Below are 56524 nucleotides of genomic sequence, written 5' to 3' on the forward strand. Positions count from 1 at the left end.
GCTTTCCACACGCACCAATCCCTGCTGCCTGAACGACATCAAAACCTCACCCGCCGTCGCATCGGTAATCAACGTCCAGTCCGTCTTTAGGGGCGTCCAGTGTTGCTGGCGATCGCGCCCCAGCTTGGTCGAGTCGGCGAGGACGAAGACCTCGGCGGCCTGCTGGATCATCAGCTCTTTTAGATAGGCCTGCTCAGGGCTGGCTTCGCAGAGGCCGCGGCCGGCGACCACGCCGTCGGCGCTGAGGAAGACTTTGTCGGCTGACAGGCGCTCCAGCATGGTGAAGGCGGCTGGGCCGAAGGTGGACATGCTGCCGGGACGCAGGTCGCCGCCGAGGAGGGTGACGTGGCCTTCCGGCAGGTCACGCAGCAGGGGGGCCGCCAGCAGATTGTTGGTGATGACATGCAGGCCGCGTCTTTCGCTGAGCAGCTTGGCCAGGGCCGCGGTGGTGGTGCCGCCGTCCAGCAACAGGGTGTCGTGATCCCTGATATGGGCGAGGGCGGCGCGGGCGAGGAGGGCTTTCTCCGGCCCGGACTGGCTGCTGCGTTGCTCCAGCGAGGGCTCGGGTTCACGGGTGCCGATATGGGTCGCGCCGCCGTAGGTGCGCAGGATCTGGCCTTCCTCGGCCAGCGCCGTGAGGTCGCGGCGGACCGTGGCTTCCGACACTTCTAGATGCCGGCAGAGGGTTTCGACGTTGGTGTGACCGGCCAGGACCAGTTCGAGGATGGCTTGGCGACGTTTGGCGACCTTCATGAGCGTTCCAGCGAGAGAGACGGCGCTACTGTAGCGCAGTAGCGCCTCATCTTTCTCACAGCGAGGTGCCGCCGCAGACCGTCAGCGTCTGGCCGGTGAGGGCGCCGGCATCCGGGCCGAGCAGGAAGGCGGTCAGGCCCGCGACCTCTGCGGGCTGTACGTAGCGGCCCAGTGGGGGCAAGCGGGGCGGGGTGCCAGCACGACCCGGATCACGCAGCATGGGCGTCTCGGTCGCCCCAGGCGCCACCAGGTTGACGGTGATGCCGCGCGCCGCCAGCTCCAGCGCCCAGGAGCGCACCAGGCCGACCAGGGCCGCCTTGGTGGCGGCGTACTGACTGCGTCCGGCCGCGCCCTGCATGGTGCGGCTGCCGATCAGGACGATGCGCCCGCCCGTGGCGAGGCGCTCGATCAGGCGATCCACCAGGCGGCTGGCCACGGCCACGTGCAGGTGCCACATGGCGGCGCCATCGGCCGGGTCCAGGGCGCCCAGGGGCGCGGTGCGCATGAAGCCGGCGGCATGGACGATGGCGTCGAGCGGGCCGATGTCAGTCAGTACGGTATCCAGGGCCTGATCGTCGGCGAGGTCGACGCCGATCCAGGTGAGCGCCGGGTGCGACTGCTCTGGCGGGCGCCGGCTGAGGCCGCTCACCCGCCAGCCCTCGGCGAGCAGGCGCTGGGTGATGGCCGCGCCGATGCCGGAACTGACGCCAGTGACCAGGGCATGAGGTTGGGCCGTCATTGCCGTCTCCTTCAACGCAGCGCGGCCAGTGGCAGCCGGACGTGTTTGATGCGCTGGCGGAAGTAGGTGAAGGCCAGGTGCACATCCCCATCGGCCGCCTGCACCAGGCTCGGATAGGAGTACTCGCGATTGAGCTTCTCGGTGGAGTTGTTGGTCAGGCAGTAGCCATCACCGGCCTCGACGTCGAGGCGCCGCCAGCTCTGTCCCTCGTCGGTGGAGACGGCCAGACTCATGGGGCCGCGTGGCACGCCCCACACGGCGCTGCGCTCACCGTCCCGGGCTACTGGGTCTAGGCGGCTGTCGCCATCGTCGATCTCGTCATAGAGCGAAGCGCGGCGCTCGCTGTATTCGGCGGCGCTGGTGGGGTTATAGGCCACCACCAGCTCGCCGCTGGCGAGGCGAATGAACTGGATGGAGGAATTGTTGTTCGGCAGGGTCGTCGGGGTGGGTACGCTCCAGCTGCGACCGCCGTCCCAGGAGCAACTGGTATGGATGAAGTCGGCCCAGCGACTGCGGAACAGGGCCAGCAGGCTGCCGTCGCCCAGCAGCTGGATGTTCATGTGCACGCAGCCGGTACTCTCGGGTACGGCGTGCTCGGTCCAGCTACGGCCCTGGTCACTGGAGATCAGTACGGCGCTGGTGTCATGGCTGCCGACCCATTTCTCGCCGGGGCGGGCGATGCAATGGAAGATCGGCAGCAGCCAGTCGCCGTTGGCCAGCACCACCGGCGGCTGGCGGACAAAGGTTCCGGGGGTGTCGATCAGGGTCTCGATCGGGCTCCAGCTGTAGCCACCGTCGGGGGACAGGCGGCGGCGGACGATGGCGGTGTCCTGGTTGCCGGCTATCTGTGCCGTCCAAAGTAGCCACAGGGGGCCGCCCGGGGCCTGGAACAGAATGGGATTCTGCTCGGAGCGGTTTGGGTCGTCCGACAGTTGCACCGGGTTGCTCCAGGTGCCGGTCGCTGGATCGCGACGGCTCAGGAGCACCGAGATGTCGGCCTTGCCCTCCTGGGTGCCGGCGAACCAGGTGCAGAGCAAGGTGCCGTCGGGCTGGGCTAGCAGGTTGGCGGCATGATTCTGCGGATACGGCGTGGGCAGGAAGGCGTCTTGGCGACCGGCGATGGCGATTTCAGTGGTGGACATGGGGGACCTCGGCAGAAGCGGCTTTGGCGGCGGGCTGGGGAAAGAGACGTTCGATGACTACCACGATGGCAGGCGTCGCCAGGGCAACGTACATGTTGTCGATGCCATAGGGATTGCCCAGCAGATACCAGGCGCTGGTGGTGATGGTCGAGGCTAGCAGGCCCAGGGTCGCGCCGCGGTTGGTAGCGAACAGCGGCAGGTAGATGGCGATCATGGCGATCACCGCGATGGACAGACGCAGCGCCCGCGTGAAGAACGACAGGTTGAGAATCTCGGGTACGAAGAAGACGAAGAACAGCGGGACGAAGCCGATCACCAGGGAGATCACCCGAGTGGCCTTGAATTCACGCTCAGGCGTGGGTTTGCGCAGCGGCACGTAGAAGTCGCGCACCACCAGCGAGGCGATGGCCAGGGCCACGGTACTGACGCTGACGAAGATGGAGGCCACCAGGGAAATGGTCACCACCCCGGCCAGCACCGGGTGCATCGACTGCAGGAAGACCGGCAGGGCGTAGAGGCTGCTCATCTCCGGATGCAGGTACTTGGAGGCGACGCCGATGAAGCCCAGCGCCAGGGAGATGGGGATGCACAGCAGCGAGGCATGGAAGGTGGAGCGCTGGGCGGCGCGGGCGTCCTTGGTGGAGGAGATCGCCTGGATGATGAACTGGGTGGAGAAGATGGCGCCGACGGTACCGATGATCCAGGCGAAGATCTTGCTGCCGCCGATGGCGCCGTCCCAGGTGAAGTAATGCTCCGGCATGTGCTGCATGACTGGGGTGAAGCCGCCGGTCATGTGCAGCGCCACGCCCAGCACGATGAGCACGCCGATGTACTTGACCGAGGTGTGCAGGATGCTGACGTAGGCCACGCTCTTCAGCCCGCCGAAGGCGTAGTAGAGGGTGCTGACGATGGCGGTGATGAAGGCGGCGGTGGGCAGGTTGATCTTGAGCACCGTGGCGATGGCCGCCGCGCCGCTGACGTAGTTGCCCACGTTCACCAGCAGCAGGGCGTAGATCATGATGATCGACACCATCAGCTTGGTGGACAGGCCGTATTTCTGGGCGATGAAGCCGGAGATGGTGAATTCACCGGAGGCATAGAGCTTGCGCGCCATCAGCAGGCCGAACAGCGGAAAGCCGATGGCCGCGGCGATCACCGACCAGGAGGCAGCGAAGCCGCTTTCGAAGGCTGCCTGGGCGGTGCCCACGGTGGACTTGGCGCCGATGAATTCCGACATCATCAGGATGCCTACCACGAAGGCCGGCATGCTGCGCGCGGCCACCATGAATTCGCCGCTGGTGCGGCTGCGCAGGCGGATGCTGAGCCAGGTGGTGAAGAGGATGTAGAGCACCACCATCCCGACGATGATGGCGGTGCTTTGCACGTCGAAGGTTTGCATGCGAGTGATTCCTGTTGTTGTTGTTGGATAGCACTGGCGTTACGGGAAAAGCAGTCGTTCCTCAGGCGATGGCGGCCTGGCTGGCGCGACGCCGGCTGGCGAGCTCGGTGGCCTGGCGCAGGGCTTCGATGAGGCTGCGTTCGTCGGCGATGCCCTTGCCGGCGATGTCGAAGGCGGTGCCGTGGTCGACCGAGGTGCGGATCACCGGCAGGCCGACGGTGACGTTGACCCCGGCTTCCAGACCCATGACCTTGACCGGGCCGTGGCCCTGGTCGTGGTACATGGCCACCACGCAATCGAAGTCGCCACGACCGGCGCGGAAGAACAGGGTGTCGGCGGGCAGCGGGCCTTCCACGCGCCAGCCGCGGGCGCGTAGTTCGTCGATGGCTGGCTGGATCTTGGTCTCTTCCTCGCCGTAGCCGAACAGGCCGTTCTCCCCGGCATGGGGATTGATGCCGCAGACGGCGATCAGCGGGTCCTGGATACCGGCGCGTTGCAGGGTGACGTGGGCGCGTTCGATGGTGCGACGCACCAGGCCCGGTTCGATGCGGGCGATGGCATCGATGATGCCGATGTGGGTGGTGACGTGGATGACCTTGAGGATAGGCGTCATCAGCATCATCGACACCTCCTCGGTGCCGGTGAGGTGCGCCAGCAATTCGGTGTGGCCGGGGAAGATATGGCCGCCGGCGTGCAGGGCTTCCTTGTTCAGCGGCGCGGTGCAGATGGCATCGAGTTCGCCGGCCGAGGTGAGCTGCACGGTGCGTTCGATGTAGCGATAGGCGGCGTCACCGGCCAGGGCCGACAGCTTGCCGTAGGGCAGGTCGGCGGGGATCAGGCCGAGGTCGATGCAGTCCACGACGCCCGGCTGAAAGCGCGCCTGGTCAGGCCGCTCGATGGCATTGATCTGCAGGCGACCGCCGACGATGCGATTGGCGTCTTCCAGGCGGCCGGCGTCGCCGATGACCAGCGGACGGCAACCCTCGTACACCGAGGCGTGGGCCAGGGACTTCATGATGATTTCGGGACCGACGCCGCTGGCGTCGCCCATGGTGATGCCGATGACGGGACGTTCAGACATGGTGGGCTTCCTTGTGCAGGGAGGCCGGGGCGGCCTGTGCGGGTAGGCTGGCGCGCAGTTGGCGCCAGGCGTCGAGGAGGGTGTCCGGTTGGCCGAAGCCGCCGGCCTTGGTGACGACGCTCAGAGAGCGGTCGCGCCAGAGGGTGCTGGCCAGGGCCACGCCTGGGGCGAGGGCGCCGTGCAGGTCCAGGGAGGTGATGCCGGCCCTGGCGAGCAGGGCGCGGGCGGTCTCGCCGCCGGTGGCCATGAGGGCGGCGGCTTCTTGCAGAGCCGGTTGCAGCAGCTCGGCCAGCGCCTGGCTGAGGGCCATGGCCTGGCTGGGATTGCGGGCCTGCTGGTCGAGGCTGACCAGAACGTCTTCGCCGCTGGCCAGGCGCTGGGCCAGGGTCGCGGCCAGGGTCGTGCGTTCGGTCGCCCACTGGGGCCCCAGCAGCCAGGCGGGTGCCAAGCGTTGCCAGTGTTGCTGGCTACCGGCGACCAGGTACTCGGCCTGGGCCTGGGAATGGCGCGACATGCTGCCGACCACCGTCAGCACCGGACCGTCGCCGCTCGGGCGAGAGGCGGGTGTGCCGGTCAGGCCCAGGGCTCCGGGCAAGGCTTCGGCCAGACCCGCCGAGCCGACCCAGAACAGCTGCTGCACCAGGGGCGCGGAAGCCCGCGCCAGGGCTGCCAGATCGGACTGGCGTTCGGCATCACAGACCAGGGCTGGCAGACCACTGTCCAGGGCTCGGCGCAGGGCGGCGGCCAGGGCTACCGGTTGGCGCAGGGTGGTGAGGTCCAGCCGGGCACAGCTGATGCCCTGGGCGGTGAGTTGCGCCACCAGATCGGCACTGCCGGTCAGCTCCTCGTTGCGCCAGACGTCGGTCTGGTCGACCGGCACATCGTCCAGGTACTGGACGCCGCCGCGAGTGGTGCGGCCCAGTGCCGGATAGGCCGGGGCCACCAGGGCCAGGCCGCGCGGGGCGAGGGCGGCCACCTCGGCCGCGACATTGCCGCGCAGGGTGGAGTCGATCTTCTTGTAGAGCGCCGCACCTGCCAGCGCCGGATGCCCGAGCAATCCTGCGTGACGCCCGGCAGCAGCACGCGCGTCCAGCCGGCGGCTGTCCAGATCCAGCGCCGTCACCGGGGCCCGGGTATCCAGGGCTTCGGCGTCGAGCAGTACCCGAGTCGCCTGGGTCGCGGCGAAACCCAGGGCGCAATCGGCGGCGCCGCTGAGGTCGTCGGCCAGGATCAGCAGGCGGGTCATGGCAGCAGACGCCGGTACAGCGCCTGGATGTCGTCCAGGCTCAGCGGCTTGGGATTGTTGACCATCAGCCGGGTGACCTTGGAGGCCGCCACCGCCATGTCCGCCAGGTGTTCCTCGCGGACGCCGAAGGCGGCCAGGTCCTGGGGGATCTCCAGGGTGGCGGTCCAGGCGGCGATCTGTTCGATCAATTTGCGCGCCGCGGTCTCGTCGCTGTCTTCCGCGTGGGCCAGACCGCAGACCACGGCGGCGCGCTTGAGGCGCGGCGCGCAGCTGTCCAGGTTGAAGGCCATGACGTGGGGCAGCAGCATGGCGTTGGCCACCCCGTGGGTGACATGGAACTTGCCGCCCAGGGGATAGGCCAGGGCATGCACGGCGGCAGTACCGGCCGCGGTCAGGGCCACGCCGCCGTAGGTGGAGCCGAGCAGCATGTCGCTACGGGCACGCACCGAGTCCGGCTGCTGGTAGGCCTCGACGATGCTGCCGGCGATCAGGCGCATGGATTCCAGGGCGAAGGTGTCGCTGACCGGGTTGGCCTTGTTGGAGATGAAGGACTCCAGCGAATGGGTGAAGGCATCCATCCCGGTGGCCGCGGTGATGGCCTTGGGCAGGCTCAGGGTCAGCAGCGGATCGAGCAGCACCAGGGTGGGCAGCAGGTGGCGGCTCACCACGCCCACTTTCAGCTCTTCGTCGGGCAGGGTGACGATGGCGTTGGGCGTAACCTCCGAGCCGGTGCCCGCGGTGGTCGGCACCAGCACCGTGGGCAGCCCGGCGCGCGCCACCTGGTCGATGCCGAGCATGGACTTGAGCGACTGCTCATTGGTGAGCATGACCGCGAACAGCTTGGCGGCATCCAGCACCGAGCCGCCGCCGATGGCGAGCAGGACGTCGGGCTGGCGTGGCGCGACCTGCTCGCGGAACACCTGCTCGATGTTCTCCAGGGTGGGTTCGATCTCGACGTTGTCGATCACCGCCACCTCGATATCACGGGCGGCCAGCTGCGCCTTGACCCGCTCGGTCACGCCCAGGCCGCGCATGGCGTGCTGGGTGACCAGCACCACGCGGCGCAGCGGGACGTCGAGCAGGGCGAGCTTGTCGCCGAGCTGATCGAGGGCGCCGGCGCCATGGACCAGGTGTTTGACGGTCTGGAAATGATAGATGGACATGGGCGCTCCTGATCAGTCGCGATAAACGGCCAACAGGCCTTCGAGCTTGTGTACGGTGGCTTCGTCCAGCGCTGCCACCGGGGCGCGGCAGGGGCCGACCGGGACGTTGAGCAGGTCGGCGGCCTTCTTCAGCACCGAGGGCATGGTCCCCAGGGCGAAGGCATCGCGCAGCGGTCGCAACTTTTCCTGGGCGGCGCGGGCGGTGGCGTGGTCGCCGGCCTGGAAGGCGTTCCAGATGGTCATGACCACCTGGGGCACGGCATTGGCAGTGGCGGCCACGGCGCCATCGCCGCCGGCCAGCAGGTTCCAGTAGATGAGGGAGTCGGTGCCGGCGAAGACGGCGAAGTCGTCGCTGCGGTACTGCAGCATCTGCACCAGGGCGTCGAAGTTACCGGCGCTGTCCTTGATGCCCTTGATCTGCGGATGCTGGCTCAGGGTGGCCACGGCGCCGATGCCGATGGACATGCCGGTCTTGGCCGGGATGTTGTAGAGCATCAGCGGCAGGGTGGAGGCATCGCCGATGGCCTCGTAGTGAGCGATCAGCTCTTTCTGGCTCACGGCATTGAAGTAGGGCGTGATGACCGAGAGGGCGTCGACGCCACGATCCGCCATCTTTTTGTTCAGTTCGATCACTTCGTGAGTGGCGAAGGCGCCGGTACCGGCCACGACGGGGACGCGGCCGCCAGCGGTGTCCACGGTGATTTCAGCGATACGCAGCTTTTCGGCTTCGGATAGGGCGAAGAATTCGCCATTGGTGCCGAGCACGAACAGGCCGTGGACGCCCGCGCTAATGAGGTTTTCGATCAAACCGCGCAAGGCCTTTTCATCGACGCGCTGCTGGGCGTCGAACGGTGTAACGAGGGCGGGAACGATGCCGCGGAATCTCATGATCATGCCTACCTTTGTGATTGTTATGATCACAATAAAGCATGTTTTGATCTAATCGATCAATAGTGATTTGATCGATTCTCTCAGGGGAAGTGAACGCCCGGTCATGGCAGAGCAGCGTTCGGACGTATGAGCGACCTGGGGTAAAGGTTCTCCAGGTGGCGGTCATCCTGTTGATCAAACTGACAAAATTGTCACGCGCCGGTACCCATTCCTGACCGATAGATCAGGATAATTTGGCGGGGTCATCTTCTGGACCTCGAATCATGTCGCGCTTTCTTTCCTGTCTAACCGCTGCCTTGGTGGGTACCGCAGTGCTCGGCCAGGCACAGGCGGCCTTGCCGCAGCACCCCGATCTCGATCTGGCTACCGCCCAGCGGCTGGCACAGGCCGCACCCTGCAGCGCGGCCCTCGCGGTGCTCGACCGCAGCGGCCAGCCGATCCTCCTGCAGCGCGATACCCGCGTCGGGCCGCATAACGCCGAGGCGGCGCGGCGCAAGGCTTTCACCGCGCTGTCCACCCGCACGTCGTCGCAGGCGCTGGCCGAACGTGCGCGGCAAAACCCCGATGCGGCCAACCTCGTCACGCTGCCCGAGTTGCTGCTGCTGGGCGGCGGTATCCCGCTCTATGAAGGCGACCAACTGGTTGGTGCCCTGGGCATCGCCGGGGCCGGCGGTGGCGGGGCCGATGAGCGCTGTGCGCTGGCCGCGGCTCGACACCTCGCTTTGCAATCCCATCCCTAAAGGAGAATCCCATGAAGACTTGCGTGCTCTTGGCCGCCTTGGCGCTACCGGGCCTGGCCGTCGCCGCGCCCAATCCCCTCAGTGTCCATGTGTTGAATCTGGAAACCGGCGTGCCCTCGGCGGGGGGTCACGTGACCCTGGAGCGCCAGGTAGGCGAGAGCTGGCAGCCGCTGGCGGAAGAGGTCACCAACGCGCAGGGGCGAGTGCCGGCGCTGTTTCCCGAGGACCAGACCTTTGCGAAGGGCGAATATCGGGTGGTCTTCAAGACCGGGGACTACTACCGCCAGCAGGGGCGTAGCGCCTTCTTCCCGGAGATTCCGGTGGTGTTCGAGGTGACCCAGCCGGCGCAGCACTACCATATTCCGCTGCTGCTCAGCCCCTACGGATTCAGCACCTACCGGGGCTCCTAGCGGGATGGCGAGGCGGTCTGCCGAAAAGCGGATAGCGCCCGCCGCCTCTTCACGTATCTCAGGTCCCCGAGAGCAGCGCGCTGCAGATTGCGCGGCAAGACCAGGGGGCCTGTTCTTCCTTGGGTTGAAGTGGGGCACCGGTCTCGGTGGCGCTGCAACCTCTAGGGCAGTCGGGATCGTTCTATCTCATGAATAAGCTGATTAATTTCTGTGGAGGAGTCTGTCGAGACAGCGGCATTAAGTGAGTCCTAATCGACAATGTGTAGCGTTGGTCGCCCAAATCATTATCGTGCCCCGTTATTTTTTCGGCCGGCGCCATCGATCATGTATGACCAATGACATTCACCGTCGCTTTATCGGGAGCTGGTGGGTATGCCGTCCGATCGGTCTTCGCTTGGCTTTTCCAGCTGTTTTGCTTACGCGATCTCAGGCAGGTCGCAGTCGTGAGTCAGGGCTTCGCGTCACTCCGCAACAGTCAACACGGTCCGGTACTTCTGCTCGCCTCCGGGCCTTCGGCGGCAGAGCTCTGCCTGGACGCCTGGCGCGATGTGCCGATCATCACCATGAACGGCGCCATCGCCAAGCTGGGCGGGAGTGGGATCCGTCCGCTCTTCTATGTGTGCAGCGACCTGAGCTTTGCCGAGCAGCAACCCGACCTCTACGAACTCGGACTCGAGCAGGCGCAACGGCTGGCGTTGTGGCCGACGGCGATCGAAAGGCTGTCGGCGACCAGGCAGGGCAAGGCCCATGCACTGCGGCGAGCGCCCAGTACCCGGCTGGAACATTACCTCGGGCTCGAGCGTGATCAGGCCGAACGCACCCTCACCTTGCTCAGTCGGCGTGCGCGCGACATAGGTTTCAGTCGCGATATGGATTACGGCATCTTCGATGTCCGTACCGTCGCCTACATTGCCTTGCAACTGGCCTACCACCTGGGTTCCACGGAGCTTTATCTGGCAGGCGTGGATCTCAACGCCCAAGCACCGCGGTTCTATGAGGACGGTAACCGTCCAGCATCGCCCTGCGGCCTCGACGAGCATCTGTACCACCGCATCCTGCCCGGCCTGACGATCATGCAGGCGGTGCTCGCTGCCGAAGGGCGCCAGGTGTTCAATCTCTCGCGCACCAGCCGCGTTCCTGCCGAGCTCATCCCGCGGGCCGACCTTGCCGCCGTCGAGGCGGCCTGGCTGGGTCAGCGGACCCGCCAGGCCAGCTGATCTCAGCTGTCGAGGACGGGCCCAGGGTAATAGCTGTCGCTCAGGGGGGCGAAACAGTGGCCCTTCGCGATCAAATGGCCTTTGCTCCTCACCGCCAGCCCAGGGTGAGCCAGGCGACCAGGACGTAGCGGGTGGCCTTGGCCAGGGTCACGACCAGCAGAAAGCGCCACAGCGGTTCCCGCATCACCCCGGCTACCAGGGTCAGGGGGTCGCCGATGATCGGTGTCCAACTGAGCAGCAGCGACCACCAGCCATAACGGTGGTAGGCCGCCTGGATGCGCGTCAGGCGCTCTGGCGATACCGGGAACCAGCGACGCTGGCGGAAGCGTTCGAGGTGCAGGCCCAGCCACCAATTCAGCATCGAGCCGGCGACGTTGCCGAGGGTGGCAGCCAGCAGCAGGAGTGCTGTCTCGTAGCGCTCGGTCAGCAGCAGCCCGGCCAGCGCGGCTTCCGATTGCAGGGGGAGCAGGGTGGCGGCGCCGAAGGCCAGGGCGCTCAGGCCCAGGTAGACGCTCAGGGCTTCCAGGATGGGATCTCCATGATGGTAAGGCTCAGGCCTGTTGGGCCGTGATCAGGCGTCCAGCCAGGGTAGTGCAGAAAGGCCGAAGGCGCGAAGACGGGCGCCGGGAAAGATCGAGGGCAGTACTGCGGGAAGCGTCCTGGTGGTCTGGAGCGCTTCCCGCAGCCTGATCGGCTACAGCCTGGCGGTTCGGTCGATCAAAGCACGAATTCGGCGACGACCTGGTACAAGCCCACGGCCAGCCGCGAGACTTCGTTGCTGGCGGTTGCCGTCTGGTGGCTGCCGGCCGCCGTCTGGTGCGAGAGATCCTTGATGCTGGTCAGGTTGCGATCGATTTCCCGGGCGACCTGAGCCTGTTCTTCCGCAGCCGTGGCGATCAGGGCATTACGCTCGTTGATGGTCGCCATGGCTTCGGCGATCTCCGTCAGGGCGCTGCTGGCGTTCTGGGCCACCTGGATCGACTGGCCCGCCATCTGGCGACTGTTCTGGATGGCTTGAGTCGCCTGCACCGAGTCGCTCTGCATGGCGCTGATCATCTGTTCGATTTCGCGCGTTGATTGCTGGGTGCGATGGGCGAGCGCGCGCACCTCGTCGGCGACCACGGCGAAACCGCGGCCTTGCTCGCCCGCTCGCGCCGCCTCGATGGCGGCGTTGAGGGCGAGGAGGTTGGTCTGCTCGGCGATGGAGCGGATCACCTCGACCACGGAGCTGACTTCCTGGGCGCGGGACGACAAGGCCTGGACTTGTTCGCTGGTATCGCCCACGTTCTGGCTCAGGTCGCGGATGGCGGTCAGGGTGGAACTGACGTGGTCCAGCCCAACATGGGTGAGGCCTTGGGTGCGCTGCGAGGCTTCGGCGGTCTGCTCGGCATTGCGTGCCACCTCGTCGACGGCGGCGCTCATCTCATTGACGGCCGTGGCCGCCTGGTTGACCTCGTCGTTCTGGCGGACCAGGCCACGATTGCCCTCATCGATCACCGCCGTCATCTCTTCCGCTGCGGCGGCCAATTGGGTCGAGCTCTCGGAGAGATGGGTGATGGTGGTCTTCAGGTTGCCCTGCATTTGCGCCAGGGCGGTCAACAGGCCGGCGGCTTCGTCCTGACCCACGACGGTGATGCGTTCGGAAAGGTCCTTGCCGGCGATACGCTGGGCGATGCGCAAGGCTTCGCCGATGGGGCCGGTGATGCTGCGAATGAGCAGGAACGCCAGGATGCAGGTGGCTAGCAAGGTGGCGGCGATCAGCCCGATGACCAGCCTCAAGCCCGTCGCATAGATTTCACTGGCTTCCGTTCCGGCCTGTTCGGCGCCCCTGTCGTTGAACTCGATGAGCCCCTGCAGCTGCTGCTGCATGCTGTCGGTGACTGGGCGGATGTTGCCATTGATCAGGGCCAGCGCGGCGGCATTGTCGCCGCTGCGGAACAGGGCTTCGAATTTTTCCAGTAGCTGTTGATAGCTGTCGGAGGTAGTACGGACTTGCTCGTACAGTCCGCGCTCCTCTGGGCTGGAAACCAGCGGCGCGTATTGCGAGATCGCATCGGCTAGGGCTTTGCGGTAGTTGGGGAAGTCGTCCAGGACCTTCTGGCGCAGTTGTGCATCGCTGGTGGTCGTGCCCCTCAGGCTTTCCAGTCGGAGTCGCAGCATGCTGGAACTGATCAGGCCGGCCTGGCGCACGCTTTCCATCCAGTCGTCTTCCACGACTTTCTCGGAGTCTCTGAGCTTGCCCATCTGCACGACGGCGGCAATGCCTAGTGCGAATACTATTGTTACGATAATCGAGAAGATGAAAACAGCCCTTGGCGTCAATCCCATTCGGCGGAGCAGCATGATGAACATCCTTTCTTGTACTGGGTGTTCTCAGGTTATTGGCGGCTCTTTCAGGCTCTGCAATACATTTTCTATATGGAAGACATGACTTTTCATGTGGATTTATCGGTCCGGTTATGTCCTTTGAATCTTCCCGTTGCCATTTGGTAATACCGCGGCCTCTCCTCTATACCGTCTGACTGTTTAGCAAGGAGATGGGCGGCACGAGTCTCCGGTGCAAGCGGTTTTAGGCGGGGTGCGGGTACTACCATTGTTGCCTGGGGCCCAGGTTAATGGAGATCGCACCCTCAGTGACCCGAGGAGGGCGTCACACCGTCCATCGCCAAAACATCAGACGAATGGCCGCGCCCGCGTCAATCCAAGCGGGCGATCCAGTCCGCTACGGCATCACCGCTGCCCATATCCGGCTGCACCAGGCCATCGATCATGAAGGTGGGCGAGACATGGATGCCGTTCTGGCGGGCGTACTTGCAGTGCCATTTGATGGCGTGCTGCAGGTCGGGATTGGCGAAGGCTTCGGCCAGGGCCAGACCGCTGTAGCCTTCCAGGCGGGCGATGATGTCGTTGGGTGTGGCGTCGCGGTTGGGGCCGGTGGCGTGATCCTGGAATTCGAACTCTTCGCGGTGGGCGGCGACGGCGGCCAGTACTGCCTTGGCGCTCTCCTTGCCGCCTGCGAGGGTTTCCGCGGCCAGGACGCAACGCACCACCACGCCCGAGAACAGGTGCCAGGGCTGGGCTTGCAGGCGGATCTTCAGGGTGAGCCGGTCAGGGCCGGCCTGGGCCAGCAGGTCGTCGAGCTTGTTGAAGGCCCTGACCGAGAAGGGGCAGGTGGGTTCGAGAAAGACTTCGAAGGTGCGCGGGCCATGGCCCCAGCTGAGGGTGTCGGTGTACATCGGGGACTCCTGTGACGTTGGGCGAAGCAACCGGGATGAGACCGCACGCCGTCCCTGGCGTTGTGCCGGTGCGGGAGGCGTCAGAGCCTGTTCATAATCTTGCGAGCTAGAGCCAAACAAGGCCTAGGCGGCCCCACGAAAACGCCTGAGGAAGCGGATCGGACCCGCGCTCGGGTTTACGAGTGGTAAAAGAGCATTCCGATGGGGCCGCCTAGGCGGGGCTGGCCACCCAGGGCGTTTTCAACGCAGTTTGGCCGACGCGCAGCAGATTTTGAACAGGCTCTCAGGGAATCAGGCGCCGCCGCCGCATGTCTTCCAGGTGCTCCAGTAGCACCTCGTCCGACCTCAGGATCATCCGCTGGAAGCCGGCCTGCCGCGCCTTGGTCACGTCGAAGATGGCGTCCTTCACGACGTGGAAGATGAAGTCGCCGAAGGCACCGGGCGCGATCCTCCGGGGATCGGCTTCGATCAGGTTCTCGCGCTGGGCCAAGGCCTGCCAGGTCGGCTTGAGCGCAGTCAGCCGCTGGTCCAGGGAGATCGGCTGGGGCTCGCCCACTTCCAGGCCGAACCAGTCGGCCAGCTTGGGCCAGACATGGCTCCAGCGGAAGACGTCGCCATTGGTAAGATTGAAGGCGCCGTCGCGTTCCTCTTCGGCGGCCCAGACCGCGGCCTCGCCCAGCAGCGGCGCGGCGGTGACATTGACCAGGGCGCCGCGATAGGCCTGCTCCGGGCCGGGGAACTGCATGGCGGTACCGGTCTCCTGGCAGAGGGCGCCATAGAGGCCGATGAGATTGCCCAGGTTCATCGCCGAACCCAGGGAATGGCCGATGACGATGTCGGGCCGCAGGGCGGTCCAGCGGATGCCATCCCCTTCCAGACTGCGGACGAAATCTTCGTGGCGGAAATAGAGATTGGGCGGGAAATGGCGGCTGTCGTCTTCCCGCGCCGGCGTCTTGTAGACGCCGAGATGAGCGCCGTAGATCTTGCCGCCCTGGACGAAGGTGATGCGCGCCAGGGGTGCACCCGCGCTGCGTACCGCGGCCACCAGGTTTTCCAGCATGGCGGCGTTTTCATCGGCCTCCACGCCCGGGTCCGGATTGGGCCTTAGGGCACTGTAGAAGAGATGGGTCACTCCCGCGAATCTGTCCTTGGCAGCGGCCAGGCTGCCGACATCCAGTAGGTCGGCGGTCACGTGGGGGAAGCGGCTCGGCGCGTCCTGCGAGCGGCCCACGGTGATGATGGACCAGCCGCCCTGGGCGAAGGCTTCCAGCACGGCCTGGCCGATGATGCCGCTGGCGCCGGCGATGAGTAGCTGTCTTGTAGTCATGGGGTCTCCCGGTGAAGTCTGTCGAGGGCGATGAAGGGGAGACCCCCGCTGCCCTCGATTTGTCCCCGTGTCGGGCTGGACGGTCGGGGTATCCACGTCCCGTCGCGGCGTGCTTTCGCGCTCGTCCTGCGCGGACTACCTTGGGCTCATGTCCATCCTCGCGAGGCGGTCCGTCATGGCGACATCTCCGGCGTCCTTCCCAGCTTTCCCGGCGCTGCTCGACGAGGCGCTGGCCGCCCTGGCGCTGCCGGCTGCGGCGGCACGGCAACTGCGGGTATCCAATGCCGACAGCCTGGCGTCGTGTTTCCCCGTCAGCGATCTGGCCACGGCCTCGATGGGCGCGGCCGGCCTGGCGCTGACGGACCTGCTGGGCGCGACCGGACCGGCCGCCGAGGTGCGGGTTGATCGGCATCTGGCCGCGGCCTGGTTCAGCCGTTCGCTCAAGCCCCAGGGCTGGACGTTGCCGGACGCCTGGGACCCGGTCGCTGGCGACTATCGCACCCGCGACGGCTGGATTCGCCTGCACACCAATGCCGCCCACCATCGAGCGGCGGCGCTCGGCGTCCTGGGCTGCCCGGAGACCCGCGCCGCCGTGGCCGAGGCGGTCGCCACCTGGTCGGCTACGGAGTTGGAGACGGCGGTGGTCGCGGCTGGCGGTTGCGCGGCGGAATTGCGCAGCCTGGCGGCCTGGCAGGCCCACGCGCAGGGTCGCGCGGTAGCGGCCGAGCCGCTGCTGGCCCTCGATTGGCAGGAGTGTCCGCCACCCACGGCCTGGAAACCCGCGCCCCAGCGGCCCCTGGCCGGCATCCGCGTGCTCGACCTGACCCGCATCCTCGCCGGACCCATCGCCACTCGGTTGCTGGCCGGGCTGGGCGCGGAGGTGCTGCGTATCGATCCGCCCGGCTGGGACGAGCCGGCCCAGGCCCCGGAGGTGACCCTGGGCAAGAGGTGCGCCCGTCTCGACCTGGGCCGGCCCTCCGATCGCCTGACGTTCGAGCGCCTGCTCGGCGCAGCCGATGTGCTGGTGCACGGCTATCGCCCGGAGGCTCTGGAGGGCCTTGGTTATGGCGAAGCCCAGCGCCGCGCCCTGAATCCGGGGCTGGTCGACGTCACCCTGAGCGCCTATGGCTGGAGCGGCCCCTGGGCCGGCCGCCGCGGCTTCGACAGCCTGGTGCAGATGTCCTCTGGCATCGCCGCGGCCGGCCGCGATTGGCGCCAGGTCGAGCAGCCGGTGCCGCTACCGGTCCAGGCTCTCGACCACGCCACCGGCTACCTGATGGCGGCCGCGGTCATCCGTGGCCTGGCCGCTCGCCTACGTGAAGGCGTCACGCTAAGCGCGCGTCTGTCCCTGGCCCGCACCGCCTGCCTGCTGACCGCACATCCCGCCATCGCCACCGAGCCGCTGTTCGCCGGGGTGCAGGAGGCCGACTACGGTCCCGAGCCGGAGCCTACCGCCTGGGGTCCGGCGCTGCGCCTGCGCCCGGCACTGGAAATCGGCGACCTGCGCCTGCACTGGGAACGGCCGGCTACCCGGCTGGGGTCGGCAATGGCGGCTTGGGGCGGGTACGAACAGTCGTGATGTCGAGCGACCTGCTTGGCACTAGGCAACCGGCCTGAGCGGTCTCATCGCGATGTCTTTTTAATCTCGGTGAGCCCGCATGCTCTCGGTCGAAGGAAAGGGTGGTTTGTCTGCTCGATCAGACTTTGCTGGTGGATGCAGCGGGCCTATCCACTGGCCGGACCGCACGGCGGTACAGCAAGGTCGCGCTGAGTGCCAGGGTTGCACAAAAGACGCCGGCGATACTGATGCCGCTCCAGCCGAATCTTCCGGCTACCGCCGTGCCTAGCGCCGAACCCACGGCCCCACCGAGGAAGTAGCAGGTCATGAAGACGGTATTCAGCCGGCCACGGGCTTGCGGTAGCAAGGCATACAGGCGGGTTTGATTCGCCACCAGATTGGCGCGGCTGCCTAGATCCAGAACTATTATGCCGAGGATCAGCAAACCGAGGTTCAGTGCTGCACCGGCAATCAGGGCGAAGGCCAGGATGATCAGGGCTGCCGCCAGGGTCAGGATCCAGCGTCCGCCCAAGCGGTCGGTAAGGCGTCCGAGAGTGGGCGAGGCCAGCATGCCGGCTGCACCGACCAGTCCGAACAGCCCTGCCGCCTCGCTGCCATAATCATAGGGTGGCTTGGCCAGCAGCAGCGCCAGAGAGCCCCAGAGGACATTGAAGGCAGCGAAGAGCAGAAAGCCGGCCAGACAGGCTTCGCGTAATACCGGCTGTCGTACCAGTAGCTCGCCCAAGGAGGCCAGCAGCTTGGGATAGGACAGGCCGCTGGCAGGCGGAGTCCTTGGTAGGCACAGCCAAATGAGGCCGATCAGCACCGCATCGATCAGGGCGGCCACTTCGAACATGGCACGCCAACCCACATGAGCGCCTAGGTAGCCGCTCGCCGTGCGAGCCAGCAAGGTTCCGGCGAATAGACCGCTCATGAGCCGGCCCACGGTGTGCCCCCGTTGGTTGGGGTCGACCAGCCCCGATACGGCGGGGATGATGATCTGCGCACTGATAGCCGTCATGCCGACGAGAGCGCAGGCGACCAGTAGCTGTGCCGCTGTCGTTGCCATTGCGCACAGGGCCAAGCCGAGCATATTCACCAGCAGCAAGGCAGTAATCAGTCGGCGTCGGTCGAGCCGGTCGCCCAGCGGTCCCAGCAGGACCAGCCCCACCGCATAGCCAACCTGGATCAGCATGGCGATGGCACCTTGGAAGCTGGCATCTGCGTGAAAGGCCAGTGCCATCTGTGGCAAGAGCGGTTGGCTGTAGTAGAGGTTGGCAACGGCGAAGCCGCACGCTGCCGATAGCGCCAGTACGCGACGCCCGGACAAGGGTGCGTTGGCCTGAAAGAGTGTGGACATCAGCAAGCTCCAGTACGGCGGCGCCAGCGGCGCCCTGACGCGGAGGATGCTAGAGGCGCTATCCAAGGGGCAGAACGTCTCGATCGAGCGCAAGCGTTTTGCGTAATATGCAAAACATGCTGAAACTTCCTTCTCTTGAGCACCTGCCGGTCTTCGTTGCCGTTGCGCGTGCCGGCAGTTTTTCCGCCGTGGCGGCCAAGCAAGGCGTGGCGCCTTCTTCGGTCGTGCGGCAGGTCGACGCCCTCGAAGCGGCCTTGGGGGTAAGGCTGTTCGTGCGCTCCACCCGTGGCCTGGCCCTGACCGACGCCGGGGAGCTGCTGTTGACCCGGGCTCCCGCTTTGCTCGATGAGTGGGTGGATGTGCGGGCGGAGGTCGCAGCCCTGGGCGACGAGCCAGGTGGCTTACTGCGGGTCGCCTGCCTGCCCACCTTCGGGCGTCATCACCTTTTGCCGTTGTTGCCGGACTTGCTCGACCGCTATCCAGCGCTGCGCATCGAGCTTGACTTCACCGAGCGGCTGGCCGATCCGGTGCGCGAACGTCTCGACGCGGTGATTCGTATCGGTCCGCTAAAGGATAGTCGCCTCTATGCCCAAAGCCTGGGCACGCAGCGCTGGTCGATCTGCGCCAGCCAAGCCTATCTGGAGCGGCACGGGCATCCGGCAAGTCTCGCCGAGGTGGCGGGTCATCGGCTGTTGGATAAGCGCCACGATCCCGAGGGGCTCGGCTGGCGCGGGCTGAGTGCCAACGGTCTGCTTCCGGCAGAGGCGAGCGACAGGGTCTTTGCCTGCGACGATTTCGAGGCGCTGCTGCTGGCCGCCATCGCCGGCCTGGGGCTGGCCTATTTACCTACCTGGGTGACCTTACGCGCGGTCGCTGCCGGGCAACTCGTTCCGGTATTCCATGACCCCGGCAAGCGCTCGGACGACATTCACCTGTTACGCGCCTTGCCGCGACCTCCCGCGAAGCTTGTGGTGTTTACCCAGGCCTTGTTGAGCGCCTTGGCTCCAGAGTTTTCACCTTCGCAGCGATAGCCCTCGAAGCCCAAGGCGTCAGGCCCAGGGGAGCGGTGGGCGTTATCCTGCTTGAGCACCTCCCCGAGCCGCGCGAGGCGATATGACCGTTTGGCACAGGCGCACTCGCCTCAAGGCTCCAAACAATACCCCACGCCATAGATCGAACGGATCAGCTCGCAGTCCGGGTCGAGGCGGTGCAGTTTGCGGCGGACGTTGCGCACGTGGCTGTCGACGGTGCGGTCGGTGACGATGCGGTAGTCGGCGTGCAGGTGGTTGAGCAACTGGTCGCGGGAGAGCACCTTGCCGGGGTGCTTGGCCAGGGTCGCCAGCAGGCGGAATTCCACCGGGGTCAGCTCCAGCGGCTGGCCGTTGTAGCTGGCCTGGTAGGCCTCGGCGTCCAGTTGCAGGCCGCTGGGCGCGGGAAGGCTACCCGCAGCGCTGCGGCGCAACACGGCCTTGACCCGGGCCACCACCTCGCGCGGGCTGAAGGGCTTGCAGATGTAGTCGTCGGCGCCCAGTTCCAGGCCGAGCAGGCGGTCGATCTCGTCGACGCGGGCGGTGACCATGATGATCGGCAGAGCGCTGAAGGTGCGTACCGCGCGGCACACCTCCAGCCCATCCAGGCCGGGCAGCATGAGGTCGAGCAGCATCAGGTCGGGCGGCGTGGCGCGGATCGTCGCCAGGGCTTCCTGGCCGTCGGCGCGCCAGTCGCAGGCGAAGCCGGCGGCTTTGAGGTAGTCGCCGAGCAGGGCGGCGAGCTTGGGTTCGTCTTCCACCAGCAGGATGGTCTGGCTCATACCGGGCTCCGGGCGTCGAGGGCGGGCAGCTGGAGTTCCAGCCAGAGACCGCCCAGGGGGGAGGCGTGCGCCTGCAGGTGCCCACCGTGGACCTCGGCGATGCCGCGGCAGATGGCCAGGCCCAGACCGGCGCCACCGCTGCGACGGCTGCGCGAGCCCTCGACGCGGTAGAAGCGTTCGAATAGCCGCTCGCGATCGGCGGCGGGCACGCCAGGCGCGGAGTCCTGCAGGTCGACCTGCAGCAGCGGGCCGACCTGGCGCGCGGCGAGGTGAACCTGGCCGGGGGCCTCGGTGTATCTCAGGCTGTTTTCCAACAGGTTGTAGAACAGCTGGCCAAGGCGCGCCTCGTCGCCACGGATCATCAGGGGCACGTCCGGCAATTCCAGTTGCAGGTCCAGGCCGGCCTGGCGATAGCGGGCGCGCCAGGCGTCGGCGGTCAGCGCCAGCAGCGTCGCCAGGTCCACTGCCTCGTGGCGATAGGTGGGGCCGCCGACTTCGGCCAGGGACAGTTCGAAGAGGTCGTCCACCAGTTTGTTCAGCGAGCCGACCTCGGTCTGCAGCGACTTCAGACCGCCGATATCCAACGGCCGGATGCCGTCCTCCATCGCCTCCAGTTCGCCCTTGAGCACCGCCAGGGGCGTGCGCAATTCGTGGGAGATATCCGCCATGAACACCCGGCGCTGGCGTTCATTGTCCGCCAGCACGCTGGCCATGCGGTTGAAGTCCTGGGCCAGCTGGCCGGCCTCGTCGGCGGAATGGATGGGCAACTGGATACCGTAGTCGCCGGCCGCCAGGCGGTGGGTGGCGGCCGCCACGGTGCGGATCGGCCGCAGTAGGGTGCGGGCGATCCACCAGGCCAGGGCGGCGGCCAGCAACAGGCAGACGAAGGCGATCACCAGGCTGGAGCGGATCTGGCTTTGCTGGAAGCGGCGGTCGCCGTCGCTGATCACCGCCTCGAAGGGGGTCAGCGCCAGCCAGCCGACCACCCGGCCCTGCCAATGGATGGCGCGCAGCAGGGGCTGGGGCGGCAACTGGCGAAAGCCGATCAGGTAGCGATGCTCCGCGTCCAGCAGTGAGAAGCGCATAAAGGCGCCGGTCAGATCCGAGACCGGTGGGGCAGGCATATAGGTCTGGTTCGGCGGCAATTCCGGACGCAGCAGTTGAATCCAGGCCTCGGGTGGATGCTGATTGAGCAGGAAGTTCCAGTTGCCATGCTCGGCATAGGCGTGCTCGAAGCGCGGCACCAGGGTGTCCAGCCGCTGTTCGGCCTGGCCGTTGAGATAGCCGAGGAAATCCCGCGAGAAACTCAAGTAAGAGGCCCCGGCCATGCCCAGCACGGCGAAGGCGCAGAGCGCCAGGGCAGCCAGAAAGACCTTGGCGGACAGGGACAGGCGAAGCAGGCCCATGCGGATCTCGGCAACGGAAGGTAGGGGCACGCTAGCAGCTCCGCGGCTGACTGTCAGGGGGCGGCGGCCAGGCGCGTGGCCTGCCAGTCGCCACCCAGGGCCATCTGCAACTGGACACTGGTCACCAGTTGGCTGGATTCCAGCTGCAGCAGGCTCTGCTCCTGGCTGAGCTGGGTGGCCTGGGTGGTGGCCACGTCCAGGTAGTCGATCATGCCGGCCTCGTACTGGTCGCGGGTCACGCTGGCCGAGTCGCGAGCGGCGGCCACGGCGCGGCGCTGGGCGGCGATCTCGGGGTCGAGGGTGTGCAGAGCCACCAGGTAATCCTCCACTTCGCCGAGGGCGGTGAGCACCGTCTGCCGGTAGCTGGCGACCTTGGCGTCGTAGGCGGCGCGGGCCTGGTCGACGCCGGCGCGGGTGGCACCGAAGTCGAACAGGGTGCCGGAAAGGGTCGGGCCCAGGGACCAGAAGCGACTGGGCGTCTTGAACAGCTCGCCGAGCAGGCTGCTCTGGTAACCGCCGCTGGCGCTCAGGGTCAGGTCCGGGTAGTAGGCGGCGGTGGCCACGCCGATGGCGGCGTTGGCGGCGGCCACCTGCCGTTCCGCCTGGGCGATGTCGGGGCGGCGCTCCAGCAATTCGGTGGGCAGGCCCGCGGGAATTGTGGGCAGCCGGGCCTGCCAGTGGGGATCGGCGGCCAGGCTGAAGTCCTCCGGCGGCTTGCCCAGCAGCAGGGCGATGGCATGTTCCAGCTGGGCGCGCTGGGTGGTCAGGGCCAGCCGGTCGGCTTCGGCGCTGTCCAGTTGGGTGCGCGCCTGGGCGAGGTCGGCGCGGGAGGCGATCTGTTCGTCATAGCGGTTCTGGATCACCGCCAGGTAGCGCCGGTAGTCGGCCAGGGTCTGGTCGTAGAGCGCCAGGCGCCGATCCAGCACGCGCAGCTGGAAGTAGTCTTGGGCCAGCTCCGCCTGGGCGCTGAGGGTGGCATTGGCCAGCTCCGCGGCGCTGGCCTGGGCGCTGGCGCGGTCTTCTTCCAGGGTGCGGCGCAGCTTGCCCCAGAGGTCCAGGTCCCAGCTCAGGCCGAGGCTCAGGCTCTCGGCGTTCCTGACCGTGGCGCCGCCCGCCGTGGAACTGCTGGAGCCGCTGGAACTGCTGCCGTTCTCGCTGCGGGTCGCCTTGGCGTCCAGGGTGGCGCTGGGCAGGGTCTCGGCGCGGCTCTGGCGGACCAGGGCGCGGGCCTGGCGATAGAGCGCCTGGTATTGGGCGACGTTCTGGTTGGAGACCGCCACCTGGCCCAGCAGGGCCGCGAGTTGGGGATCCTCGTAGGCTTGCCACCAGGCGCCCTTGGCCTGGTCGTCGTGCGGACTGGCGGCCTTCCAGCCGGCCGCCTCCTTGAATTGCGTCGAGAGCGGAGCGCTAGGCCTTTGGTAGTCGGGGCCGACGGTGCAGCCGGCGAGCAGGGCCAACAGGAGCAGCGGGGGTAGGGCGCGTAGGGCGGGCATGGTCGTCACCTTCAGGCCGCGGAGCGGCGCAGATGCGTGCGCCAGAGGCGGCGACTGGCGCGGCTCAGGCGGTCGAGACAGAGGAACACCACCGGGGTGGTGAAGAGTGTCAGCACCTGGCTCAGCGCCAGGCCACCGGCGATGGCCAGGCCTAGGGGGCGGCGTAGTTCGTCGTCGCCGCCGCTGCCCAGGGCCAGCGGCAGGGCACCGAAGAAGGCCGCCAGGGTGGTCATCAGGATCGGCCGGAATCTCAGCCGGCAGGCCTCGCGGATGGCGGCCTCGGGCGTCAGGCCCCGGTCGCGCTCGGCCACCAGGGCGAAGTCCACCAGCATGATGGCGTTCTTCTTGACGATGCCGATCAGCAGCAGGATGCCGATCAGGGCGATGAGGGTCAGCTGGGTACCGGTGGCCAGCAGCAGCAACAGGGCGCCCACCCCGGCCGAGGGCAGGGTGGAGAGGATGGTCAGCGGATGGATGTAGCTCTCGTAGAGCATGCCCAGCACGATATAGATGGCCGCCAGGGCCGCCGCCACCAGCCAGGGAATCTGGGTGACCAGGGTGGCGAAGGCCTTGGCGGTGCCCTGGAAGCCGGACTGGATTTCCCGTGGCAGGCCGACCTGGATCAGCGCGCTCTGGATCGCCTGTTGCGCCTGTTCCAGGGAGACCCCGTCGGCCAGGTTGAAGGCCAGGGTGCTGGTGGCCATCTGGCCCTGGTGCGCCACCGCCAGGGGCGCGTTGCCGCCGGCGAAGCGGGCGAAGGCGGCCAGCGGGACCTGGGCGCCGCTGGCGGTCACCACATAGAGCTGGTGCAAGACCTGCGGGTCCTGGGTATAGGCCGGTGCCAGCCCCAGCACCACGTGGTACTGGTTGAGGGTGCGATAGAGGGTGGCCACTTGGCGCTGGCTGAAGGCGTTGTCCAGGAAGGTGTCGAGCTCCTTGACGGTCACCCCCAGGCGGCTGGCCGCGGCGCGATCGATCTCCAGGCGCACCTCCTGGCCGCCGTTCTGGGCATCGGAATCCACCCCGGTGAGTTCCGGCAGGGTCTTGAAGATGGCCTCGACCTTGGGCGTCCAGTTGCGCAATTCGTCGAGGTCGTCGGCTTGCAGGCTGAACTGGTAGGTGGCGTTGGCGCTGCGGCCACCCACCTGCAGATCCTGGGCCGGCATGAGGAACAGCTGGATGCCGGCGTAGCGGCTGCCGAGTTGGCTCAGGCGGTTGGCGATCTGCTGGGCGCTGTCCTTACGCTCGCTGTAGTCCTTGAGGCGGATGAAGAACTGCGCCGAGTTGCGCGAGCCGAACATGCCGCCGCCGGTGGAGGCCATCACCGCCGCCACGTCCGGATCGCGGCGCAGCTGGGCGGCGATTTCCCGCACGAAGGGTGCCAGGGCCTGGTAGGAGATGTTCTGGTCGGCGCGGATGGCGCCCATCAGCACGCCGGTGTCCTGGTCCGGGAAGAAGCCCTTGGGCACCACCACATAGAGATAGACGTTGAGCACCACGGTCAGCGCCAGGCTCGCCAGGGTCAGCAGTGGATGCCGCAAGACCCAGTCCAGGCCGCGCAGGTAGCCGGCTTGCAGGCGCGCCAGGGTCGTTTCGATCAGGCGATAGGCCGGCGGCACCGGCGCGTCGGGCGTCCGCTCGCGCAGCAGCCGGGCGCAGAGCATGGGCGTGAGCGACAGCGACAGCAGCATGGAGATGACCAGGGCCACGCTGAGGGTCACGGCGAATTCGCGGAACAGCCGGCCGACGATGCCGCCCATGAGCAGCAGCGGGATGAACACGGCGATCAGTGAGAGGGTCATGGACAGCACGGTGAAGGCCACCTCTCGCCCACCGATCAGCGCCGCGCGCAGCGGCCCGCGGCCCAGCTCGCGATGGCGGGTGACGTTCTCCAGCACCACGATGGCGTCGTCCACCACGAAGCCGGTGGCGATGATCAGCGCCATCAGCGACAGGTTGTCCAGGCTGTAGTCCAGCAGGTACATCACCGCGCAGGTGCCGATCAGCGACAGCGGCAGGACCAGCGCCGGCACCAGGGTGGCGCGCAGGTCGCGCAGGAAGACGAACACCACCCCGATCACCAGCAGCACCGCCACCAGCAGGGTCTCCTCGGTGGAGTGCAGCGAAGCCGTGATACTGGCCGAGCGATCGATCACCGGCACCAGGTCCACGTCGCCCGGCACCAGGGCCTGCAGGGCCGGCAACTGGGCCTTGATGGCGTCTAGGGTCTGCAGCATGTTGGCGCCGGCCTGGCGGGTCACGGCCAGGGTCACCGAGGGCTGGCCGTTCAGCGAGCCGCTGACGTAGACGTCCTCGACCGTGGCATAGACCCGCGCCACGTCGCTCAGGTGCACCGCGGCGCCCTGCTGGTAGCCGACGATCAACCGCCCATAGTCCGCCGCCTGCTCCAACTGGCCGTTGCTGTCGATGGACCAGGTCTGGCCCTCGGCGTGCAGCACGCCCTTGGCGCCATGGGTGGTGGCGTTGGCGATGGCGCTGCGCACGCTGTCCAGGGCGATGCCGGCATGGGCCAGTTGCTGGGGTTGCAGATCGATACGGATCGCCGGCAGCGAGCTGCCACGGATCGATACCTGGCCGACGCCCTGCACCTGGGCGATCTTCTGCTGCAGGATGCTCGACGCCAGATCGTAGAGTTCACCGGGGCTGCGCGTCTTGGAGGTCAGCGCCAGCATCAGGATCGGCGATTCGGTGGGGTTGGCCTTGCGGTAGGTGGGCAGGCTGGGCATGCCGCTGGGCAACAGGCTGCGCGCGGCGTTGATGCCAGCCTGGACGTCGCGGGCGGCGCCATCGATGTTGCGCGACAGGTCGAATTGCAGGATCAGGGTGGTGGCGCCCTGGCTGCTGCTGGAGGTCAGCTCGGTGATCCCGGCGATCTGGCCGAGGCTGCGCTCCAGCGGGGTGGCCACGGTGGCTGCCATGGTCTCGGGGCTGGCCCCGGGCAGGCTGGCATTGACCACGATAGTGGGGAAATCCACCTTGGGCAGCGGCGCCACCGGCAACTGGGCGTAACCGAGCAGGCCGAGCAGCAGCACCGCCAGGCTCAGCAACAGGGTGGCGACCGGCCGGAGCACGAACAGGCGCAGCGGATTCATCGCGCGGCGCTCCGCTGCAGCCGCCGGCCGAGCCGCTCGCCTAGGCTATCGAAGGCCAGGTAGATCACCGGGGTGGTGTAGAGCGTCAGCACCTGGCTGACCAGCAGTCCGCCGACGATCGCCAGCCCCAGCGGCCGGCGCAGCTCGGCGCCGGAACCGCCGGCGAACATCAGCGGCAGGGCGCCGAGCAGGGCGGCCATGGTAGTCATCAGGATGGGTCTCAGGCGTAGCAGGCAGGCGCGGTGGATGGCCTCCCGCGGTGCCAGGTGCAGCTGCTGGCGACCCTCCAGGGCGAAGTCCACCATCATGATGGCGTTCTTCTTGACGATACCGATCAGCAGGATCACCCCGATCAGGGCGATCAGGGTGAATTCGGTGCCGGTCAGCAAGAGCAGCAGCAGGGCGCCGATGGCCGCCGAGGGCAGGGTGGAGAGGATGGTCACCGGGTGGATGAAGCTCTCGTAGAGCACCCCGAGCACGATGTACATCACCACCACTGCGGCCAGGATCAGCCACAGGGTATTACCGGCCGCCTGCTGGAAGGCCTGGGCCGCGCCCTGGTATCTCAGGGTGACGCTGCTCGGCGCCTGGGCCTCTTGCATGGCATGGGCGATGGCCTGCTGCGCCTGTTCCAGGGAATAGCCGTCGGCCAGGTTGAAGGACAGTGTCACCGCCGGGAACTGCCCCAGGCGCGTCAGGGACAGGGCGCCGGGTAGCTGCTCGATGCGGGCGATATCGGTGAGGCGTACCAGGCCCTTGGCGGCGTTGCTGGTGCTGCTGGTCGTCGAGCCGCTGTTCGTTGTACTGGCGCTGGTGCTGGTGCTAGCGGTCGAGGTCGTCGCGGGCGTCAGGTAGATGTTGCCGAAGTCCGCCGGGGACTGCTGGAAGGTGCCCGGCACCTGCAAGACCACCCGGTACTGGTTGGCCTGGGTGAAGATGGTGGAGATCAGCCGTTGGCCGAAGGCGTTGTACAGCGCCGTGTCCACGTCGGCGGCGGTGATGCCGAAACGGGCGGCGGCGGTGCGGTCCAGTTCCACCTGGGCGGTGAGGCCCTGGTCTTCCAGGTCGTCGAGCACGTCGCGCAATTCCGGACGCGCCTGCAAAAGTGGCATCAGCCGTGGCAGCAGGGCGGCCAGTTGGGTGCCGTCGGCGTCGTCCAGGGTGAACTGGTACTGGCTGGGGGTGAGCTGGTCGTCCACCGTCAGGTCCTGGCTGGCCACCAGATTCAGGCGGATGCCGGCGACCCCCGCGGCGGCCTGCTCCAGGCGGCGGATGATCGCCGGGGCGCGCTCGTTGCGCTTGTCGAAGGGCTTGAGCTGGATCTGCAGGCGGCCCTGGTTGAGGGTGGCGTTGGTGCCGTCGACGCCGATGCTGGAGGTGACCGTGGCCACCGCCGGGTCGGCCAGTACCTGCTGCACCAGCGCCTGCTGGCGGCGCGCCATGGCGTCGAAGGAGACGTCCTGGGAGGCACGGGTGAAGCCGACGAGCAGGCCGGTGTCCTCGTTGGGAAAGAAGCCCTTGGGCACCAGGACATAGAGCAGGGCGGTCAGTCCGACCGTGGCCGTGGCCACCAGCAGGGTCAGCCGCGGATGGTCCAGCACCACGCCGAGGGTGCGGTCGTAGCCGGCCACCAGGCGCTCGAACTGCCGTTCTCCCCAGCGCGCGAAACGCCCCTGGCGCTCCAACGGCACATGGTGCAGCAGCCGGCTACAGAGCATCGGGGTGAGCGTCAGGGAGACGAACATGGAGACCAGGATGGCCACCGCCAAGGTGATGGCGAATTCGCGGAACAACCGGCCCACCACGTCGCCCATGAACAGCAGCGGGATCAGCACGGCGATCAGCGAGAAGGTCAGGGAGATGATGGTGAAGCCGATCTCCCGCGAACCGCGTAGCGCTGCCTGCAGCGGCGGCTCGCCGTCTTCCAGGTGGCGGGCGATGTTCTCCACCACCACGATGGCGTCGTCGATGACGAAGCCGGTGGCGATGGTCAGGGCCATCAGCGTCAGGTTGTTCAGCGAAAAGCCGGCCAGGTACATGACGCCGAAGGTGCCCACCAGCGACAGCGGTACCGCCAGGCTCGGGATCAGGGTGGCGGTGAGGTTGCGCAGGAACAGGAAGGTCACCAGCACCACCAGGGCGATGGACAGCACCAACTCGAACTGCACGTCTGAAAGCGAGGCGCGGATGGTCTGGGTGCGGTCGGCCAGCACCGTCAACTGCACGCTGTCCGGCAGGGCCGCCCGCAGCTTGGGTAGCTGCGCCTGGATGGCGTCGACCACGCCGATGACGTTGGCGCCCGGCTGGCGCTGGATGTTGATGACGATGGCCGGATGGCCGTTGGCGGTGGCCTGCAGGTAGGCGTTTTCCGGCGCCTCCGCGGTGGTGGCCACGTCCTTCAGGCGCAGGGCGGCGCCGTTCTCGTAGCTGAGCACCAGCTCGCCGTACTCGGCGGCGCTACGCAACTGGTCGTTGGCATCGATGGTGATGGAGTGGTTGGGGCCGTCGAAACCGCCCTTGGAGCCGTTGACGTTGGCCGCGTTGACCACCGTATAGACGTCTTCCAGGGTCAGGCCGTGGGCGGCCAGGGCCTTGGGATTGACGTCGATGCGCACCGCTGGCTGCTGGCCACCGGCCAGGGTCACCAGGCCGACCCCGGAGATCTGCGACAGCTTCAGCGCCAGGCGGGTGTTGACCAGATCCTGCACCTGGGTCAGCGGCAGGCTGTCCGAGGTGGCGGCCAGGGTCAGCAGCGGGGCGTCAGCCGGATTGACCTTCTTGTAGGTGGGCGGATTGGGCAGGTCGTTCGGCAGGAAACTGTTGGCGGCGTTGATCGCGGCCTGCACCTCCTGCTCGGCGACGTCCAGCGACAGGCTGAGATCGAACTTCAGGGTGATGACCGAGGCGCCGGCCGAGCTGGTCGAGTACAGCTGCGCCAGACCGGCCATCTGCCCCAGCTGGCGCTCCAGCGGCGCGGTCACCGCGGTGGCCAGCACCTTGGCGCTGGCCCCGGGATAGAGGGTGTTGACCTGGATGATGGGATAGTCCACCTCCGGCAGCGCCGAGATGGGCAGCAGGCGATAGCCCAGGATGCCGGCGAACAGCACCGCCACCATCAGCAGCACCGTGGCCACCGGCCGCTGGATGAACAGCCGCGACGGATTCATCGGCTGGCATCCGCCGCCGGCGTGGCTGCCACCCGGACCTGGGCGCCGTCGCGCAGATGGTCGATACCGCGGGTGACCACCCGCTCATCTCCCTTGAGTCCCTGGGTGACGGCCACCCGGTCGCCCAGCGCCGGGCCGGTGGTTATGCCGCGTCGCTCCACCTTGTCATCGGCCCCGACCACATAGACGAAGCTGCCGTCGCTGCCCAGTTGCACGGCGGCGGCGGGCACCACCACGGCGTCCTTGAGGGTGCCGGTCTGCAGGCGCACGTTGACGAACTGATTGGGATAGAGCTTCTCGTCCGGATTGGCGAACACCGCCTTGAGCTTGATGCTGCCGGTGCTGGTGTCGATCTCGTTGCTGAGGTACTTCAGCGTGCCCTCGGCCAGGATGGTGTTGTCCAGTTGGCCGAGCGCGGTGACCGGCAGCGCCTGGCCCTGGCGCACCCGGGGCAGCAGACTGGCCAGATTCGCCTGGGGCAGGCTGAAGGTCACCGCGATGGGATCGGTCTGGGTGATGCTGACGATGCCGGTGGTGTCGCCGGCAGCCAGGTAGTTGCCCGGGTCCACCAGGCGCAAGCCGACATAGCCGTCCAGCGGCGCCGTGATGCGGGCGTATTGCAGATTCAGCTGGGCGGCGGCGATCTGCGCCTGGTCGGCCTGCACCGCGCCCTGGTACTGGCCCACGGTGGCTACCTGGGTATCCAGCTCCTGCTTGGCCAGGGAGTCCTTGGCGAACAGCCTACGGTAGCGTTCCAGGGTCAACTGGGCGCTCTTGAGCTGCGCCTGGTTCTGCGCCAGGTCGCCGCGGTACTGATCGAGTGTGGCCTGGTAGGGGCGCGGATCGATCTGCGCCAACAGCTGGCCCTTCTTCACCCGCTGGCCTTCGGTGAAGAACACCTGCTCCAGCTGGCCGGCCACCCGGGTGGTCACCGTCACGCTGGCGTTGGCCACCACGGTCCCCAGGGCGGTGAGGATGACCGGCACGTCGGCATGCCCGGCCTGGCCCACCGCCACGGTGATCGGCTGCCCCTGTCCCGCCGCGCCACCCCAACCCCGACCGCCATGGCCACCATGCGCGGCCCTACCGGCGTCGGTCGAACGCTCATGCAGCAGCAGCCCCAGCGCCAGGGCGGCACCGGCCAAGACAACAACGACGAGAATGCGGGATTTCCTGCTCATGCCTGCCAGACCTGAATGAGATGTCGGTCAGACTGCGGAGCAAATGTGCAGAAAATATGGAAAGGGCGCTCAGCTGCGTGGGGCGCTGCAACCCCGGTCCGTGTAGGTTGCGGTTGAGCGCAGCGAAGCCCAACGGCCCCGCTGCTTTCTAGAAGGCGTCAATCCAGATCCGCCGCCGAAGGCCGCTCGGCCAGTTGCTCGCCCGGCTCGCCCCAGGTGCGATTGACCCGCCGCCCGCGCTGCACCGCCGGCCGTGCGGCGATGGCCTTGGCCCAGCGCTGGACGTGCGCGTAGTCCTGCACGGAAAGGAATTCCGCGGCGTTGTAGAGCTGCCCCAGCACCAGGTTGCCGTACCAGCTCCAGATGGCGATATCGGCGATGCCGTATTCCTCGCCCGCCACGTAGGTCCGCTCCGCCAACAGCCGGTCGAGCACATCGAGTTGGCGCTTGGTTTCCATGGCGTAGCGATTGATGGGGTATTCGAGCTTTTCCGGCGCATAGGCATAGAAATGCCCGAAGCCGCCGCCGACGAAGGGCGCCGAGCCCATCTGCCAGAACAGCCAATTCAGCGTCTCGGTGCGGCCGGCGTGATCCTTGGGGATGAAGGCGCCGAAGCTGTCGGCGAGATAGAGCAGGATGGCGCCGGACTCGAACACCCGCAGCGGCTCGGCACCGCGGCGATCCACCAGGGCGGGGATCTTGGAGTTCGGGTTGATCTCGACGAAGCCGCTGGAGAATTGCTCGCCTTCGCCGATGCGGATCAGCCAGGCATCGTACTCGGCGTCTTTATGCCCCAGCGCCAGCAATTCCTCCAGCAGGATGGTCACCTTCATCCCGTTGGGCGTGCCTAGGGAATAGAGCTGGAAGGGATGTTCGCCCACCGGCAGGTCCTTGTCGTGGGTCGCACCGGCGATGGGCCGATTGATGCTGGCGAAGTTGCCACCCGACGTGACGGGGGTCCAGACGCGGGGGGGAGTGTAGGAATCGCTCATGGTGGCTCTGTCCTCGGTCGGTGAAGATCGGTAGTTCGATCATAACCGAACATTGTGTGCCTAGGGCTTGGTTCAAGCGTTCTGTTCGGTCAGCCGCTGCGCAGTCAGGCTCCGATACTGGCGTGGCGTCATGCCCTTGAGCTGATGGAAGCGCCGATTGAAGTTGGAGATATTGTTGAAGCCGGCCTCGAAGCAGATGTCGGTCACCGGCATGCGACTGTGGGACAGCATCTCGCAGGCCTTGCTGATGCGCAGGCTGTTGACGAATTCGACGAAGGTCCGGCCGGTTGCCTGGCGGAAGAAGCGCGAGAAGTAGGTAGTGGTCATCCCCAGGTGCTCGGCCACTTCCTCCTGGGTGAGATCGCGCTGGTAGTGATCGAAGATGAAATTCACCGTGCGGTTGGTGCGATCCACCGCCTGCTCACTGGCGGTACCCGGCTCCACGGCGCCGGAGAGCAACTGGTAGCGCTCCGAGGTGGCCAGGGCCTCCATGAGCACCAGGAAATGGCCAAGACGGGTGGCACCCCCGCTGTCGGCGATCTGCTGCAGCAGCACCTCGGCCCGGGCGATCAGCTCGGGGTCCTGGAATTCGATCCCGTAGCGCGCCCGCTCCAGCAAGGGCGCCAGGCCATTGAGTTCGGGGAAGACGGCGGTGGCGTTGTCCACCGTTTCGTCGGTGAAATTGACCAGCATGTCACGCTTGGTCACCACCTCACCCTCGGCGATGCGGCTGATCCAGTTGTGCGGCAGGTTCGGGCCGGTGAGGAACAGACTGCCGGGGTAGAAGTTGCCGATGTAGTCGCCAATGAAGGCGGTACCCGAGCTGGCTACCAGCAGGTGCAACTCGTACTCCTTGTGGAAGTGCCAGCGCACCAGCGGGCAGGGAAAGCCATGCTCCCGGTAGATCACCGAATGCCCGCTCAGGTCCTCCATCAACTCGTAGGAGGGATTGCTCTTGCGCAAGGACTGACTCATGGGTCGACCCGCCGTTCTTGTTGGTCTCGATGCTGGTCCTGTTCGACGTCCAGTGCAACCCAGGGTTCAAGGATTCAGCCGGCGCGCAGGATCACCGCCGCCCTCAGCTTGCCGCGGCCGAAGCGACTCATCTTGTCGAACTCGGCGTGGGACACCGGGATGTGCTGGCAATCCAGCTCGCGACGATGCTGGCTGTGGTCCACATCGGGATCGTGCAGGTAGACGAAATCCTCGTCGCAGTCGGTGACCAGTACCCAGTGCGGACCCTTGGCCTTGGTCAGGCGGAAGGAGCTGATCAGCACCAGCGGGAAGGCCCCTTCGGCGACCCAGGCCGCCACGTCCAGCCGAGTGCGATAGAGGCGTTCGATGGGCGACTGCTTGACCTCGGCGCTGAAGTCTTCGTGCACCAGGCGCATCACCTCCTTCTTCTCCTCGCTGCGCACGCCGTCGAGAAACAGCGGACCGCGGGTATTGACCTGCAGGGTCACCTGGAAGCCGCGCCGGTGGGCGGCCAGGGCCAGGCCATGGGGCCCGCAACCGCCATGGCCGGCGGTCATGAAGATGGTGGTCGCCTCGCGCCACAGCCGCAGCTCTTCGCGGCGCTCCAGCGGTCGACCGGGCTGGAGTGCGGCCATGGCCATCAGCAGGCTGGCCGGGCCGCAGGTGAAATCGGTGGTCTGGCGGTAGAAGGGCACCGGACGGGCCTGGCCCTCGCGTGGCTGGCGGATACGCTTTTCGAAGCGCAGCGCCTGGCTGTGGTCCTCGTAATAGTCCTCCACCGTGGCGAAGGGCAGGTAGCCGTTGCGTTCGTAGAGGGCGATGGCGGCGGCATTGTCCGGTCGTACCTCCAGCCGCAAATAGGCGCAATCGCGCTCCACGGCCTCGGCTTCGGCGGCGTCCAGTAGGCGCTGGCCAAGGCGATGGCCGCGCGCGGCGGGGTCCACGGCGATGGAGTAGAGGCGGGCGAGGGAGGTGTTCTGGTGGAACAGCACCAGGGCATAGCCCGCTACGAGCTCCTCGCCTTCCGCCAGGATCAGGACGGCGTTCGCCCGGGTGAGCATCCAGTGGAAATTGCGCCGGGAAAGACGGTCATAGCTGAAGCAGCGGGCTTCCAGATCGACCAGCGCCGCCAGATCGTCCAGCCCGGCGGGCCTGAGCGTGAAACTCATCGCGAAGGATTCTCCTGGAACGGAGCGGGCAGCCTGCCACGGTTAAGCATTGGTTAATAGCGCCCGCGTTACAACCCTTGGAGTGGTCCGACAACATCCGGGTTTCCGTCGTGACCACATCCCGTATCGAGGAGGTCCAGTGAGCAAGCTGTATATCGTCGTGGAACGCAAGGAAGACTGGTCGTCCTACTATCCCAGCGAAGATGTCATCACCGCCCAGGAGTACCTGGAGCAATCCAACGAACAGGACAACGGCAAGCGGGTGCAGGTGATCAACCTCTGCCGCAGCCAGAAATACCTCGGCCACGGCTACTACTGCTCGCTCTTGGCCGAAGCCCGTGGGCACAAGGTCATTCCCTCGGTGCGCACCATCAGCGAGCTGGCGCGCAAGTCGCTCTACGGCCTGGCGCTGGAGGATCTCGACAAGCTGCTGACCAAGGCCCTGGCCGGCCATCCCTATGGCAGCGCCGACGGCTTCACCCTCACGCTCTATTTCGGCACCACCGGCATCGAGCCCCTGCAGGATCTGGCGCGCCAACTGTTCGAAGCCTTTCCCTGCCCGCTGCTGCTGGTGGAATTCCGCCGCGACCGTGCCGGCTGGCACATCGGCGGGCTGAAGCTGGGCAGCATCCACAAGCTGCACGAGACCCAGGAAGACCTCTTCGCCAATGCCCTCGACCGCTTCAGCCGGCGCGTCTGGCTCAAGCCCGGGCGGCGCGAGAAGTACCGCTTCGACCTGGCCATCCTGCACGACCCCAAGGAAGCCTTCCCGCCGTCCGATGCCAAGGCGCTGAAGAATTTCGTGCGCGTCGGCAAGCACCTGGGGCTGGACGTCGAACTGATCGAGAAGAAGGACTATGCGCGGCTGGGCGAATTCGACGCCTTGTTCATCCGCGAGACCACCGCCATCGACCACCACACCTATCGCTTCGCCAAGAAGGCCGAAAGCGAGGGCCTGGTGGTGATGGACGATCCGCGCTCCATCCTCAGATGCACCAACAAGGTCTACCTGGCCGACCTGCTGCGCGCCCACAAGCTGGACATGCCGGCCACCGAGATCCTCTACAAGGACAATCCCGCCCAGCTCGAAGGCCTCGGCGAGCGCCTGGGCTTTCCGCTGGTACTGAAGATCCCCGATGGCTCCTTTTCCCGTGGCGTCATCAAGGTCGAAGACCCGGATCAGCTGCGCAAGGCCAGCGCCGAGTTGTTCGAGCGCTCGGTGCTGCTACTGGCCCAGGAATTCTTCTACACCGAATACGACTGGCGCATCGGCGTGTTGAACCAGGAGCCGATCTTCGCCTGCCAGTACTTCATGTCCAAGGGCCACTGGCAGATCTACGACCACAGCGCCAGCGCCACCGAGGTGAGCGGCGATTTCCGCACCCTGGCCGTGCAAGACGCGCCCCATGCGGTGGTGGAACTGGCGGTACGCACCGCAAACCTGATCGGCGACGGCCTCTATGGCGTCGACCTCAAGCAGGCAGGCGACAAGCTGGCGGTGATCGAGGTGAACGACAACCCCAACATCGACTGCGGCGTGGAAGACCTGGTGCTCAAGGACGATCTCTACGCCCTAGTGCTGGAGGAATTCATCCGGCGGTTGGAATCACAGCGCGGCGGACAGCCCTGGTAACGCGCCAGGGTCGCGAGAAAGGTAGGTTGGGCTGAGACGGCTCTGTCGTCGAAGCCCAACCTGAGGAGTCAGCGTCGTACCGTTGGGCTTCGCTGTGCTCAGCCCAACCTACTGTGCCAGCCCTTGGCGTAGGTTGGGTTGAGACAACTCCACCGTCGAAGCCCAACAGGATGCGCTCAACCGTGGCACCGTTGGGCTTCGCATTCGCTCAACCCAACCTACACAGGTACATCAATACCCGAGGGCACTCAGGCCCCGTGGCACTTCTTGAATTTCTTCTCGCTGCCGCATGGGCAGGGATCGTTGCGACCCACTTCCTTCAACGGGTTGCGCACCGGCTCCTGGGCATGGCCATGGTTGCAGTGCGGGCCGTGGACGTGGTGCGCATGACCATGGTCGTGATCATGATCATGGTTGCAGTCGGGGCCGTGGACATGTTGGTTCATCTAAGGACTCCAGTGGGAAGATGGGCGCCGGGGACGAATTGTCCCTGGCTGGAAAAATGAATACTGCGCCCGAACAGCCAACCGGTCTTCAGTTGGCCGCGCAGACGATAGGTAACCGGCTGATCGCGCTTTTCCAGCATGCGGCCCACGTCTTTCACGTAGCGCCACAGATTGGTCTGCACCGGTACCGCGAAGCTGGCGTGGCCATTGGCTGGCACCGACGACCCCAGATTGGCGATCCCCTGGGCCAGCAGCAGATCGTTCAAATAGACCGTGTAGGCCATTTTGCGGATGGGCAGGGCCCGATCGTTGGGATTCTCTATCCGGAAGTTAAGCACGAAGTCCTGGCTCCACAGCCGCGCGCGGATCAACTCCACGCCGGTCAGCTCGACCTGAGGTTCTTCGTAACTATGCCTGCCAAAGGAACAGCCGCCGAGACCGGTCAGCAAAACGCTGAGTAGGGTAAGGATCAAGGCCTGGCGAAGCATGCGGCACTCCTGTTTCTGTGCAGTTCAATAAGCACCGATTGCTGCCCAGTTCGGGGCCGCAGCGGCACAGGCTAACAAAAAAACGCCGGGTCCTGGCGACTGTACGGGCTGGACCGCCCGCGTCCGGCGTTGCATCCTGCGCATCTTGCCGTGACCGAGGAGGTCGTCATGTCCGCCGCTCTCTATGAAATCGCCTTCCAGGGCGAGCTGATCGCTGGCGCTGACGCGCAACAGACCCGGCAGAATCTGATGCGTTTGTTTCAGGCAGATGAACAGCGCATCGCCGTGCTGTTTTCCGGTCGCCGCATGATCATCAAGAATCGCCTGGATGCCGCCACGGCGGAACGCTATCGCGCCACCCTGGCGCAGGCCGGGGCGGTGGTCGAGGTGGTGCCCATGGCCGAGACGGTCGCGCCGGCTCCGGCTGCCCCTGCCGCAGCTCCCGCCAGCGCGCCGGTCGTCCCACCGGCAACCGGGGCGCACACCACCTTATCCGTCGCTCCGCGCGATGTCGTGATGGCCGCCTTCGTCGATGTCCAGGCACCGGATTTCGGCCTGGCCCCCGTAGGCGCCGATCTCCAGGACCAGGCTGCGCCTGTGGCGCCGCCCCGGGTCGATCTTTCCCATCTGAGTCTCGCGCCGGTCGGCAGCGACCTGGGCCCGACCGAAGAGGCCCTACCCGTGGCGGTACCGGATACGGATCATCTGACGTTGGTCAGGGAATAGCGTCCGTTCGCCCTAGAGATAATCGGCACAGCACTTCTTGAATTTCGCGCCACTGCCACACAGGCAGGCATCGTTGCGGCGCGGCAGGGGGCGTACCGTGGGATCGAGAAAGAACCAGCGACCATCACGCTGGACGAAGCCTGAGCGCTCCTCATGGCGATGGGCACCGCGCCCATCCTCCCAGCGTGCCACGAAGCTGACCCGGGCGTGGGTAGGATCGTCAGGCGCAGGGCGGTGTTCCAGTACCTGCAGGCCCTGCCAGCGACTGCCCAGGCTCCAGGCGGTGAGGGCCTCCCGATCCAGCCGTGCCTGCTGCGCCGGTGCCGTGGTGCCTACCAGATAGTCGATCAGCCCCAGCACATAGGCGCTGTAGCGCGAACGCATCAGGCGCTCGGCATCGGGCGCCGGCTTACCGGCATGCAAGGGGCCGCAGCAGTCGCCGAGGGCGAGTTCCGAGCCACAGGGGCAGGGGGCCAAGGAATCCATCTCACCACCAGTACTTGCCGAAATTCTGCGGATTGGCCCAGAACTGAGAGGTGCCTGATGGGAGCCCAAGCGTAGCGGGCTTTCCAAGGGTTCTCAATGGGGCCTGGTGACGAGATGGTGACAAAGCTGGTGACACTTTGCGAGCCCTGGAGGAGATCAAAAAGATTTCCGTCTGGGGTCCTTATCGCGCGCTCATGAGGGGTCCCTATCGCGCCTGTGAGGGGCTCGCCGGGCCGCCACGGGGGTAACTTGAGGCCGTCCTTGTATTAGATGGTGTCTCGGAAATTTCTGTCATTTTTCCGAAGGACCCTTAAGGCGGCCTATGCTTCCACAGCCACAAGGCCATCTGGACAGCCAAGGACGCCCAATAGAGCGCCTGTAAGGTGTCCATGATGGTCTCCTGTGGGGGATGGGTTAGGTGGCCTTAGCGGGAGGCCTTGAGGCGTCTTGCAGTGGCCTGCCTGCGGGTTCTTTCCGCTACAGCGCCATTGATTTCACTGGCCTTATCCTGAAGCCATGCAAGACCTTTGGCAGTGACCCGGTAGCCGTCGTCATTGCCGTAGCTCATCGAACAAGACTTGAAGTAGCCCCAGTCGAACGCCTTTGATGCTGGCTTGATGACCTTGCGGTGCTCGGTGGGGTGGTCTCGGGAGACAAACCGTCCCGTGCTAACGAGGTATTGTTTCGCCAATTGGGGCTTGGTGATGTTGGCTAACTTACAGGCCTGCCCCCAAGTGATCCCCAGACCAGTCAGACGGGTGTCGATGAGGTCTGCCTTCGGTACGGCCTTTGCGAGCTTGGTGTCTGCATCAGCGGCTGCCAATAGGGCCATACGGGCGCTTAGGATTGAGTCATTGCGCATGGCAACGAAGGCGTGAACGACCATCAGATAGAAATCCGTCGAGACCCACATGGCGTAAGCGATGGTCCCGGCTTCAGTGGCAAGGGTTCCCACCTTGTCCATGATCCGCAAATTTCCGGAAGCTCGTAGCTCATCGGATACAGCATTACGCCATTCTGACGGCGACTTCGAGTCAGGCAGGTTAAGGCCCTTCTGGATCTCATTGAGGTTCCAAAGGCTCTCGGCGTTTGCCTTGAAGTTTTGCCCGTCAATGGTGATGGGCAGGGTGGTGGTAGCAATGTTCATGTGTCTATTCCTCTTGTTTGCTCCCTCAAGTTCGCACCCACAGTCCAGCGTAGAGACCCGACACGGGTTCTGGACGGTGGCATGAAGGAGCAAACAGGAAGACTCTACGGTTGATTCAGATAACGCCCTGCGACGGGCGATGATGGGGGATAGGGCCCCTGCCTGCTCCTTCCTATGGAGTCGGTCTTACAGGGCCCTTAACGGCTCATCAGCTCGCTTTGAGCTTGATGTTGGTGATCATGGGGAACGGTACGGTCTCGGTCTGGAGGCCATCCTTGGTCAAAGCAATCTTCACTTTGCCGTTCGCCACGATGTCCACCATTGCGAGGATCTCCAGGTCCCAGGACTGGAGGCGAGCGTTACGAGTAGCCATCACGCGCCACACGTCGCCGTTACGACCCTGGCGATAGCTCAGGGAGGTGAACATCTTGGGGATCATGAAGATCCCGTAGTCGGTCCCGGTGTACGGCTGCACGGAGGCACCGATCAAAGTCTCCAGGTCCTCCATGCCAGCACGTTGCGCGGCACGCTCCAGGGTCGGAACGAGAGACGCGGGGAGCAGGATCGCAAAGTCGGCCAGGGAGGTTCCGACCGTCTGGTTAACGTGGATCGTTAGGAGGTCGATAAGATCCTCGGCGACCGCTTGGGGCTTACCCGTAGGAGCGGCCTCGGTGAACGCCTCGGTGGACTTGGCGGTAGACAGGATGCTTGCCACTTTGCCCGCAGCGGTGTACTCGATGTCGCGGAGCATCTTTTCGGTGGTCTGAAGCATGGACCCCTCGGTCCAGCCTGCGATCAGGTTGTGATCCAGGATCGAGACGCGATGGCTGATCAAGAGGGCCTTATCGGTCTGCTCGGTGAAGACCAGTGAGCCGGCCAAGGCTTCGCCCTTTTTGACGACCTGGTTGTCCCAGTTTTTCCGAGGGTCGAACGACACGGTCCGATCTGCCAGGGTAATGATCTGCTGGCCGGTGGCCTCGGAGCCCGCTGGACGGAATTCGCAAGGGGTGCGTTCGGCTGCTGCCTCTCGCCACTCATCACTGTTCAGGTATTCGTCGAGGGCCTCTTGGAGAGCCTGGACGTAGGCGGACGCATCGGTAGCTGCTTGGTGCTCTGGGCGGACGCTGCCGACGTTGTACTGAATGGTGCCGCTGTCAGGGCTCAGGATGGCAGTGCTGTAGCTATCGGGGCGCTTGTATTCGTTGGGTTTCATGATTCTGTATCTCCTATTCCAAAGTGGGTTGTGTGCGGTTACCAGTTGCTCGAACGAGATGCCGCTCGGATCTGTTCGCCGTATTCACGGATTCGGCGTGCCTCTTCTTCGCGACGAGCTTTCTCGATGCTCATTTCTTTCTCAGTCCGAGTGTCGAAACGGGCCGCGTTACGCTCGGCGTCAGCCCTGCGCTGTACCTCCTGTTGGTGGCGCTGTGCCTCCTCCTGGAAGAAATGGCGCTCGGCCTGAGGAGCCGCCGTGGTCGACAGACCAGCAGTCCGGAAGACCCGGATGACCTGTGCCTGAGCGGCAAGGCTTGAGCATTGAGCGATGAGGGTCGCCAAGATGATTTTCTCGGCGTACTCACGGGTGACCTCTTGGCCGCACACGGTGGCCTTGGTGTCGGTGACGTTGGAAACGGTGATGTTCATAGGTTTGGATCTCCTGTAAGGGGACCCTTTGATCCGGACTCGTCGCCATAGAAGGCACACGACCAGAAGGCCAAGGAGAGGAAGCCGCGTGTGCTTCTCCGAGTCCGGGTCAAAAGGTTCTGGGGTTTCGATGTGGGCTGTGAGCTGGCGAGCAGCTAACGATGACGACAGACCAGCCATGGCGTGCTGAAAGGGCGTCGGGGTGGAGCGTGGGGATTACCGTGGCGACGGTAAGGTGGATCGACTACGTGAATCGGGCGCTGGACGTGGTGTCCTGGCCATAGTGAGGGTTTTTGCGTCAGCGATAGATCAGGACGCTACGGGGCGGGCCTTGAGGACTACTGGGACACCTTTGACCGCCTGGTAGATGTCCAGTAAGTCCATCTTCAAGGTCTCCTCCAAGGTGGTCAGCTTGACCATGCGGTAGGAACCGAGGCGCTCGCTGATGAATGCCTTGGCTTGCTCCGGGGACCGATTAGAGAAGACGCTGAGGTTCTTTAGGTCGAACAGGGCTGAGCGGGTAAGACCATCAGTCATTGCCGATTCGATGGAGAGTAAACGATCAGCCTGGACGGCAGGCAGACCAGATAGATTGAAGTGGTAGCGCATAGGGCCTCCTTAAGATGGTCTTGATTGATCTCCGTAGAGATTGGGGTTTGTTGTATTACAACCCCTCCTTAGCGAGCGACCACGAAGGAACCCTGTTACTGGTCCATCATGTGTCGCCCTCTTGGGTCTTCCCAAAAAGTTTTCTTTTTATATATCCGGCGTTATCTCTGAAATGCACGGAATAGAGCGGTTTCTCCGATCTCTGCGACCAGCTCTGCCCACAGCTCCGAATGGCACTCGACATAGGTAGCGATCCCATAGGCAGCATGGCGGGCAGCCTTGGCAACTCGCTGGGCCGTTCTCAGGCTCACCTCGCCAGTCTTGCAGGCCTCCGCTGTGATCTCCGAAAGGAACAGCGCATTGATTACCGCCCTGGTCCTGACATTGGTCTTGCCGTTTGTGGTTCCGGCACTGGTGCTGATCGACCCGCGAACGATGTCATCCACCCAGGGAGCAAAGTCGGGCACCGCGAAGAAAGGCATGAGCATTGCGACGGGATTCTGGAAGACCGTTTTTGGGCGGCCTCTTGGGAGGACTTCGGGAGCTGCTGGCAGGGGATGAAACTGGATATTCGCGAGGTTGGATTGAGCCGTGTCGTGCTCGGCGGTGAGGTCTTCAGCCCGACGCTCGGCTGCCCAGGCTTCGTACCTGGCACGCTCGTCCTTGTAGTAGATCATCTCCTTCCGAACGATGATCTCCCCAGTGACGGGGTCAAAATGGAGGATGTGCCCGGCTTCGTGGTCAACGTGGCGGTGCGGAAGATTGGCGGGAGTGGATGTCACAGTGGTAGTCCTCAAATGGCCGCTGCGAACGTGCAGCCATAGTGAGGGGTTTTACGACACCAGCTTTACAGGCGACGTGACGTGGGATCTGCGAAGGTTGACCCCGGCGATTCGCTGAGATTTCGCGTAGGAACGTCTGCCAGCTCACCGCGCACGGCCTTCAGTTCGTCCATGACGCTCTGCGCTATCGGGTTCGTCGAGTCTGCCGCGTTGTAAGAGCCGGTCTTGCGGATGGTTGGTAGGACTTCCTCTGTGACCCACTTACGGAAGGGCTCGGTCTGTGGTGCGTGGCTCCGTACAAGCATCTGGTACAGCTCAGGTTCCGTCATGATCGCCGTTGTGGTCCGAAGGCGCCGACCATGCTCGTCGTCGGGGACACTAATGGATGAATTTTCCACCAGTGGCGCCAGAGACAACCCGAGCCCTGTTCCAGACTTCGTTTTGCGGTGCTGGGATACCGACTTTGCTGCATCCTTGAGTCCCGCTGCCCTTGCTGCCTGGGTGGCAACAAACAGTAGGTCATGCTCAGGGTGCCCCACCAGAACATCCAGTTCGATGCCCATGAAGTTCTTCTTCTCGAATCGCATTGCGTTGGTCATTTCATTTCACCTCGGCCCAGTGGACCAAGAGGTGGCGGGTCCCAGTGGTTACCGGGTTCTGCTACTAAAGGCGCATTGTATAGAATCGCATCCCGTGGATGAATTGATTCTCTCGGTGAGAAGGAAGTTACCCATGGCAATGTATACAAGCGAGTCCGTTTTAAATCAGGTTGCGAGCAAAAACGCTTGGTGGACGACGACTTATAAGCCCAGCGATAAGGTGCCCACCTCTGGCATCTATCGGTGCATAAACTGTAAGCGCGAAGTAACCTGCAACGAAGGAGACGGCTTCCCACCTCAGAACCATGACCAGCATAGTCCGGGAAAGCCCATTCTCTGGAAGCTCAATGTCAGAACAAACACGACAGGTGATCTTGTTTTAGCACCTGGTTCGTAACGGCCTTACTGTCCAAAGGCCTTTTCCAGGGCCTCATGGAGCGTCCTCACGGGCAGCTTCTGGGTCCCTGCATACAGGTCGTAAGTGATGTTCCCTGAGCTGTGCCCTGTGATCGCCTGCGAGATGACCTCAGGCGTCGCAGCGGCCTTTAGGAGCCCCGACAGGGAATGCCTGAGAGAGTGGAACGACTGGTTACCACCTGATGCCAGACCCAGCGGCTCCCTTAGGGCATCGTTGAGTGGCTTGTTGAAGTAGTGTTTCTTTGCCTTGAAGAGCTTCCCAGGCTCCGTTTCGACCCACTCCAAGAAGGCCTTGAGGGAGAACCCTGTAGTGGCCTAATTCTCGTGGACACCTCGATAGGGGATGATCATCCCCCACGAGGATCTGACCGCCATGACATCACGTATCCGTAGACGCTTCGACACCGCCTTCAAACTGCAGGTGGTGCAGATGATCAGAGACCAAGGCCTGAGCGTGACGCAGGTCTGCCGTGACTTGGACCTGGTCGATAGTGCAGTACGCCGTTGGCTGGCCCAGTACGACGCCGAGCAGGCGGGGCAGCCTGGCCAGGGCAAGCCGTTGACTGCAGAGCAACAACGCATTCGGGAGTTGGAGCGGGAAAACCAGCGGCTACGCGAGGATGTCTCGATCCTAAAAAAAGCCTCGGCCTTCTTCGCCCGGGAACTGAAGTGATCCAGCAGATGATCGATCAGTGGCAGGAGAAGGTCGAAACGTCCCGACTGTGTCGGCTTGTGGGTGTGAGTCGCTCGGGCGTGTATGCTGCACGTCATCGCGGGCGAGTCTCACGGGCCTGCCCCCTTACTGCACCGTTGCAGGCTGCCTTCCAGGCGAGTGGTGGCAACTACGGTAGTCGCCGGCTGAGTGCGCGCCTGAAGGCCCAGGGCTTGCGTGTGGGGCGCCACCGAGTGCGACGCCTGATGAAGCAGCAGGGCCTGAAGGCGCACTGGAAGCGTCAGTTCGTCCATACCACCGATAGCCGACATGAGCTGCCGATAGCCGACAACCACCTGGCTCGACGCTTTAACCCGCACGCCCCCGACCAGGCGTGGGTAGCTGATATCACCTACATCCGCACCGAGCGCGGCTGGCTGTACCTGGCGGCCGTGCTGGATTTGTATTCACGCAAGATCGTGGGCTGGGCGATGGCTCCGCACATGCCCGCCGAGCTAGTCTGCACGGCACTGCAAATGGCCATCGCGCTACGCCAGCCCACACCTGGGCTGATCGTGCACACCGACCGCGGCAGCCAGTATGCCAGCCAAGCCCACCGCGACCTGCTGACTCGCCATGGCCTGGTCGCCAGCATGAGCCGCAAGGGAAACTGCTGGGATAACGCCGTCATGGAACGGTTCTTCCTGAACCTGAAGATGGAACGGGTCTGGCAACGCCGTTACGCCAATCCGGCCGAGGCCGCTGCCGACATCACTCATTACATCGTCGCCTTCTACAACACCCACCGGCTGCACTCCACCCTCGGCTATCGATCACCTGCCGACTACGAGAAGGCCACTACCTGAAATCCCCTATCCCGGTGTCCACCAAAACTTGACCACTACACCCATAGGCGCCATCTACAAGGGGAACCTGACGGACCGAGAAGTCATTCTTCAGGGTCTTCCCCTGCTCATCCTTGTTGATGTCGATAACCGTAACGCCGTCTACCTGCTTCACGTCCCCTTGGGTCAGTTGGTAAAGCTCACCTATGCGGGCTCCTGTGAGGACCCCAAGAGAGATCGCCCAGCGCTTCCAGTCGCTTGCAGGTAAGGCGTTCGCGTGAGCCATGATGGTAGCCACCTCCTCACGAGAGAACGGTCTCCGGTCGCTCTCAGCGCCTCTCTCGATCTTCAGGCCTTTGTCGTAGGAATGAGCGATCAGTCCATTGTTCTTAGCCCAGTCCATCACGGTCGAGAGTTGGGTCAGGAGCTTGTTGACGGTTAAAGGCTTACGGCCCTCCACCACGCGATCCTTGAGAGCCACCATATCGTCCCGCGTGTGGGTCCTGATGTTGAGGTCCCCGAGGAGGCCAGACAGAACTCTTAGGTTCGAGCCAATGGCATTGAGCGTGGATGCCTCTACGTTCCCTTGGCGTTCCTTGAGGAAGAGCGTTGAGAGTTCCTGAAAGGTGATCGTGGTAGGAGACACGTTTACAGATAGGGGCAGGGAAGGGGCCACTGGCGTGCTACAGCTGAGCTGCTCGACCAGACCCACAAGTTCATCCGGACGGCCACCTAAACGCTCCTGAGCGGCCCTCATGACCTTCTGGCCCATCCCTAAGGCCCTCTGCTGGGCCATCGTGAAGCCACCCAAGGAGGACGCCTCAGCGAGGTTCCTTGCGTGCTCCTCGTAGATGGACATATAGGCACTTCGTGAGTCCTCGGTCAGGCGCTGCGTGAGGAGGTTCTCAGCGATGTCCCATAGGCGCTCCTTTAGCTCCTCCCAGGTCGCTCCAGGCTTGTCGAGATGGAACGTAGCTAAGGTCTGGAGGATTTCCTTGGAGAACTGCATTGCGGTTGACCTATCGGTAGAGCGGAGGGAGACCGTGAAGCTACGGGCAGAGCAGCCGCGTGGACGGACCCTGAGGTAGTAGACCCCTGCACGTCGGTAGTGCCACACGGAGAGGTCTTGAGATGGCCTCTGGTGACAAGGCTGGTGACAGGGTGGTGACGTTTGGTCCTGCTCGGGGAGGGCAGTTGCCTGGTCCATTGTTCGGTAAGTCCCTGATAGTCATAGGATTACCACCAGTACTTCCCAAACATTTCCGGATTGGCCCAGAACTTGGCGTTGAGCCAGTCCGGGACCTGTTTGTAGTCGTGCAGATCATAGCTGAACAACGTCACTACCTGGCCGTCGCGGGAGAAGCGTTCGTTGGTCTGGAGGGCGAGGGCGTAGAAGTCCGTCGCCTGCCATTCGCTGGCGGCCAGATCCACCAGCACGGCCAGCCGGGACGTATTGAAGTTGCGCAGCCCGCCGAGCAATTCACGGCCCTGGCGCAAGGGGAGATGTTCCAGGCAGTCGGCGAGGATCACCAAATCGTAGCGTTCGCCGAGCAGACTGGCGTCTTCCAGCGGCACCGCGGCTTGCACCAGGCGACATTCGGGATGCGCCTCGGCGTAGGCACTTATCGCTGGCAGCGCTTCCCGTGCCAGGCATAGCAGACGAGACGGCTTATGGTGCTCCAAGAGGCTTGCCAGAGCCTGTTGCGGGGTGCGGGAGGAGAATAAATTTGCCATTTAAGGGAACCCTAATTAAATCTCTGTTGACTAAGCAACCAGCGTTGTCAAGACGTGTACGCCACCATTAGTCTGACAGCGTCATAAAGCCAAAGACGAGCACAACTCGCGGTACCTGGTCTATAGGAGACCCCTTCATGAGCAAGAGCATCGCAAGGACAGCTTTACCCCTCATCATGGCGAGCACTGTGCTGGCCGGCTGTGCGGGCGGCGTACAGAAATCCGATTGGCCGGTCTGCGCAGCGGTCGGCGCCCTGGTGGGCGGCGCTGCCGGTGCTACTCAGAACGGCAACGTCGCCGGCATGGCGGCCCTGGGCTTCGGCACCACTGCTGGCGCCTATTGCTGGGTGCATGGCAAGGGCAACGAACAGGTCGCCCGCGTCGCTCCCCCGCCGGCCCCGGCTCCTGCACCCGCTCCGGCCCCCGCTCCGGCGCCGCTGCCCAAGCAGGAAGTGATCACCGCGCGTGACCTGCACTTCGCCTTCGACTCCGCGAAGATCAACCCGCAAGACCAGGCTCAGCTCGACGGTATCGCCGGTCGTCTGCGCGGCGAAGCCGCCAGCACCCGCCTGTCCATCACCGGCTATACCGACAGCGTCGGTACCCCTGCCTACAACCAGCGGCTGTCCGAGCGCCGCGCTAAGTCGGTCAGCGAATACCTGATCAACGCCGGCATCCCTGCGGGCAGCATCGTTTCGGTGAAAGGCCTGGGTGAATCCAACCCGGTCGCCACCAACGAAACCGCTGAAGGTCGTGCCGAGAACCGCCGCGTCGAAATCCAGATCGACCGCGAGTGATCCAAAGGCGGCGGACTGCGGTCCGCCGCCTTTACTTTTTCCGGCAACTGGCGTTATGGTCCAATCCATCTCGTTCTCCTGCTGGATTTCATGAAAACCCTGTCCCTTACCGGCAAAGTTCTTCTCCTGCTCTTTTGGCTCGCCGCAGCCGCTGCCCTCGCTCTGCCTCTCGCTCGTCCCTTTCCTGAAATGCTCGCGCTGGTCGCCCTGGCCCTGCTGCTGTTGCACCTGGGTGAACTCTTCGCCAGCCGCCGTGCCCTGCGCCTGCGTCGCCATCCCTGGCTCGACCGGCTGGCCCTGCTGATCTTCGGTGCCTTTCATCGTTTGCCGCCCCAGTTGCCGGGTGCCTGATAGGGCTGCGACCTCAACGTTAGGCGCATCCTGACGACAGGCGCGTTATCATAGCCGCCCAGATCCTTTACTGTAGATGCATACAGCGCTCGTCCGTCGGACGGGGCGCTTCTTTGTCATCGCCCGGAACCAGGCATGCTCAGCACCGAACTCAAGACCCAGATCCAGGGCGCCTACACGCGTTTCCTCGAAGCCAAGTCGCTCAAGCCGCGCTATGGCCAACGGCTGATGATCGCGGAGACGGCCAAGGGCCTGGGCGCCATCGCCCAGGACGAGGAAGGCCATCGCGAGGGTGAACCGGCGGTGGTGGCGGTGGAGGCAGGTACCGGTACCGGCAAGACCGTGGCCTACGCCCTGGCCGCCATTCCCGCGGCCAAGGCGGCCGGCAAGCGCCTGGTGATCGCCACCGCCACCGTGGCGCTGCAAGAGCAGATCGTGCATAAGGACCTGCCGGACATCCTGCGCAACAGCGGCCTGTCCTTCAGCTTCGCCCTGGCCAAGGGGCGTGGTCGTTATATGTGCCTGTCCAAACTGGACATGCTGCTGCAGGAAGGCCAGGCGCAGAACGCCACTGCCCAGCTGTTCGCCGAGGATGGCTTCAAGATCGACATCGACGAGGCGTCCAACGAGCTGTTCGGCAAGATGATCGAGCGCCTGGCCGGCAATCGCTGGGATGGTGATCGCGACAGCTGGCCGGAGGCCATCGAGGACGTCCAGTGGTCGCGCATCACCACCGACCACAGCCAGTGCACCAATCGCCACTGCCCCAATTTCCAGCAGTGCGCCTTCTACCGGGCGCGCGAAGGCATGACCAAGGTCGATGTCATCGTCACCAACCATGACCTGGTGTTGGCCGACCTGGCCCTGGGTGGCGGTGCCATCCTGCCCGATCCGCGCGACACCCTCTATGTGTTCGACGAAGGCCACCACCTGCCGGACAAGGCCATCGGCCACTTCGCCCATTTCACTCGGCTGAGATCCACCGCCGAGTGGCTGGAGCAGATCGCCAAGAACCTCACCAAGCTGCTGGCCCAGCACCCGTTGCCGGGTGATCTCGGCCGGCTGGTGGAGCAGGTGCCGGAGCTGGCGCGGGAGATCAGGACCCAGCAGCAGTTCATGTTCAGTGCCTGCGAGGCGCTGGCCGACTTTCGCGCCGGCGAGGACATGGAAGGCCGCGAGCGGCCCCGTCATCGCTTCGTCGGCGGAGTGATCCCCGAAGACCTGCGCGAGATGGGCATCGAGCTGAAGAAGGGCTTCGCCAAGCTCACCGATCTGTTCACTCGCCTGACCGAGATGCTCAAGCAGGCCATGGATGGCGAGTCCAGCCTCGGCCTCGCCAGCTACCAGGCCGAGGAGTGGTATCCGCTGTTCGGCAGCCTGCTGGCCCGCGCCCAGGGCAACTGGGAGCTGTGGACGGCCTTCACCTGCGAAGACCCGGAAGACAGCCCGCCCATGGCGCGCTGGATGACCCTGGCCGAGAGCGGTTCGCTGTACGACATCGAGGTCAACGCCAGTCCCATCCTGGCGGCGGACATGCTGCGCCGGCATCTGTGGAACGTCGCCTACGGTGCCCTGGTGACCTCGGCGACCCTGACCGCCCTGGGTACCTTCGACCGCTTCCGCATGAGATCCGGCCTGCCGCGTTCGGCGGCCACGGCCATCGTGCCCAGCCCCTTCCGCCACGCGGAGGCGGGCGTGCTGCGGGTACCCGACCTCAAGGCCGATCCACGCAACGCCGCCGAGCACACCGCGGCCATCGTCCGCGAGCTGCCGGCCATGCTCGAAGGAGCGCGGGGCAGCCTGGTGCTGTTTTCCTCGCGGCGGCAGATGCAGGACGTCTTCGATGGCCTGGAACGCGACTGGCGCAAGCGGGTGCTGATCCAGGGCAATCTGTCCAAGCAGGAGACCCTCAACAAGCACAAGAACCGCGTCGACGACGGCGAGGCCAGCGTACTGTTCGGCCTGGCCAGCTTCGCCGAAGGCGTCGACCTGCCGGGCGCCTACTGCGAGCACGTGGTCATCGCCAAGATCCCCTTCGCCGTGCCGGACGACCCGGTGGAAGCCGCCCTGGCCGAGTGGATCGAGGCCCGCGGCGGCAATCCCTTCATGGAGATCGCCGTACCCGATGCCTCGCTGCGCTTGATCCAGGCCTGCGGCCGGCTGCTGCGCACCGAACAGGACAGCGGCACCATCTCGCTGCTCGACCGCCGCCTGGTCACCCAGCGCTATGGCAAGGCCATCCTCAATGCCCTGCCGCCGTTTCGGCGGGAGATTCAGTAAATTTCGGCCATGGCGGCCAGAGACCGTAGGTTGGGCTGAGACGGCTCTATCGTCGAAGCCCAACATTGCCAGCTCCGAGGCGAGCTTGGGCTTCGCTACGCTCAACCCAACCTACGGCGGCCCGTAGGAGCGGCCACATCGGCGAACCGCCATGGCCGCGATGCTCGACAAATTTTTGGAAGGACACCCCATGACCGTCCACGGCTATCACGACCTACGCTTCGAATCCGTCCGCGAGGCCTTCGCCGATTTGCTCGCCGCCGGCCAGACCCGGGGTGCGGCCCTGTGCGTGCAGGTGGCCGGGGAGACCGTGCTGGATCTCTGGGGTGGCATGGCCGACAAGGACGGCCAGACGCCCTGGCACACCGATACCCTGCTGAATCTGTTCTCCTGCACCAAGGCCTTCACCTCGGTGGCAGCGCTGCAACTGGTGGAGGAGGGCAAGCTGGCGCTCGAAGCTCCGGTGGCTGAGCGCTGGCCCGAGTTCGCCGCCGCCGGCAAGGCCGAGATCACCCTGCGGCAATTGCTCAGCCATCGCTCCGGCGTCTCGGCCCTGCGCGAGCGCCTGGCGGGCGATGCCCTCTATGACTGGGCACAGATGACCGCCGCCGTGGCCGCCGAGGCGCCCTGGTGGACGCCCGGCACCGCCCACGGCTATGCGCCCATCACCTTCGGCTGGCTGCTCGGCGAGCTGATCCGCCGCGCCGATGGTCGCGCACCTGGCGAAGCCATCGTGGCGCGCACCGCTGGCCGTCTCGGTCTGGATTTCCACATCGGCCTGCCGGCGAGCGAGGACGAGCGCGTGGCCCATATCGTCCGCGGCAAGGGCGTACTGGGCGATGCGGCGGCCCAGCGTTTGCTCAAGACCACCATGAGCGATCCTGCTGCCTTGCCGACCCTGGCCTTCGGCAATCCGTCCGGGGTGCTCACCAGCACCAACAAGGCCGAGTGGCGGCGCTTCCAGCAACCGGCGGCCAATGGCCACGGCCATGCGCGCAGCCTGGCCGGCTTCTATGCCGGGCTGCTGGCGGGCGATCTGCTGGAGTGGGAGACCCTGAGCGAGGCCCTGCGCGAGCACAGCCAGGGCGAGGATCGTACCCTGTTGACCCCGACCCGCTTCGGCCTGGGCTTCATGCTCGATCAGCCGGAGCAGGCCAATGCCACCTATGGCCTCGGCCCCCAGGCCTTCGGCCATCCAGGTGCGGGCGGCTCGACCGGCTTCGCTGACCCTGAGCGTGAGGTGGCCTTCGGCTTCGTCACCAACACCCTGGGACCCTATGTGCTGATGGACCCCCGCGCCCAGGCCCTGGCGCGGGCGGTAGGGGAGTGCCTGTAAGGCCGGGCACCCTGGCAGGCCGGCGGGGGTTTGTCTCGTCTCGCCTGGGTGTGCTTAGCTGTGGCGCATTCATGGATAAGGTAGGCCTGGCCGTACCGGTCGGCCTAGCCTCGAACAGGAGTACCCATGTCGTCGTCCCCGCCGTCGCGCGGCACCATAGCCACCGAGCTGGTGCGCGAGGCCCTGGCCGCTTTCGTCACCGTCGAACGCCCGGTGGAGGCGCTGTTGGTCGAGCTGGGCCTGGATCCGCGCTGCCTGGCCGAGTCGCGGGTGCCGGTAGCGCTCTATGGCCGGCTCTGGCGGCGCCTGGCATTGCGCTTCGATGACGAATTCTTCGGCATGGACCCCCGCCGGCTGCGCTCCGGCAGCTTCGCCTTTCTCTGTCGCCTATGCCTGACCCAAGCCCGCCTGGGCGATGCCCTGGAGCTGGCGCTGGGCTTCTTGAACCTTGGCTTCGAGCGGCTGGAGGCGCAACTGGTCCGCCAGCGCAGCCTGGCGTCGATCCTGCTGCGCGAGTCGGACGAGCGAGCACCCCGCGCCTTCACCTGTTTCACCTACTGGCTGATCGTGCACGGCGTCGCCTGCTGGCTGATCGGCCGGCGCATCCCCTTGCTGGCAGTGGAGCTGCAGTGCGCCGAGCCGGACTTCACCGACGACTACCGGGTGCTGTTTTCCGAAAACCTCAGATTCGGCCAGCCGCAGACCCGGCTGATCTTCGCCGCCGAGGTGCTGGATGCGCCGGTGCGGCGTAGCCAGGCGGACGTGGCGCGCTTTCTCGCCGGGGCGCCCAACAACATCCTGCAACGCTATCGCGATGCCGAGAGCCTGGCCGAGCGCCTCAAGGCCCGCCTGCGTGACCTGCCCGGCGACCAATGGCCGACCGGGGAGGACATGGCGCAGCAACTGCACCTGTCTTCGGCCACGCTACGCCGTCGGCTGGCGGAGCAGGGGCAGTCCTACCAGGCGCTCAAGGACAGCGTGCGCCGCGAGCGCGCCATCGCCTGGTTGGCCGACCGCCAGCTCAGCCTGGAGGACATCGCCGTGGCCCTGGGCTTCTCCGACGTCCGCGCCTTCTACAAAGGCTTTCGCAAATGGACCGGGACCAATCCCGGCCACTATCGCCAACTGATCCTGGCCGGTGCCGCACCGGCCTGACTGTCCAAACCGCTCAGCCCTGTTGCAGCTAAAGGTCATTGTCTGGCGCAAGGCGCGCGCTAGAGTCGAGCCTATTCCATAACAACAAGATCGAGGAAGGGATCATGCAGGACTATGCCGACGTCCATGCTCGGTTCGACTACGCCGCCAGCGTCGCGCAGCGCCTGAGTGGCTCGCTCGCCGCCGTCAACGCCTGTGTCGAATGCTGCGATCGCCATGCGCTGCCCGGGCGGATCGCGCTGTTCTGGGAAGGCCGCGATGGCCAGCGGGAGTCCTGGACCTTCATCGAACTGCAGCAGCGCGCCGCCCAGTTCGCTGGTTTTCTCGCCAGCCAGGGCATAGGCCCCGGGGATAGAGTCGCCGGTTTGTTGCCGCGCACCCCGGAGTTGCTGATCACCATTCTCGGCACCTGGCGGCTTGGCGCGGTGTACCAACCCTTGTTCACCGCCTTCGGGCCCAAGGCCATCGAGCACCGTCTGGCCGTCTCCCAGGCGCGGCTGGTGGTGACCGATGCCGGCAACCGCAGCAAGTTGGACGAGGTGCCGGGCTGCCCCGCGATCCTGACCGTGGGCCAGCGGCGCGGCCTGGGCATCGAGCGGGGCGATTTCAGCTTCTGGCACGAGCTGGAGCGCCAGCCGACCCTCTTCGACCCCGTGTTACGGACCGCGGAAGATCCCTTCCTGCTGATGTGTACCTCGGGCACCACCGGACCGGCCAAGCCGCTGGCCGTGCCGCTCAAGGCCATCGTGGCCTTCATGGGTTATATGCTCGAGGCCGTCGACCTGCGACCCACCGACGCCTTCTGGAACCTGGCCGATCCGGGTTGGGCCTACGGCCTCTATTACGCGGTCACCGGCCCCCTGGCGCTGGGCCATCCCACACTGTTCTACGACGGTCCCTTCTCCGCGGAGAGTACCTGTCGCCTGGTGCGCGAGCATGGCATCACCAACCTGGCCGGTTCGCCCACCGCCTACCGCCTGCTCATCGCTGGCGGCGAGGCGGTCAGCCAGGCCCTTCGCGGCCGGCTGCGGGTGGTGAGTAGCGCGGGTGAACCGCTCAACCCGGAGGTCATCCGCTGGTTCGACGAGCAGCTGCAGGCTCCCATTCACGATCATTACGGCCAGACCGAGCTGGGCATGGTGCTGTGCAACCACCACGCCCTGCGCCATCCGGTACAGCCGGGCGCGGCCGGCTTCGCCAGCCCGGGCCACCGGGTGGTGGTGCTGGACGAGACGACGCGGCAGGAGTTGCCGGTAGGGGTGCCCGGTATCCTGGCCCTGGATCTTGCGCAGTCGCCGTTGTGCTGGTTCGGTGGTTATCTCGGCAGCCCGACCAAGGCCTTCGTCGACCACTACTACCTGACTGGCGACACCTGCGAACTGAACACCGACGGCAGCATCAGCTTCGTCGGCCGCGCCGATGACGTCATCACCACCTCCGGCTATCGCGTCGGCCCCTTCGAATTGGAAAGTGCGCTGATCGAGCACCCGGCGGTGATCGAAGCCGCGGTGATCGGCAAGCCGGACCCGGAGCGCACCGAGATCATCAAGGCCTTCGTGGTGTTGCATCCCCGCTTTGAACCGAGTCCGGCGCTGGCCGAGGAACTGCGCCTGCACGTGCGCCGGCGCCAGGCCGCCCATGCCTATCCGCGCGAGATCGAATTCGTCGCCGAGCTGCCGAAGACCCCCAGCGGCAAGTTGCAGCGTTTCATCCTGCGCAACCAGGAAATCGCCAAGGCCCAGGCGGTTCGGCAGAGCGCCTAGCCACCCTATCCCTGCAAGGAGAACATCCATGCTGATCACCGAAGAACAACAGGGCATCGTCGATATGGCCCGTCGCTTCGCCCAGGAGCGCCTCCAGCCCCACGCCGCCGACTGGGACCGCAGCGGCGCCTTCCCCCGTGACGCGCTGCGTGAGATGGGCGAGTTGGGCTTCATGGGGATGCTGGTGCCGGATACCTGGGGCGGCTGCGACACCGGTTACGTCGCCTATTCCCTGGCCCTGGAAGAGATCGCTGCCGGCGACGGCGCCTGCTCCACCATCATGAGCGTGCACAATTCGGTCGGCTGCGTGCCCATCGATCGCTTCGGCAGTGATGAGCAGAAAGAGCGCTTCCTCACGCCCCTGGCCACTGGCGAGATGATCGGTGCCTTCGCCCTCACCGAGCCGCAGGCGGGTTCCGATGCCAGCGACCTGCGCACCCGGGCGCGGCGCGACGGTGAGCACTATGTCATCGACGGGGCCAAGCAATTCATCACTTCCGGGAGCCAGGCCGGGGTGGTGCTGGTGTTCGCGGTCACCGATCCGGCGGCGGGCAAGAAGGGCATCTCCGCCTTCCTGGTGCCTACCGACACCCCCGGCTACCAGGTGGTGCGCGTCGAGCACAAACTGGGTCTGCACGCCTCCGACACCTGCCAGATCCAGCTCGATGGGGTGCGTGTACCGGCGAGCTACCGGCTGGGCGCCGAAGGCGAGGGTTATCGCATCGCCCTGGCCAATCTGGAGGGCGGGCGTATCGGCATCGCCGCCCAGGCCGTCGGCATGGCCCGCGCCGCCTTCGACTATGCCAAGGGCTATGCTCGCGAGCGGCAGACCTTCGGCAAACCCATCGTCGAACACCAGGCGGTGGCCTTCCGCCTGGCCGACATGGCCACCGAGATCGCCGTGGCCCGGCAGATGGTGCTGCACGCAGCGGCCCTGCGCGATGCCGGGCGACCGGCACTGGTGGAGGCCTCCATGGCCAAGCTGTTCGCCTCGGAAATGGCCGAGCGGGTTTGCTCCGCGGCCTTGCAGACCCTGGGTGGCTACGGCTACCTGAACGATTATCCGCTGGAGCGGATCTATCGGGACGCCCGCATCTGCCAGATCTACGAAGGCACCAGCGACATCCAGCGCCTGGTCATCGCCCGGCATCTGGGTGACTAGGCAATGGTTGCCGTCGCGTCGCACGAAGCCATCGACGGCAGCGGCGAGCGCCTGCGTCAGGCCGCCCTGGAATTGTTCAGCCAGGATGGCTACCACGGCGTCAGCCTGCGCCGCCTGGCGAATGTCGTCGGCCTGCTGCCCGGCTCGCTCTACCATCATTTCGAAGGCAAGCAGGAGCTCTTGTTCGAGTTGATCGAGGACTACGAGCTGGAGGTGCTGGAACTGTTCAAGGCCGCGACTGGCAAGCGTCGATCCCGGCAGGCACCCCGAGCGCTGCTCGCAGACTATCTCCTGCTGGTCCAGGCGCAGCGGGCGTCCGCCCAGGTGGCCCATCACGAGTTTCGCCATTTGACTCCCCTGCAGCAGACCTGCATCCGGGGGATCAGGCACCAACAGGTCCAGGCCCTGAGCGCCGTGCTCCGTTGCGAGGGGCGTGAGCAAAGCGTTGCGCTGGAAGGCCTGGCGCAACTGTTGCTGGCCCTGCCCCCGGCGCAGGCCGACGATGCCGTGGCCAGTGGTGTCGCCGGGCTGATCGTGGAGCTGGTGCGTCCTTAGGCGATCCCGCCACCGTCAGGCTTTTGCTCCGCTCGCCGCCTTGGCCTGCGTCTGACCTTCGAGCATCTCGACCGCGGCACTCGTGGCGTCGCTGGCGCGGATCGCCAGTTTGCGTACCTCGTCGGCGACCACCGCGAAACCGCGTCCAGCGCTACCAGCCCTGGCCGCCTCGATGGCCGCGTTGAGGGCGAGCAGGTTGGTTTGATGGGTGATGCCCTGGATGGTACTGACGATGCGAGTCAGGCGTTGCAGGGTGGCCTGGGCCGCCGCGCTCTGCTGCTCGTACTCCTGGCGCAACCAGCGTTCCTCCTCCTGGCTCTGGATATCGATGATGGCGCCGACCGTGCGCAATGCGGTGCCGTCCGCACTGCGTTGGCTTTCGCCGCGTCCGCGGAACCAGCGATAGTCGCCGCCGCGCAAGCGGAGTCGATAGGCGACGTCGAAAGGCGTCTTGCCGCTGCGGTCGCCGACATGCTCGACGAAGGCCTGCACGGCACGGTCGCTGTCTTCCGGATGCAGATGGGAGAGCCAGCTGTGGAGAACGTCGGGAAATTCCTCCACTGATTCGTAGCCGAGCAAGCGCCGCATCTGCGGGGAGAACCAGATGACATTGGCAGGATTGGCCGGGTCGCCGTTCTTGATGTCGATATCCCACAGGGCATCCTGGATACAGTCGCGGGCGATATCGAAGCGGGTCTTGAGCAGGGCATGGGCCTGGTCGCGGCTGCGCTGCTCGTGAACGTCCTGCAGCGTGCCCAGGAGCAGCGGTGCCTCCCCCGGGGCGCCAGCGAGGCGTCGACCGTGCAAGGTGAAGCCTCGATAAGTGCCAGCGCCCTCTGCCAGGCGCAGTTCGAAGCTGAATGGGTTCGATCCCTGAGGGGTGAGCAGGGCGTTGCGGATCTCCGCGCGCTCGTCCGGATGGATCAGCTCCAGCCAGGCCTGCAACCGAGTTGGCAAGACGCCGAGACCGGGAATGTCTGCCGACCAGCGCAGCCTTGGTTCATCCTGCCCCTGGCCAGGGGCGGGTAGCCTGAGTTCCCAACAGGCCCCGTTGGCAGGAGCGACCAGCTGCCAACGTCGCTCGGCCAAGGTCAACTGCCGCTGCAAATCCTGGCGTTGAACATCCAGTTGCTCCGTCTGCAGCTGCAGTACCCTGACCTGTTGGACGAGGTCCAGCCGCTCGGCGAGTTGCTGGTCGATGGCGGTTTCCAGCCGTTTCAGCCTGGCGTCCGCCGTCGCCAGCGGGGTCGCTCTTGCACCACTCTCCAGAGCGTTGATGAGGCCGTCGAGCTGGCGATAGAAAGTGCGACTGAAAAGGTCCATCGGCAACTCCTTGTGACCCGCCGCGG

The 56524-nt window shown here is 65.4% G+C and carries 50 protein-coding genes and 1 pseudogene (1 of these 51 only partly in view); 16 read left to right on the forward strand and 35 right to left on the reverse strand.

Features of this window, described 5'->3' with window-relative positions; genetic code table 11:
• From CCZ28_RS00380 to dapA, 8 genes are all read right to left on the reverse strand, one after another.
• Window positions 1-753, reverse strand: the 5' portion of a protein-coding gene (locus CCZ28_RS00380) for a DeoR/GlpR family DNA-binding transcription regulator (RefSeq protein ID WP_140215014.1). 9 nt of this gene lie to the left of the window's left edge; 753 of the gene's 762 nt are visible here — the first part of the coding sequence; its start codon is at window positions 751-753; its stop codon lies beyond the left edge, outside the window.
• 55 nt (window positions 754-808) lie between these two features.
• Complete coding sequence (locus tag CCZ28_RS00385) at window positions 809-1492, reverse strand: SDR family NAD(P)-dependent oxidoreductase (RefSeq protein WP_140215015.1); 684 nt, start codon at window positions 1490-1492, stop codon at window positions 809-811.
• Between the two features lie 11 nt (window positions 1493-1503).
• Window positions 1504-2634, reverse strand: a complete 1131-nt coding sequence (locus tag CCZ28_RS00390) for a sialidase family protein (protein WP_140215016.1) — start codon at window positions 2632-2634, stop codon at window positions 1504-1506.
• Entirely contained in the window at window positions 2621-4033 is a 1413-nt protein-coding gene (locus CCZ28_RS00395; RefSeq protein WP_140215017.1) for a sodium:solute symporter family protein, read from the reverse strand. The genes CCZ28_RS00390 and CCZ28_RS00395 overlap by 14 nt, the downstream gene beginning before the upstream one ends.
• A gap of 61 nt (window positions 4034-4094) precedes the next feature.
• A complete protein-coding gene (gene pdxA, locus CCZ28_RS00400; protein ID WP_140215018.1) occupies window positions 4095-5114 on the reverse strand; it encodes a 4-hydroxythreonine-4-phosphate dehydrogenase PdxA in 1020 nt (339 codons plus the stop codon).
• On the reverse strand, window positions 5107-6360 hold the full coding sequence (locus CCZ28_RS00405) for a four-carbon acid sugar kinase family protein (RefSeq protein ID WP_140215019.1): 1254 nt from the start codon (window positions 6358-6360) through the stop codon (window positions 5107-5109). Before CCZ28_RS00405 ends, pdxA begins: the two co-directional genes overlap by 8 nt.
• Window positions 6357-7523 (reverse strand): iron-containing alcohol dehydrogenase, encoded by a 1167-nt coding sequence (locus tag CCZ28_RS00410; RefSeq protein ID WP_140215020.1) that lies wholly within the window; start codon window positions 7521-7523, stop codon window positions 6357-6359. Before CCZ28_RS00410 ends, CCZ28_RS00405 begins: the two co-directional genes overlap by 4 nt.
• A 12-nt stretch (window positions 7524-7535) precedes the next feature.
• On the reverse strand, window positions 7536-8411 hold the full coding sequence (gene dapA / locus CCZ28_RS00415) for a 4-hydroxy-tetrahydrodipicolinate synthase (protein ID WP_140215021.1): 876 nt from the start codon (window positions 8409-8411) through the stop codon (window positions 7536-7538).
• 266 nt (window positions 8412-8677) lie between these two features.
• Here dapA and CCZ28_RS00420 point away from each other — a divergent pair, with 266 nt between their 5' ends.
• The 3 genes from CCZ28_RS00420 (at window position 8678) to CCZ28_RS00430 (ending at window position 10781) form a co-directional block, all read left to right on the forward strand.
• Window positions 8678-9154 carry a GlcG/HbpS family heme-binding protein gene (locus CCZ28_RS00420; RefSeq protein WP_140215022.1) on the forward strand — a complete coding sequence of 159 codons (477 nt, stop codon included), beginning with the start codon at window positions 8678-8680 and terminating at the stop codon, window positions 9152-9154.
• Between the two features lie 11 nt (window positions 9155-9165).
• A complete protein-coding gene (uraH, locus tag CCZ28_RS00425; protein WP_140215023.1) occupies window positions 9166-9564 on the forward strand; it encodes a hydroxyisourate hydrolase in 399 nt (132 codons plus the stop codon).
• A 443-nt stretch (window positions 9565-10007) separates the two neighbouring features.
• Window positions 10008-10781 carry a lipopolysaccharide biosynthesis protein gene (locus CCZ28_RS00430; protein ID WP_140215024.1) on the forward strand — a complete coding sequence of 258 codons (774 nt, stop codon included), beginning with the start codon at window positions 10008-10010 and terminating at the stop codon, window positions 10779-10781.
• Window positions 10782-10869: 88 nt separating this feature from the next.
• On the opposite strand, the gene CCZ28_RS00435 is transcribed toward CCZ28_RS00430, so the two are convergent.
• The 4 genes from CCZ28_RS00435 to CCZ28_RS00450 form a co-directional block, all read right to left on the reverse strand.
• The gene (locus tag CCZ28_RS00435) at window positions 10870-11307 is read right to left on the reverse strand and encodes a YqaA family protein (protein ID WP_140215025.1); all 438 of its coding nucleotides are present in this window, start codon (window positions 11305-11307) and stop codon (window positions 10870-10872) included.
• A gap of 191 nt (window positions 11308-11498) precedes the next feature.
• A complete protein-coding gene (locus tag CCZ28_RS00440; protein WP_140215026.1) occupies window positions 11499-13124 on the reverse strand; it encodes a methyl-accepting chemotaxis protein in 1626 nt (541 codons plus the stop codon).
• 353 nt (window positions 13125-13477) lie between these two features.
• Window positions 13478-14017, reverse strand: coding sequence for a DsbA family protein (locus tag CCZ28_RS00445; RefSeq protein WP_140215027.1), 540 nt, complete (start codon window positions 14015-14017; stop codon window positions 13478-13480).
• Between the two features lie 283 nt (window positions 14018-14300).
• The gene (locus CCZ28_RS00450; protein WP_140215028.1) at window positions 14301-15344 is read right to left on the reverse strand and encodes an NAD-dependent epimerase/dehydratase family protein; all 1044 of its coding nucleotides are present in this window, start codon (window positions 15342-15344) and stop codon (window positions 14301-14303) included.
• A 175-nt stretch (window positions 15345-15519) separates the two neighbouring features.
• Between CCZ28_RS00450 and CCZ28_RS00455 the strand changes: the two genes are divergently transcribed.
• Window positions 15520-16923 (forward strand): CoA transferase, encoded by a 1404-nt coding sequence (locus CCZ28_RS00455; protein WP_140215029.1) that lies wholly within the window; start codon window positions 15520-15522, stop codon window positions 16921-16923.
• A 118-nt stretch (window positions 16924-17041) separates the two neighbouring features.
• On the opposite strand, the gene CCZ28_RS00460 is transcribed toward CCZ28_RS00455, so the two are convergent.
• Entirely contained in the window at window positions 17042-18262 is a 1221-nt protein-coding gene (locus CCZ28_RS00460; protein WP_140215030.1) for an MFS transporter, read from the reverse strand.
• 116 nt (window positions 18263-18378) lie between these two features.
• On the opposite strand from CCZ28_RS00460, the gene CCZ28_RS00465 reads away from it, so the two are divergent.
• On the forward strand, window positions 18379-19293 hold the full coding sequence (locus CCZ28_RS00465) for a LysR family transcriptional regulator (RefSeq protein ID WP_140215031.1): 915 nt from the start codon (window positions 18379-18381) through the stop codon (window positions 19291-19293).
• Between the two features lie 110 nt (window positions 19294-19403).
• On the opposite strand, the gene CCZ28_RS00470 is transcribed toward CCZ28_RS00465, so the two are convergent.
• The 9 genes from CCZ28_RS00470 to CCZ28_RS00510 all read right to left on the reverse strand — a co-directional run bounded on the left by CCZ28_RS00470 (window position 19404) and on the right by CCZ28_RS00510 (window position 33568).
• On the reverse strand, window positions 19404-20072 hold the full coding sequence (locus CCZ28_RS00470) for a response regulator (RefSeq protein ID WP_140215032.1): 669 nt from the start codon (window positions 20070-20072) through the stop codon (window positions 19404-19406).
• Window positions 20069-21478, reverse strand: a complete 1410-nt coding sequence (locus tag CCZ28_RS00475; protein ID WP_140221252.1) for an ATP-binding protein — start codon at window positions 21476-21478, stop codon at window positions 20069-20071. The genes CCZ28_RS00470 and CCZ28_RS00475 overlap by 4 nt, the downstream gene beginning before the upstream one ends.
• A 53-nt stretch (window positions 21479-21531) precedes the next feature.
• Window positions 21532-22971, reverse strand: a complete 1440-nt coding sequence (locus CCZ28_RS00480) for an efflux transporter outer membrane subunit (RefSeq protein WP_140215033.1) — start codon at window positions 22969-22971, stop codon at window positions 21532-21534.
• 11 nt (window positions 22972-22982) lie between these two features.
• A complete protein-coding gene (locus tag CCZ28_RS00485) occupies window positions 22983-26084 on the reverse strand; it encodes an efflux RND transporter permease subunit (RefSeq protein WP_140215034.1) in 3102 nt (1033 codons plus the stop codon).
• Window positions 26081-29251 carry an efflux RND transporter permease subunit gene (locus CCZ28_RS00490; RefSeq protein WP_140215035.1) on the reverse strand — a complete coding sequence of 1057 codons (3171 nt, stop codon included), beginning with the start codon at window positions 29249-29251 and terminating at the stop codon, window positions 26081-26083. Before CCZ28_RS00490 ends, CCZ28_RS00485 begins: the two co-directional genes overlap by 4 nt.
• Window positions 29248-30432 (reverse strand): MdtA/MuxA family multidrug efflux RND transporter periplasmic adaptor subunit, encoded by a 1185-nt coding sequence (locus tag CCZ28_RS00495; protein ID WP_140215036.1) that lies wholly within the window; start codon window positions 30430-30432, stop codon window positions 29248-29250. The genes CCZ28_RS00490 and CCZ28_RS00495 overlap by 4 nt, the downstream gene beginning before the upstream one ends.
• 158 nt (window positions 30433-30590) lie before the next feature.
• On the reverse strand, window positions 30591-31424 hold the full coding sequence (gene yghU / locus CCZ28_RS00500) for a glutathione-dependent disulfide-bond oxidoreductase (protein WP_140215037.1): 834 nt from the start codon (window positions 31422-31424) through the stop codon (window positions 30591-30593).
• 72 nt (window positions 31425-31496) lie between these two features.
• A complete protein-coding gene (locus CCZ28_RS00505; RefSeq protein ID WP_058789219.1) occupies window positions 31497-32399 on the reverse strand; it encodes an AraC family transcriptional regulator in 903 nt (300 codons plus the stop codon).
• Window positions 32400-32473: 74 nt separating this feature from the next.
• Window positions 32474-33568, reverse strand: a complete 1095-nt coding sequence (locus CCZ28_RS00510; RefSeq protein ID WP_140215038.1) for a GNAT family N-acetyltransferase/peptidase C39 family protein — start codon at window positions 33566-33568, stop codon at window positions 32474-32476.
• A gap of 139 nt (window positions 33569-33707) precedes the next feature.
• On the opposite strand from CCZ28_RS00510, the gene CCZ28_RS00515 reads away from it, so the two are divergent.
• Entirely contained in the window at window positions 33708-35201 is a 1494-nt protein-coding gene (locus tag CCZ28_RS00515; protein ID WP_140215039.1) for a RimK family protein, read from the forward strand.
• 248 nt (window positions 35202-35449) lie between these two features.
• On the opposite strand, the gene CCZ28_RS00520 is transcribed toward CCZ28_RS00515, so the two are convergent.
• Both CCZ28_RS00520 and CCZ28_RS00525 read right to left on the reverse strand, forming a co-directional pair.
• The gene (locus tag CCZ28_RS00520) at window positions 35450-35647 is read right to left on the reverse strand and encodes an SEC-C metal-binding domain-containing protein (RefSeq protein ID WP_058762382.1); all 198 of its coding nucleotides are present in this window, start codon (window positions 35645-35647) and stop codon (window positions 35450-35452) included.
• Window positions 35644-36135: an LEA type 2 family protein gene (locus CCZ28_RS00525; RefSeq protein WP_140215040.1), complete on the reverse strand. Its 492-nt coding sequence runs from the start codon at window positions 36133-36135 to the stop codon at window positions 35644-35646. The genes CCZ28_RS00520 and CCZ28_RS00525 overlap by 4 nt, the downstream gene beginning before the upstream one ends.
• A gap of 168 nt (window positions 36136-36303) precedes the next feature.
• On the opposite strand from CCZ28_RS00525, the gene CCZ28_RS00530 reads away from it, so the two are divergent.
• Complete coding sequence (locus CCZ28_RS00530; RefSeq protein ID WP_140215041.1) at window positions 36304-36861, forward strand: hypothetical protein; 558 nt, start codon at window positions 36304-36306, stop codon at window positions 36859-36861.
• A 12-nt stretch (window positions 36862-36873) separates the two neighbouring features.
• Here CCZ28_RS00530 and CCZ28_RS00535 read toward each other — a convergent pair whose 3' ends face one another.
• The 8 genes from CCZ28_RS00535 to CCZ28_RS00575 form a co-directional block, all read right to left on the reverse strand.
• Window positions 36874-37347 (reverse strand): YchJ family protein, encoded by a 474-nt coding sequence (locus CCZ28_RS00535; RefSeq protein WP_140215042.1) that lies wholly within the window; start codon window positions 37345-37347, stop codon window positions 36874-36876.
• Between the two features lie 424 nt (window positions 37348-37771).
• Window positions 37772-38494 (reverse strand): hypothetical protein, encoded by a 723-nt coding sequence (locus CCZ28_RS00540; protein WP_140215043.1) that lies wholly within the window; start codon window positions 38492-38494, stop codon window positions 37772-37774.
• Window positions 38495-38702: 208 nt separating this feature from the next.
• Entirely contained in the window at window positions 38703-39707 is a 1005-nt protein-coding gene (locus CCZ28_RS00545; RefSeq protein WP_140215044.1) for a hypothetical protein, read from the reverse strand.
• A 38-nt stretch (window positions 39708-39745) separates the two neighbouring features.
• A complete protein-coding gene (locus CCZ28_RS00550) occupies window positions 39746-40138 on the reverse strand; it encodes a hypothetical protein (RefSeq protein WP_140215045.1) in 393 nt (130 codons plus the stop codon).
• 309 nt (window positions 40139-40447) lie between these two features.
• Window positions 40448-40747, reverse strand: coding sequence for a hypothetical protein (locus CCZ28_RS00555; RefSeq protein WP_140215046.1), 300 nt, complete (start codon window positions 40745-40747; stop codon window positions 40448-40450).
• Window positions 40748-40908: 161 nt separating this feature from the next.
• Window positions 40909-41529, reverse strand: coding sequence for a hypothetical protein (locus CCZ28_RS00560; RefSeq protein WP_240795210.1), 621 nt, complete (start codon window positions 41527-41529; stop codon window positions 40909-40911).
• Between the two features lie 65 nt (window positions 41530-41594).
• The gene (locus CCZ28_RS00565) at window positions 41595-42128 is read right to left on the reverse strand and encodes a BRO-N domain-containing protein (protein WP_140215048.1); all 534 of its coding nucleotides are present in this window, start codon (window positions 42126-42128) and stop codon (window positions 41595-41597) included.
• 402 nt (window positions 42129-42530) lie between these two features.
• Complete coding sequence (locus tag CCZ28_RS00575; RefSeq protein WP_240795211.1) at window positions 42531-42830, reverse strand: hypothetical protein; 300 nt, start codon at window positions 42828-42830, stop codon at window positions 42531-42533.
• An 88-nt stretch (window positions 42831-42918) separates the two neighbouring features.
• Here CCZ28_RS00575 and CCZ28_RS00580 point away from each other — a divergent pair.
• Window positions 42919-44063, forward strand: a protein-coding gene (locus CCZ28_RS00580) for an IS3 family transposase (protein ID WP_140221253.1) whose coding sequence is annotated in 2 segments (ribosomal slippage) — window positions 42919-43189 and window positions 43189-44063 — 1146 coding nt in all. Because the reading frame shifts where the segments join, the coding sequence is not laid out codon by codon here.
• Here the strand turns inward: CCZ28_RS00580 and CCZ28_RS00585 are convergent.
• A complete protein-coding gene (locus tag CCZ28_RS00585) occupies window positions 44056-45051 on the reverse strand; it encodes a tyrosine-type recombinase/integrase (RefSeq protein WP_140215050.1) in 996 nt (331 codons plus the stop codon). The genes CCZ28_RS00580 and CCZ28_RS00585 overlap by 8 nt on opposite strands.
• A gap of 227 nt (window positions 45052-45278) precedes the next feature.
• Window positions 45279-45776, reverse strand: coding sequence for a DUF6231 family protein (locus tag CCZ28_RS00590; protein ID WP_140215051.1), 498 nt, complete (start codon window positions 45774-45776; stop codon window positions 45279-45281).
• Window positions 45777-45913: 137 nt separating this feature from the next.
• Between CCZ28_RS00590 and CCZ28_RS00595 the strand changes: the two genes are divergently transcribed.
• The 8 genes from CCZ28_RS00595 (at window position 45914) to CCZ28_RS00630 (ending at window position 55175) form a co-directional block, all read left to right on the forward strand.
• Complete coding sequence (locus CCZ28_RS00595; RefSeq protein ID WP_140215052.1) at window positions 45914-46573, forward strand: OmpA family protein; 660 nt, start codon at window positions 45914-45916, stop codon at window positions 46571-46573.
• 90 nt (window positions 46574-46663) lie between these two features.
• On the forward strand, window positions 46664-46924 hold the full coding sequence (locus CCZ28_RS00600; protein WP_140215053.1) for a DUF1145 domain-containing protein: 261 nt from the start codon (window positions 46664-46666) through the stop codon (window positions 46922-46924).
• Between the two features lie 135 nt (window positions 46925-47059).
• Entirely contained in the window at window positions 47060-49204 is a 2145-nt protein-coding gene (gene dinG / locus CCZ28_RS00605) for an ATP-dependent DNA helicase DinG (RefSeq protein ID WP_140215054.1), read from the forward strand.
• Between the two features lie 190 nt (window positions 49205-49394).
• Window positions 49395-50540 (forward strand): serine hydrolase domain-containing protein, encoded by a 1146-nt coding sequence (locus CCZ28_RS00610; RefSeq protein WP_140215055.1) that lies wholly within the window; start codon window positions 49395-49397, stop codon window positions 50538-50540.
• Between the two features lie 126 nt (window positions 50541-50666).
• On the forward strand, window positions 50667-51695 hold the full coding sequence (locus CCZ28_RS00615; RefSeq protein ID WP_140215056.1) for an AraC family transcriptional regulator: 1029 nt from the start codon (window positions 50667-50669) through the stop codon (window positions 51693-51695).
• Between the two features lie 104 nt (window positions 51696-51799).
• Window positions 51800-53458 carry an AMP-binding protein gene (locus CCZ28_RS00620; RefSeq protein ID WP_140215057.1) on the forward strand — a complete coding sequence of 553 codons (1659 nt, stop codon included), beginning with the start codon at window positions 51800-51802 and terminating at the stop codon, window positions 53456-53458.
• A gap of 28 nt (window positions 53459-53486) precedes the next feature.
• Window positions 53487-54620, forward strand: a complete 1134-nt coding sequence (locus CCZ28_RS00625; RefSeq protein ID WP_140215058.1) for an acyl-CoA dehydrogenase family protein — start codon at window positions 53487-53489, stop codon at window positions 54618-54620.
• Window positions 54621-54623: 3 nt separating this feature from the next.
• A complete protein-coding gene (locus CCZ28_RS00630; RefSeq protein ID WP_140215059.1) occupies window positions 54624-55175 on the forward strand; it encodes a TetR/AcrR family transcriptional regulator in 552 nt (183 codons plus the stop codon).
• A gap of 15 nt (window positions 55176-55190) precedes the next feature.
• On the opposite strand, the pseudogene CCZ28_RS24950 reads toward CCZ28_RS00630, so the two are convergent.
• Window positions 55191-55829, reverse strand: a pseudogene (locus CCZ28_RS24950) (methyl-accepting chemotaxis protein); the annotation flags it as partial.
• Between the last annotated feature and the right edge of the window lie 695 nt (window positions 55830-56524).

It is taken from the genome of Pseudomonas oryzihabitans, assembly GCF_006384975.1.
Lineage (GTDB): Bacteria > Pseudomonadota > Gammaproteobacteria > Pseudomonadales > Pseudomonadaceae > Chryseomonas > Chryseomonas psychrotolerans_B.

Excerpts from the sequence above, each read along its gene's own strand:
- CCZ28_RS00480 (WP_140215033.1), bottom strand. The coding sequence starts at position 22,971 with ATGCCCGCCCTACGCGCCCTACCCCCGCTGCTCCTGTTGGCCCTGCTC.
- CCZ28_RS00505 (WP_058789219.1), bottom strand. The coding sequence starts at position 32,399 with ATGAGTCAGTCCTTGCGCAAGAGCAATCCCTCCTACGAGTTGATGGAG.
- CCZ28_RS00545 (WP_140215044.1), bottom strand. The coding sequence starts at position 39,707 with ATGAAACCCAACGAATACAAGCGCCCCGATAGCTACAGCACTGCCATC.
- CCZ28_RS00520 (WP_058762382.1), bottom strand. The coding sequence starts at position 35,647 with ATGAACCAACATGTCCACGGCCCCGACTGCAACCATGATCATGATCAC.
- CCZ28_RS00490 (WP_140215035.1), bottom strand. The coding sequence starts at position 29,251 with ATGAATCCGTCGCGGCTGTTCATCCAGCGGCCGGTGGCCACGGTGCTG.
- CCZ28_RS00610 (WP_140215055.1), top strand. The coding sequence starts at position 49,395 with ATGACCGTCCACGGCTATCACGACCTACGCTTCGAATCCGTCCGCGAG.
- CCZ28_RS00615 (WP_140215056.1), top strand. The coding sequence starts at position 50,667 with ATGTCGTCGTCCCCGCCGTCGCGCGGCACCATAGCCACCGAGCTGGTG.
- CCZ28_RS00465 (WP_140215031.1), top strand. The coding sequence starts at position 18,379 with ATGCTGAAACTTCCTTCTCTTGAGCACCTGCCGGTCTTCGTTGCCGTT.
- CCZ28_RS00485 (WP_140215034.1), bottom strand. The coding sequence starts at position 26,084 with ATGAATCCGCTGCGCCTGTTCGTGCTCCGGCCGGTCGCCACCCTGTTG.
- CCZ28_RS00440 (WP_140215026.1), bottom strand. The coding sequence starts at position 13,124 with ATGCTGCTCCGCCGAATGGGATTGACGCCAAGGGCTGTTTTCATCTTC.
- CCZ28_RS00620 (WP_140215057.1), top strand. The coding sequence starts at position 51,800 with ATGCAGGACTATGCCGACGTCCATGCTCGGTTCGACTACGCCGCCAGC.
- CCZ28_RS00595 (WP_140215052.1), top strand. The coding sequence starts at position 45,914 with ATGAGCAAGAGCATCGCAAGGACAGCTTTACCCCTCATCATGGCGAGC.
- CCZ28_RS00525 (WP_140215040.1), bottom strand. The coding sequence starts at position 36,135 with ATGCTTCGCCAGGCCTTGATCCTTACCCTACTCAGCGTTTTGCTGACC.
- CCZ28_RS00535 (WP_140215042.1), bottom strand. The coding sequence starts at position 37,347 with ATGGATTCCTTGGCCCCCTGCCCCTGTGGCTCGGAACTCGCCCTCGGC.
- CCZ28_RS00625 (WP_140215058.1), top strand. The coding sequence starts at position 53,487 with ATGCTGATCACCGAAGAACAACAGGGCATCGTCGATATGGCCCGTCGC.
- CCZ28_RS00395 (WP_140215017.1), bottom strand. The coding sequence starts at position 4,033 with ATGCAAACCTTCGACGTGCAAAGCACCGCCATCATCGTCGGGATGGTG.
- CCZ28_RS00630 (WP_140215059.1), top strand. The coding sequence starts at position 54,624 with ATGGTTGCCGTCGCGTCGCACGAAGCCATCGACGGCAGCGGCGAGCGC.
- CCZ28_RS00530 (WP_140215041.1), top strand. The coding sequence starts at position 36,304 with ATGTCCGCCGCTCTCTATGAAATCGCCTTCCAGGGCGAGCTGATCGCT.
- CCZ28_RS00455 (WP_140215029.1), top strand. The coding sequence starts at position 15,520 with ATGGCGACATCTCCGGCGTCCTTCCCAGCTTTCCCGGCGCTGCTCGAC.
- CCZ28_RS00460 (WP_140215030.1), bottom strand. The coding sequence starts at position 18,262 with ATGTCCACACTCTTTCAGGCCAACGCACCCTTGTCCGGGCGTCGCGTA.
- CCZ28_RS00510 (WP_140215038.1), bottom strand. The coding sequence starts at position 33,568 with ATGAGTTTCACGCTCAGGCCCGCCGGGCTGGACGATCTGGCGGCGCTG.
- CCZ28_RS00390 (WP_140215016.1), bottom strand. The coding sequence starts at position 2,634 with ATGTCCACCACTGAAATCGCCATCGCCGGTCGCCAAGACGCCTTCCTG.
- CCZ28_RS00450 (WP_140215028.1), bottom strand. The coding sequence starts at position 15,344 with ATGACTACAAGACAGCTACTCATCGCCGGCGCCAGCGGCATCATCGGC.
- yghU (WP_140215037.1), bottom strand. The coding sequence starts at position 31,424 with ATGAGCGATTCCTACACTCCCCCCCGCGTCTGGACCCCCGTCACGTCG.
- dinG (WP_140215054.1), top strand. The coding sequence starts at position 47,060 with ATGCTCAGCACCGAACTCAAGACCCAGATCCAGGGCGCCTACACGCGT.
- CCZ28_RS00585 (WP_140215050.1), bottom strand. The coding sequence starts at position 45,051 with ATGCAGTTCTCCAAGGAAATCCTCCAGACCTTAGCTACGTTCCATCTC.
- CCZ28_RS00600 (WP_140215053.1), top strand. The coding sequence starts at position 46,664 with ATGAAAACCCTGTCCCTTACCGGCAAAGTTCTTCTCCTGCTCTTTTGG.
- CCZ28_RS00475 (WP_140221252.1), bottom strand. The coding sequence starts at position 21,478 with ATGGGCCTGCTTCGCCTGTCCCTGTCCGCCAAGGTCTTTCTGGCTGCC.
- CCZ28_RS00420 (WP_140215022.1), top strand. The coding sequence starts at position 8,678 with ATGTCGCGCTTTCTTTCCTGTCTAACCGCTGCCTTGGTGGGTACCGCA.
- CCZ28_RS00590 (WP_140215051.1), bottom strand. The coding sequence starts at position 45,776 with ATGGCAAATTTATTCTCCTCCCGCACCCCGCAACAGGCTCTGGCAAGC.
- pdxA (WP_140215018.1), bottom strand. The coding sequence starts at position 5,114 with ATGTCTGAACGTCCCGTCATCGGCATCACCATGGGCGACGCCAGCGGC.
- CCZ28_RS00550 (WP_140215045.1), bottom strand. The coding sequence starts at position 40,138 with ATGAACATCACCGTTTCCAACGTCACCGACACCAAGGCCACCGTGTGC.
- uraH (WP_140215023.1), top strand. The coding sequence starts at position 9,166 with ATGAAGACTTGCGTGCTCTTGGCCGCCTTGGCGCTACCGGGCCTGGCC.
- CCZ28_RS00540 (WP_140215043.1), bottom strand. The coding sequence starts at position 38,494 with ATGAACATTGCTACCACCACCCTGCCCATCACCATTGACGGGCAAAAC.
- CCZ28_RS00410 (WP_140215020.1), bottom strand. The coding sequence starts at position 7,523 with ATGTCCATCTATCATTTCCAGACCGTCAAACACCTGGTCCATGGCGCC.
- CCZ28_RS00445 (WP_140215027.1), bottom strand. The coding sequence starts at position 14,017 with ATGTACACCGACACCCTCAGCTGGGGCCATGGCCCGCGCACCTTCGAA.
- dapA (WP_140215021.1), bottom strand. The coding sequence starts at position 8,411 with ATGAGATTCCGCGGCATCGTTCCCGCCCTCGTTACACCGTTCGACGCC.
- CCZ28_RS00565 (WP_140215048.1), bottom strand. The coding sequence starts at position 42,128 with ATGACCAACGCAATGCGATTCGAGAAGAAGAACTTCATGGGCATCGAA.
- CCZ28_RS00385 (WP_140215015.1), bottom strand. The coding sequence starts at position 1,492 with ATGACGGCCCAACCTCATGCCCTGGTCACTGGCGTCAGTTCCGGCATC.
- CCZ28_RS00555 (WP_140215046.1), bottom strand. The coding sequence starts at position 40,747 with ATGCGCTACCACTTCAATCTATCTGGTCTGCCTGCCGTCCAGGCTGAT.
- CCZ28_RS00495 (WP_140215036.1), bottom strand. The coding sequence starts at position 30,432 with ATGAGCAGGAAATCCCGCATTCTCGTCGTTGTTGTCTTGGCCGGTGCC.
- CCZ28_RS00470 (WP_140215032.1), bottom strand. The coding sequence starts at position 20,072 with ATGAGCCAGACCATCCTGCTGGTGGAAGACGAACCCAAGCTCGCCGCC.
- CCZ28_RS00405 (WP_140215019.1), bottom strand. The coding sequence starts at position 6,360 with ATGACCCGCCTGCTGATCCTGGCCGACGACCTCAGCGGCGCCGCCGAT.